62 protein-coding genes and 2 pseudogenes (2 of these 64 running past the window's edge) are annotated in these 53635 nt (G+C 58.6%); 35 read left to right on the forward strand and 29 right to left on the reverse strand.

The genetic code is table 11. The features are described 5' to 3' along the window. From FHT93_RS27140 to FHT93_RS27160, 5 genes are all read left to right on the forward strand, one after another. Nucleotides 1-705, forward strand: the end of a protein-coding gene (locus FHT93_RS27140; protein WP_183850358.1) for an alpha-L-rhamnosidase. 1629 nt of this gene lie to the left of the window's left edge; only the last 705 of its 2334 coding nucleotides appear in the window; its start codon lies off the left edge, out of view; it ends in the stop codon at nucleotides 703-705. 75 nt (nucleotides 706-780) lie between these two features. Next, nucleotides 781-2055, forward strand: a complete 1275-nt coding sequence (locus FHT93_RS27145; protein WP_113210351.1) for an extracellular solute-binding protein — start codon at nucleotides 781-783, stop codon at nucleotides 2053-2055. A 64-nt stretch (nucleotides 2056-2119) separates the two neighbouring features. Continuing rightward, on the forward strand, nucleotides 2120-2983 hold the full coding sequence (locus tag FHT93_RS27150; RefSeq protein ID WP_112545311.1) for a sugar ABC transporter permease: 864 nt from the start codon (nucleotides 2120-2122) through the stop codon (nucleotides 2981-2983). Then, nucleotides 2980-3804, forward strand: a complete 825-nt coding sequence (locus FHT93_RS27155; protein WP_113210352.1) for a carbohydrate ABC transporter permease — start codon at nucleotides 2980-2982, stop codon at nucleotides 3802-3804. The genes FHT93_RS27150 and FHT93_RS27155 overlap by 4 nt, the downstream gene beginning before the upstream one ends. A gap of 3 nt (nucleotides 3805-3807) precedes the next feature. Beyond that, nucleotides 3808-4788: an ATP-binding cassette domain-containing protein gene (locus tag FHT93_RS27160; protein WP_113210353.1), complete on the forward strand. Its 981-nt coding sequence runs from the start codon at nucleotides 3808-3810 to the stop codon at nucleotides 4786-4788. Nucleotides 4789-4790: 2 nt separating this feature from the next. On the opposite strand, the gene FHT93_RS27165 is transcribed toward FHT93_RS27160, so the two are convergent. Both FHT93_RS27165 and FHT93_RS27170 read right to left on the reverse strand, forming a co-directional pair. Continuing rightward, complete coding sequence (locus FHT93_RS27165; RefSeq protein ID WP_113146390.1) at nucleotides 4791-5075, reverse strand: acylphosphatase; 285 nt, start codon at nucleotides 5073-5075, stop codon at nucleotides 4791-4793. A gap of 92 nt (nucleotides 5076-5167) precedes the next feature. Next, nucleotides 5168-6076, reverse strand: coding sequence for a helix-turn-helix domain-containing protein (locus FHT93_RS27170; RefSeq protein WP_112545308.1), 909 nt, complete (start codon nucleotides 6074-6076; stop codon nucleotides 5168-5170). Between the two features lie 85 nt (nucleotides 6077-6161). Here FHT93_RS27170 and FHT93_RS27175 point away from each other — a divergent pair, with 85 nt between their 5' ends. The 7 genes from FHT93_RS27175 (at nucleotide 6162) to FHT93_RS27205 (ending at nucleotide 13176) form a co-directional block, all read left to right on the forward strand. Then, nucleotides 6162-7436 (forward strand): ABC transporter substrate-binding protein, encoded by a 1275-nt coding sequence (locus FHT93_RS27175; protein WP_112545307.1) that lies wholly within the window; start codon nucleotides 6162-6164, stop codon nucleotides 7434-7436. An 80-nt stretch (nucleotides 7437-7516) separates the two neighbouring features. Further along, on the forward strand, nucleotides 7517-8377 hold the full coding sequence (locus FHT93_RS27180; RefSeq protein WP_183850360.1) for a sugar ABC transporter permease: 861 nt from the start codon (nucleotides 7517-7519) through the stop codon (nucleotides 8375-8377). Further along, nucleotides 8374-9210, forward strand: coding sequence for a carbohydrate ABC transporter permease (locus FHT93_RS27185; protein WP_183850362.1), 837 nt, complete (start codon nucleotides 8374-8376; stop codon nucleotides 9208-9210). The genes FHT93_RS27180 and FHT93_RS27185 overlap by 4 nt, the downstream gene beginning before the upstream one ends. A gap of 11 nt (nucleotides 9211-9221) precedes the next feature. Further along, on the forward strand, nucleotides 9222-10307 hold the full coding sequence (gene ugpC / locus FHT93_RS27190; protein ID WP_183850364.1) for a sn-glycerol-3-phosphate ABC transporter ATP-binding protein UgpC: 1086 nt from the start codon (nucleotides 9222-9224) through the stop codon (nucleotides 10305-10307). A 36-nt stretch (nucleotides 10308-10343) separates the two neighbouring features. Next, on the forward strand, nucleotides 10344-12347 hold the full coding sequence (locus FHT93_RS27195) for an aldo/keto reductase (RefSeq protein WP_183850365.1): 2004 nt from the start codon (nucleotides 10344-10346) through the stop codon (nucleotides 12345-12347). A gap of 170 nt (nucleotides 12348-12517) precedes the next feature. Further along, entirely contained in the window at nucleotides 12518-12736 is a 219-nt protein-coding gene (locus FHT93_RS27200; RefSeq protein WP_112970293.1) for a hypothetical protein, read from the forward strand. A 65-nt stretch (nucleotides 12737-12801) separates the two neighbouring features. Continuing rightward, complete coding sequence (locus FHT93_RS27205) at nucleotides 12802-13176, forward strand: hypothetical protein (protein WP_112545301.1); 375 nt, start codon at nucleotides 12802-12804, stop codon at nucleotides 13174-13176. A gap of 33 nt (nucleotides 13177-13209) precedes the next feature. On the opposite strand, the pseudogene FHT93_RS27210 reads toward FHT93_RS27205, so the two are convergent. The 3 genes and pseudogenes from FHT93_RS27210 to FHT93_RS27220 form a co-directional block, all read right to left on the reverse strand. Beyond that, nucleotides 13210-13419, reverse strand: a pseudogene (locus tag FHT93_RS27210) (DUF2934 domain-containing protein); the annotation flags it as partial. A gap of 33 nt (nucleotides 13420-13452) precedes the next feature. Then, nucleotides 13453-13635 (reverse strand): hypothetical protein, encoded by a 183-nt coding sequence (locus tag FHT93_RS27215; RefSeq protein ID WP_183850367.1) that lies wholly within the window; start codon nucleotides 13633-13635, stop codon nucleotides 13453-13455. A gap of 132 nt (nucleotides 13636-13767) precedes the next feature. Then, complete coding sequence (locus FHT93_RS27220) at nucleotides 13768-14538, reverse strand: siderophore-interacting protein (protein ID WP_183850369.1); 771 nt, start codon at nucleotides 14536-14538, stop codon at nucleotides 13768-13770. A gap of 316 nt (nucleotides 14539-14854) precedes the next feature. On the opposite strand from FHT93_RS27220, the gene FHT93_RS27225 reads away from it, so the two are divergent. Further along, on the forward strand, nucleotides 14855-15118 hold the full coding sequence (locus FHT93_RS27225; protein ID WP_112545298.1) for a DUF982 domain-containing protein: 264 nt from the start codon (nucleotides 14855-14857) through the stop codon (nucleotides 15116-15118). Nucleotides 15119-15219: 101 nt separating this feature from the next. Further along, complete coding sequence (locus tag FHT93_RS27230) at nucleotides 15220-16140, forward strand: lytic transglycosylase domain-containing protein (RefSeq protein WP_113114323.1); 921 nt, start codon at nucleotides 15220-15222, stop codon at nucleotides 16138-16140. A 738-nt stretch (nucleotides 16141-16878) separates the two neighbouring features. Here FHT93_RS27230 and FHT93_RS27235 read toward each other — a convergent pair. Then, entirely contained in the window at nucleotides 16879-17025 is a 147-nt protein-coding gene (locus FHT93_RS27235; protein WP_112545296.1) for a DUF1127 domain-containing protein, read from the reverse strand. 639 nt (nucleotides 17026-17664) lie between these two features. Between FHT93_RS27235 and FHT93_RS27240 the strand changes: the two genes are divergently transcribed. Further along, nucleotides 17665-18585: a TIGR03571 family LLM class oxidoreductase gene (locus FHT93_RS27240; protein ID WP_113210360.1), complete on the forward strand. Its 921-nt coding sequence runs from the start codon at nucleotides 17665-17667 to the stop codon at nucleotides 18583-18585. Nucleotides 18586-18601: 16 nt separating this feature from the next. On the opposite strand, the gene FHT93_RS27245 is transcribed toward FHT93_RS27240, so the two are convergent. After that, nucleotides 18602-19381: a DUF1194 domain-containing protein gene (locus FHT93_RS27245; RefSeq protein WP_113114325.1), complete on the reverse strand. Its 780-nt coding sequence runs from the start codon at nucleotides 19379-19381 to the stop codon at nucleotides 18602-18604. A gap of 225 nt (nucleotides 19382-19606) precedes the next feature. On the opposite strand from FHT93_RS27245, the gene FHT93_RS27250 reads away from it, so the two are divergent. Then, the gene (locus FHT93_RS27250; RefSeq protein ID WP_183850371.1) at nucleotides 19607-19849 is read left to right on the forward strand and encodes a DUF6074 family protein; all 243 of its coding nucleotides are present in this window, start codon (nucleotides 19607-19609) and stop codon (nucleotides 19847-19849) included. A 6-nt stretch (nucleotides 19850-19855) separates the two neighbouring features. Here FHT93_RS27250 and FHT93_RS27255 read toward each other — a convergent pair whose 3' ends face one another. The 3 genes from FHT93_RS27255 to FHT93_RS27265 form a co-directional block, all read right to left on the reverse strand. Beyond that, complete coding sequence (locus tag FHT93_RS27255) at nucleotides 19856-20158, reverse strand: hypothetical protein (RefSeq protein ID WP_112545293.1); 303 nt, start codon at nucleotides 20156-20158, stop codon at nucleotides 19856-19858. Nucleotides 20159-20298: 140 nt separating this feature from the next. Further along, on the reverse strand, nucleotides 20299-20520 hold the full coding sequence (locus FHT93_RS27260) for a hypothetical protein (protein WP_112545292.1): 222 nt from the start codon (nucleotides 20518-20520) through the stop codon (nucleotides 20299-20301). A 46-nt stretch (nucleotides 20521-20566) separates the two neighbouring features. After that, nucleotides 20567-21286, reverse strand: a complete 720-nt coding sequence (locus FHT93_RS27265) for a Crp/Fnr family transcriptional regulator (RefSeq protein ID WP_112545291.1) — start codon at nucleotides 21284-21286, stop codon at nucleotides 20567-20569. Nucleotides 21287-21405: 119 nt separating this feature from the next. Here FHT93_RS27265 and FHT93_RS35720 point away from each other — a divergent pair, with 119 nt between their 5' ends. Continuing rightward, nucleotides 21406-21639, forward strand: a complete 234-nt coding sequence (locus FHT93_RS35720) for a hypothetical protein (RefSeq protein ID WP_112970285.1) — start codon at nucleotides 21406-21408, stop codon at nucleotides 21637-21639. A 309-nt stretch (nucleotides 21640-21948) separates the two neighbouring features. Here FHT93_RS35720 and FHT93_RS27270 read toward each other — a convergent pair whose 3' ends face one another. Together FHT93_RS27270 and FHT93_RS27275 are read right to left on the reverse strand one after the other, a co-directional pair. Continuing rightward, a complete protein-coding gene (locus tag FHT93_RS27270) occupies nucleotides 21949-23241 on the reverse strand; it encodes a PQQ-dependent sugar dehydrogenase (protein ID WP_246781752.1) in 1293 nt (430 codons plus the stop codon). 50 nt (nucleotides 23242-23291) lie between these two features. Next, entirely contained in the window at nucleotides 23292-23735 is a 444-nt protein-coding gene (locus FHT93_RS27275) for a DUF2231 domain-containing protein (RefSeq protein WP_183850373.1), read from the reverse strand. 144 nt (nucleotides 23736-23879) lie between these two features. Here FHT93_RS27275 and FHT93_RS27280 point away from each other — a divergent pair, with 144 nt between their 5' ends. The 3 genes from FHT93_RS27280 (at nucleotide 23880) to FHT93_RS27290 (ending at nucleotide 26950) form a co-directional block, all read left to right on the forward strand. Further along, on the forward strand, nucleotides 23880-25040 hold the full coding sequence (locus FHT93_RS27280; protein WP_183850375.1) for an HlyD family secretion protein: 1161 nt from the start codon (nucleotides 23880-23882) through the stop codon (nucleotides 25038-25040). Between the two features lies 1 nt (nucleotide 25041). Beyond that, nucleotides 25042-26652 (forward strand): DHA2 family efflux MFS transporter permease subunit, encoded by a 1611-nt coding sequence (locus tag FHT93_RS27285; RefSeq protein ID WP_183850377.1) that lies wholly within the window; start codon nucleotides 25042-25044, stop codon nucleotides 26650-26652. Nucleotides 26653-26758: 106 nt separating this feature from the next. Beyond that, nucleotides 26759-26950, forward strand: a complete 192-nt coding sequence (locus FHT93_RS27290) for a hypothetical protein (RefSeq protein ID WP_162710117.1) — start codon at nucleotides 26759-26761, stop codon at nucleotides 26948-26950. A gap of 120 nt (nucleotides 26951-27070) precedes the next feature. Here the strand turns inward: FHT93_RS27290 and FHT93_RS27295 are convergent, their stop codons facing one another. The 6 genes from FHT93_RS27295 to FHT93_RS27320 form a co-directional block, all read right to left on the reverse strand. Continuing rightward, nucleotides 27071-28141 (reverse strand): ABC transporter ATP-binding protein, encoded by a 1071-nt coding sequence (locus FHT93_RS27295; protein WP_113014342.1) that lies wholly within the window; start codon nucleotides 28139-28141, stop codon nucleotides 27071-27073. Continuing rightward, nucleotides 28138-28965, reverse strand: a complete 828-nt coding sequence (locus FHT93_RS27300) for a carbohydrate ABC transporter permease (protein ID WP_183850379.1) — start codon at nucleotides 28963-28965, stop codon at nucleotides 28138-28140. Before FHT93_RS27300 ends, FHT93_RS27295 begins: the two co-directional genes overlap by 4 nt. Continuing rightward, nucleotides 28962-29864, reverse strand: a complete 903-nt coding sequence (locus FHT93_RS27305; protein ID WP_113208692.1) for a sugar ABC transporter permease — start codon at nucleotides 29862-29864, stop codon at nucleotides 28962-28964. The genes FHT93_RS27300 and FHT93_RS27305 overlap by 4 nt, the downstream gene beginning before the upstream one ends. A 99-nt stretch (nucleotides 29865-29963) precedes the next feature. Then, complete coding sequence (locus FHT93_RS27310; RefSeq protein ID WP_112970280.1) at nucleotides 29964-31196, reverse strand: sugar ABC transporter substrate-binding protein; 1233 nt, start codon at nucleotides 31194-31196, stop codon at nucleotides 29964-29966. Nucleotides 31197-31261: 65 nt separating this feature from the next. After that, complete coding sequence (locus FHT93_RS27315; RefSeq protein WP_112545283.1) at nucleotides 31262-32164, reverse strand: sugar phosphate isomerase/epimerase; 903 nt, start codon at nucleotides 32162-32164, stop codon at nucleotides 31262-31264. An 11-nt stretch (nucleotides 32165-32175) separates the two neighbouring features. Continuing rightward, nucleotides 32176-33210: a Gfo/Idh/MocA family oxidoreductase gene (locus FHT93_RS27320; RefSeq protein WP_113114331.1), complete on the reverse strand. Its 1035-nt coding sequence runs from the start codon at nucleotides 33208-33210 to the stop codon at nucleotides 32176-32178. Between the two features lie 287 nt (nucleotides 33211-33497). Between FHT93_RS27320 and FHT93_RS27325 the strand changes: the two genes are divergently transcribed. Next, entirely contained in the window at nucleotides 33498-34544 is a 1047-nt protein-coding gene (locus tag FHT93_RS27325; protein WP_112970278.1) for a substrate-binding domain-containing protein, read from the forward strand. Between the two features lie 96 nt (nucleotides 34545-34640). Here FHT93_RS27325 and FHT93_RS27330 read toward each other — a convergent pair whose 3' ends face one another. Both FHT93_RS27330 and FHT93_RS27335 read right to left on the reverse strand, forming a co-directional pair. After that, complete coding sequence (locus FHT93_RS27330) at nucleotides 34641-35234, reverse strand: transglutaminase-like cysteine peptidase (RefSeq protein ID WP_183850381.1); 594 nt, start codon at nucleotides 35232-35234, stop codon at nucleotides 34641-34643. A 132-nt stretch (nucleotides 35235-35366) separates the two neighbouring features. Beyond that, nucleotides 35367-35705 (reverse strand): acyltransferase family protein, encoded by a 339-nt coding sequence (locus FHT93_RS27335; protein ID WP_162710116.1) that lies wholly within the window; start codon nucleotides 35703-35705, stop codon nucleotides 35367-35369. 303 nt (nucleotides 35706-36008) lie between these two features. Here FHT93_RS27335 and FHT93_RS27340 point away from each other — a divergent pair, with 303 nt between their 5' ends. The 6 genes from FHT93_RS27340 to FHT93_RS27365 all read left to right on the forward strand — a co-directional run bounded on the left by FHT93_RS27340 (nucleotide 36009) and on the right by FHT93_RS27365 (nucleotide 41749). Continuing rightward, nucleotides 36009-37268, forward strand: coding sequence for an ABC transporter substrate-binding protein (locus FHT93_RS27340; protein ID WP_113014347.1), 1260 nt, complete (start codon nucleotides 36009-36011; stop codon nucleotides 37266-37268). Between the two features lie 63 nt (nucleotides 37269-37331). Continuing rightward, entirely contained in the window at nucleotides 37332-38201 is an 870-nt protein-coding gene (locus FHT93_RS27345) for a sugar ABC transporter permease (protein ID WP_113014348.1), read from the forward strand. Further along, nucleotides 38191-39000 carry a carbohydrate ABC transporter permease gene (locus FHT93_RS27350; protein WP_113014349.1) on the forward strand — a complete coding sequence of 270 codons (810 nt, stop codon included), beginning with the start codon at nucleotides 38191-38193 and terminating at the stop codon, nucleotides 38998-39000. The genes FHT93_RS27345 and FHT93_RS27350 overlap by 11 nt, the downstream gene beginning before the upstream one ends. Before the next feature lie 23 nt (nucleotides 39001-39023). Then, on the forward strand, nucleotides 39024-39773 hold the full coding sequence (locus tag FHT93_RS27355; RefSeq protein WP_183850383.1) for a glycerophosphodiester phosphodiesterase family protein: 750 nt from the start codon (nucleotides 39024-39026) through the stop codon (nucleotides 39771-39773). Further along, entirely contained in the window at nucleotides 39770-40810 is a 1041-nt protein-coding gene (locus FHT93_RS27360) for an ATP-binding cassette domain-containing protein (RefSeq protein WP_183850385.1), read from the forward strand. The genes FHT93_RS27355 and FHT93_RS27360 overlap by 4 nt, the downstream gene beginning before the upstream one ends. Before the next feature lie 51 nt (nucleotides 40811-40861). Next, entirely contained in the window at nucleotides 40862-41749 is an 888-nt protein-coding gene (locus FHT93_RS27365) for a MurR/RpiR family transcriptional regulator (protein ID WP_183850387.1), read from the forward strand. Nucleotides 41750-41827: 78 nt separating this feature from the next. On the opposite strand, the gene minE is transcribed toward FHT93_RS27365, so the two are convergent. The 3 genes from minE to minC are packed head-to-tail and all read right to left on the reverse strand — an operon-like array spanning nucleotide 41828 to nucleotide 43670. Then, nucleotides 41828-42085 (reverse strand): cell division topological specificity factor MinE, encoded by a 258-nt coding sequence (gene minE / locus FHT93_RS27370; protein ID WP_112545273.1) that lies wholly within the window; start codon nucleotides 42083-42085, stop codon nucleotides 41828-41830. Then, nucleotides 42082-42897, reverse strand: coding sequence for a septum site-determining protein MinD (gene minD, locus FHT93_RS27375; RefSeq protein ID WP_113145348.1), 816 nt, complete (start codon nucleotides 42895-42897; stop codon nucleotides 42082-42084). The genes minE and minD overlap by 4 nt, the downstream gene beginning before the upstream one ends. A gap of 29 nt (nucleotides 42898-42926) precedes the next feature. Then, a complete protein-coding gene (minC, locus tag FHT93_RS27380) occupies nucleotides 42927-43670 on the reverse strand; it encodes a septum site-determining protein MinC (protein WP_113114366.1) in 744 nt (247 codons plus the stop codon). A 313-nt stretch (nucleotides 43671-43983) separates the two neighbouring features. Here minC and FHT93_RS27385 point away from each other — a divergent pair, with 313 nt between their 5' ends. Both FHT93_RS27385 and FHT93_RS27390 read left to right on the forward strand, forming a co-directional pair. Continuing rightward, entirely contained in the window at nucleotides 43984-44613 is a 630-nt protein-coding gene (locus FHT93_RS27385; protein WP_183850389.1) for an alpha/beta family hydrolase, read from the forward strand. A gap of 196 nt (nucleotides 44614-44809) precedes the next feature. After that, nucleotides 44810-46078 (forward strand): acyltransferase, encoded by a 1269-nt coding sequence (locus FHT93_RS27390; protein WP_183850390.1) that lies wholly within the window; start codon nucleotides 44810-44812, stop codon nucleotides 46076-46078. 9 nt (nucleotides 46079-46087) lie between these two features. Here FHT93_RS27390 and FHT93_RS27395 read toward each other — a convergent pair whose 3' ends face one another. Next, the gene (locus tag FHT93_RS27395; RefSeq protein WP_112545268.1) at nucleotides 46088-46282 is read right to left on the reverse strand and encodes a hypothetical protein; all 195 of its coding nucleotides are present in this window, start codon (nucleotides 46280-46282) and stop codon (nucleotides 46088-46090) included. A gap of 69 nt (nucleotides 46283-46351) precedes the next feature. Then, nucleotides 46352-46588, reverse strand: coding sequence for a 30S ribosomal protein S21 (gene rpsU, locus FHT93_RS27400; protein ID WP_112545267.1), 237 nt, complete (start codon nucleotides 46586-46588; stop codon nucleotides 46352-46354). Between the two features lie 490 nt (nucleotides 46589-47078). Between rpsU and xth the strand changes: the two genes are divergently transcribed. Beyond that, nucleotides 47079-47876, forward strand: a complete 798-nt coding sequence (xth, locus tag FHT93_RS27405) for an exodeoxyribonuclease III (protein WP_183850563.1) — start codon at nucleotides 47079-47081, stop codon at nucleotides 47874-47876. Here the strand turns inward: xth and FHT93_RS27410 are convergent. Next, entirely contained in the window at nucleotides 47830-48126 is a 297-nt protein-coding gene (locus FHT93_RS27410) for a hypothetical protein (RefSeq protein ID WP_112545265.1), read from the reverse strand. The two genes, xth and FHT93_RS27410, sit on opposite strands and share 47 nt — an antisense overlap. Before the next feature lie 194 nt (nucleotides 48127-48320). On the opposite strand from FHT93_RS27410, the gene FHT93_RS27415 reads away from it, so the two are divergent. Then, nucleotides 48321-48875 (forward strand): hypothetical protein, encoded by a 555-nt coding sequence (locus FHT93_RS27415; RefSeq protein WP_112545264.1) that lies wholly within the window; start codon nucleotides 48321-48323, stop codon nucleotides 48873-48875. Between the two features lie 58 nt (nucleotides 48876-48933). Here the strand turns inward: FHT93_RS27415 and FHT93_RS35725 are convergent. Beyond that, nucleotides 48934-49196: pseudogene (locus FHT93_RS35725) on the reverse strand (hypothetical protein). Nucleotides 49197-49485: 289 nt separating this feature from the next. Here FHT93_RS35725 and FHT93_RS27420 point away from each other — a divergent pair. Both FHT93_RS27420 and FHT93_RS27425 read left to right on the forward strand, forming a co-directional pair. Then, a complete protein-coding gene (locus FHT93_RS27420) occupies nucleotides 49486-49749 on the forward strand; it encodes a hypothetical protein (RefSeq protein ID WP_112545263.1) in 264 nt (87 codons plus the stop codon). A 13-nt stretch (nucleotides 49750-49762) separates the two neighbouring features. Continuing rightward, complete coding sequence (locus tag FHT93_RS27425; protein WP_183850392.1) at nucleotides 49763-50137, forward strand: GFA family protein; 375 nt, start codon at nucleotides 49763-49765, stop codon at nucleotides 50135-50137. Between the two features lie 88 nt (nucleotides 50138-50225). Here FHT93_RS27425 and FHT93_RS27430 read toward each other — a convergent pair whose 3' ends face one another. Together FHT93_RS27430 and FHT93_RS27435 are read right to left on the reverse strand one after the other, a co-directional pair. After that, nucleotides 50226-50615 carry a hypothetical protein gene (locus tag FHT93_RS27430; protein WP_183850394.1) on the reverse strand — a complete coding sequence of 130 codons (390 nt, stop codon included), beginning with the start codon at nucleotides 50613-50615 and terminating at the stop codon, nucleotides 50226-50228. Nucleotides 50616-50814: 199 nt separating this feature from the next. Continuing rightward, nucleotides 50815-52320 (reverse strand): oligosaccharide flippase family protein, encoded by a 1506-nt coding sequence (locus FHT93_RS27435; protein WP_183850396.1) that lies wholly within the window; start codon nucleotides 52318-52320, stop codon nucleotides 50815-50817. Nucleotides 52321-52563: 243 nt separating this feature from the next. Between FHT93_RS27435 and FHT93_RS27440 the strand changes: the two genes are divergently transcribed. Further along, on the forward strand, nucleotides 52564-53235 hold the full coding sequence (locus tag FHT93_RS27440) for a hypothetical protein (protein WP_183850398.1): 672 nt from the start codon (nucleotides 52564-52566) through the stop codon (nucleotides 53233-53235). Beyond that, nucleotides 53232-53635 carry the 5' portion of an HAD family phosphatase gene (locus tag FHT93_RS27445; protein WP_112545258.1) on the forward strand. The gene runs 226 nt beyond the window's last position, so 404 of the gene's 630 nt are visible here — the first part of the coding sequence; it begins with the start codon at nucleotides 53232-53234; its stop codon lies off the right edge, out of view. Before FHT93_RS27440 ends, FHT93_RS27445 begins: the two co-directional genes overlap by 4 nt.

Below are 53635 nucleotides of genomic sequence, written 5' to 3' on the forward strand. Positions count from 1 at the left end.
TTCAGGAACGAGTTCTTTTCGCCCTCCGGCCGCATTGCCCATAACGACCAGACATCCTGGTCTCTGGCGTTCCTCCATGGCCTTGTCCCACCCGAATATGAGGAAGCCGCTCGCGGCTATTTCCGCAGAGTGGCAGAAGAGACCGACGGCGTCATCGGTACCGGATTCATTGGTACCCCTGCCCTGCTGCCGGCGCTAACGCGGCTCGGCATGCTGGATCTTGCCGAAAAGATGTTCCTCAACCGGAAGGTCCCAGGCTGGCTTTATCAGGTCGAACGCGGCGCGACATCGATCTGGGAACGATGGGATGCGCTTGCCGAGGACGGCACGATCTATGATCCCGATATGAACAGCTATAACCACTATGCCTACGGCGCGGTGTGCCAATGGCTCTTCGAAGATGTTGCCGGCATCAAGCCGCTGGAAGACAAGCCCGGCTTCGAGGAAGTGGCCTTCGACCCCGCGATTCTGCCTGCTCTCTCGCCGGTTTCGGCCTGGCATGACACGCGCTTCGGTCGCATCGAAGCTGGATGGACCCTGGAGGAGGGAACCGTCACATGCCGCCTGGTGCTGCCGCAGGGCGTGACCGCGCGTCTGCAAGGGAGAGGCGATCGCAAGTCGCTGCAGGCAAATGGCGCCCCGATCGAGCAAGGTGAGGAGACCAGGCTCGATGCAGGAGAACATACGATTACGTTTTCCATCTGATGCGATTGCCCGCGGGTTTTCGATCCGCGGGCAATCAGCCCAACGCATTCCGGTCTTCAAGAGGAGGAAATGACTATGCGAATGACGAAGTGCAGCATCCTTGCAGCCAGCATCATGGCTCTTGCCGCTGGAGTGGCACATGCAGATGTGACCCTCAGCGTGCTGATCGATACCAATCCGGAATCCATTGCCTCGTTCGATGCCGTTTCCAAAGCCTATATGGAAAAGCATCCGGACGTCACATTCGACGTCGAACAGCGTGCCGGTGGCTCTGAGGGTGATAACATCATCAAGACCCGGCTTGCTACGGGCGAAATGGCTGATATTTTTCAGTATAATAGCGGTTCACTCTTCCAGGCATTGAAGCCGCAGGAGACGATCGCAGATCTTTCCGACCTTCCGTCTGAAGCCGGCATTCTCGACAGTTTCAAGAAGGTCGTCACCAGCCCCGACGGCCACGTTCGCGGCCTTCCTTTTGGTCCCGCCATGGGCGGCGGCATCTTCTATAATAGAAAGATCTACGCCGATCTCGGCCTCACCCCGCCGAAGACCTGGGCGGAGTTCATGAGCAACAACGAGAAGATCAAGACAGCCGGCAAGGTAGCCGTGGCCCAGACTTACGGCACGACCTGGACGTCGCAGCTCTTCGTGCTGGCGGATTTCTATAACGTTCAGGCCGAGGTTCCGAACTTCGCGGGCGACTACACCGCCAACAAGATCAAATATGCCACCACACCTGCCGCATTGCGCGGTTTCGAACATCTCGAGGAGGTTGCGAAAGGCGGGTTCCTCAATGCGGACTTCGGCGCGGCCACCTTTGACGACGGTATGCGGATGGTGGCCACGGGAGAAGCCGCGCACTATCCGAATCTCACCTTCGGCATCGGCACCATCCAGCAGAATTTCCCTGACAACCTGAAGGACCTGGGCTTCTTTGCCCAACCCGGGACGGACGCTGCCAAGAACGGCCTGACCGTCTGGATGCCCTCGGCGCTCTATGCTTCCGCCAAGTCCGAAAACCTGGAAGAGGCCAAGAAATTCCTTGATTTCGTCGGCTCCAAGGAAGCCTGCGATCTGATGGCGAAAGCCGTTCCCTCAGGTCCTTATCTCGTCAAGGGATGCGAACTTCCGAAGGATATTCCGCCGGTCGTTTCCGACATGCTGCCCTACTTCAATGCTGACGGGCACAATGGTCCGGCACTCGAATTCCTGTCGCCGGTGAAGGGACCGGCGCTTGAGCAGATTACCGTCGAGGTCGGGACCGGCATACGCTCTGCCAAGGACGCAGCCGCTCTCTACGATCAGGATGTCGAGAAGCAGGCCAAGCAGCTTGGCCTGCCGAACTGGTAACCTTCCAGCCGCTCCCCCGCTCACCGCGTCGAGCTCTGAGTGGGGGACGCTTCACGGTGTCCGCATGACAACACGCAAGTCGCCTTATCCCTATTGGTTCGTACTGCCGGCGGCGGTGATATTCACCGTCCTCTTCCTGGTGCCAACGATCGCATCGTTCTGGTTCAGTCTCACACGTTGGGATCTCTTCACCACGCAGTTTATCGGTCTCGAGAACTACCGGCAGTTCTTCCGCGAGCCCTTCCTGATCCAGGGCCTGGTCAACACCATCATCTACGCGGTTCTGACGTCGGGCACGAAAACCGTCCTCGGTCTCCTCCTCGCAGTGCTGTTGACCTCAGGCCTGTGGGGACAAGGTCTGCTGCGCACCGTGATCTTCTTTCCGGTTCTCGTCTCGACGATCGGCGTCGGCATCACCTTCTCGGTGCTCATGCATCCGACCCGCGGGCTGATCAATGTCGCGCTTGCAGCCATTGGCATCCACGGCCCCGGCTGGCTGACCGATCCGGCTCTTGCGCTCTACTCCATCGTCTTCGTCGATCTCTGGAAAGGCATCGGCCTTGCGACCGTGATCTATATTGCCGGGCTCGCCTCAATCAGCCCGGACTATTATGAAGCCGCCCGTATCGATGGCGCGACCCGTACGCAGATGTTTTTCCGTGTCACGGTCCCGCTGGTGCGGCCCGCCACAGTGACGGTCGTGACGCTCTCGCTGATCGGCGGGCTCAGAAGTTTCGACCTGATATGGGCAATGACCCGCGGCGGGCCGGGCTTTTCCTCTGATGTTCTCGCAAGCGTCATCTACAAACAATACCAGGCAGGCTTCTATGGCCTTTCGACGGCCGGTAACGTGATCCTCTTCCTGCTCATCGGCCTCATCGTCCTGCCACTGACGGCCTGGTTCAATCGCAAGGAGGTGGATCTATGAGCCGCCGCCAGCTTTATACCGGGATTGCGGCACTGGCCGCCTGCAGCGTGATCTTCGTGCTGCCTTTCCTCTTCATCTTCGTAACGGCGGCCAAGACGAAACAGGATGCGGCTGCGCTGAAATTCAGCTGGCCGGCCGAGTGGCAGCTCTGGCAGAATTTCATGGAGGTCGTGCAGACCCGCAACTACATGCTGCTGCTCGCCTATTTCAATTCGACCGTTATCACCGTGGCGGCCGTCAGCCTGCTGGTATTGTTCGGCGCGATGGTCGGCTACGTGCTGCAGCGCCGCCCCTCGCGTTGGAATACGGTCATTTATGGATGTGTGCTCGCCGGCCTGATGATCCCGCCGGCCATTGTTCCGACCATCTGGGTACTGCAGCTGCTCGGCCTCTTCAAGACACTGTCGGGCATGGTGCTCATCCAGGTCGCCTATGGCCTCGGCTTCACGGTTCTGCTGTTTCGCAGCTTCATCGCAACCATTCCGCGGGATCTCGATGAGGCAGCGATCATCGACGGGGCAAAGCCGTTCCAAATCTTCTTTCGCGTCATTCTGCCACTTTTGAAGCCCGTCACCGTGACTGTCATTGTCGTCCAGTCTATTGCCATCTTCAATGATTTCACCAACCCGCTCTACTATCTGCCGGGCCGCGAGAACGTGACTGTGCAGCTGACGCTTTATAACTTCCAGGGCCAGTTCCAGACCCAGTTCAACCTGCTGTTCATGAACATCCTCCTGGTAACCATTCCGCCCCTGATCGTCTTCATCTTCTTCAACCGCCAGATCGTTGCAGGCATGACTGCCGGCGCAGTCAAGGGATAGGCCATGACATCAGTTGTTCTCGAAAGTGTCCGCAAGAATTTTGGCAGCCTGGAAGTCATGAAGGGCATTGATCTCACTGTTGAGCCGGGTGAGTTCTGCGTCTTCGTCGGCCCGTCCGGCTGTGGGAAATCGACGCTGCTCCGCATCATCTCGGGATTGGAGACGACAACATCGGGGCAGGTCTTCATCGACGGCAAGGACGTGACCGATGCCGAGCCATCCGAGCGCGGTATCGCCATGGTCTTCCAGTCCTATGCCCTCTACCCGCATCTGACCGTGGCGGAAAATATCGGCTTCGGCCTGTCGCTTGCCAGGCGCCCAAAGGCGGAAATCACCGAAAGGGTGAAGCAGACCGCCGATATCCTGCAGCTTTCGCATCTGCTCGATCGCAAACCAAGGGCGCTTTCGGGTGGACAACGGCAACGCGTCGCAATCGGCAGGGCGATCATCCGCAACCCCAAGGTCTTCCTGTTCGACGAGCCGCTTTCGAACCTCGACGCGTCGCTGCGTTCGCAGATGCGCATCGAGTTGACCGAGCTTCATGCCAAGCTCGGTGCCACGATGATCTACGTCACCCATGACCAGGTCGAGGCGATGACGATGGCCGACAAGATCGTCGTTCTGAACGGCGGCCAGATCGAGCAGGTCGGGACGCCGATGACGCTCTATAACAATCCGGCGAGCCCCTTCGTTGCCGGCTTCATTGGCTCTCCGAAGATGAACCTGTTCGACGGAGAGATCGCTGCGCGGGAGAATTGCCGGACCTACGGTATCCGGCCGGAGCATATCGCGCTCTCATCGATCGAAGGAAAGTGGCAGGGCAAGGTACGCCACATCGAGCGGCTCGGTGCCGACACGGTAGTCTATCTCGATGTACCGGAATTGCAGACGCTTGTCGTACGAACGGATGGCGACCGGCCGATCAAGATCGGAGAAATGCAATTCGCCTCGCCACTCGCCGAGAAGGAACACAGGTTCTCCTGATCTTACCGGACGATACGAAAGTCGCTCGGCACCTCGTCGAGCGCGGCCTCCTCTGTTTTCACCTCCGATACGGAGGAACCGGCGGGACCGCTCCAGAAACGCTCAAGCATGGAACCGGTGGCGGCTGGAGAGCCGACAATCAGAGCGCTGACCGAGCCGTCGGCCTCATTCCGCACCCAGCCGGTCAAGCCGAGCTGCAGGGCCTGACCGCGGGCCCAGGCGCGATAACCGACGCCCTGCACCCCGCCGGTAATGCGTACACGAAAAGCATCCTGGCTGGTTGTCATTTTGAAGTCCTCTCTGACATCCGGGTAGTCATTCCAGGCTGTCGCTCGTTCCAATCGCGCAAACGGTTCCGAGAGGCAGATCGAACGGCATCTCAACCGGCGACGGAGATGTTTCCTATCACTGAGCGTATATCGCGCCGGAAGTCGGATGGGGACATGCCGGCAATATTCCGGAACGACTTGTTGAATGCACTGATCGACCCGAACCCACTATCCATCGCGATCTGAAGCACATTCGAGCCCTCGCCCATCAACTGTGCCTGGGCATGCGAAAGACGCAGCAGATTGAGATATTTGCTGATCGTCATGCCGGTCGTTTTCTTGAACAGGTTCATCGCATATTTCGGATGGAGCTCGACCGCGCGGGCAATCTCGACCGTATCGATATCCTGCAGGAAATTGCTCGCGATGAAGTCGCACATGCGAGCAACGCTGCGGGACAAATGTGCGTTGGGCTGCTCAAGTTCGTCGGCGCTATCGTCGGGCGTCATTGAGTAGGAATCCAAGGCAATCCGCTCGATGCGGAGAAGCAATTCGTCAACGGCATGCTGCGTTTTCCGCGGGTCGCCGGACCTGGCATAGTCATACCAACGCGGAAAATTTGCCTCGTCGGCCGCATCGGTCGCAGATGTCAGCAGGATCTCCCCCTTCATCAGACGGGTGCCTATGGTCGGAGGCAGGCGCATCTTGAAGAAATAAACGAGCGGCAAATGCGCGCCGGCATAGAGAGAATCATCTGAGGATTCGTCCATCTGATGCGGCTGCCCGCCCCAGAACAGGCACATCTGACCGGCCTTGAGGCTGACTTCATGGCCATTCATGCGGTAGTGAACGTCGCCACGCATGATATAATTGACCTCGACCTGCGCATGCCAGTGCGGCATCGCCATGACCGGCGGATGGGCGTAAAACATCTGAAGCGCCATCGGCATGCCTTCAATGGTGCTCGCACCAGGCTGGTAAACAGGTTTGCCGACGACCTTACTTTCCGCCAATTCGATATTCCCTTTTTATGAGACAGCCGTTTCCGCCGCGTTAGATTAGCCCTGTTCGCTCAGCGACAGCAATTGAAAAGGGAGGATTTTCATGCGCTCTAAACTCATAACGGCAACGACAGCGCTCGTGCTGCTTGCATCCGGATCTGCCTATGCGCAATCCGCTACGCTTACCATCTGGAGCTGGAACGTCGCAGCTTCCGCTCTCAAATCGACGATCGAGGGCTTCAACAAGCAGTTCCCCGACATCAAGGTCGATGTCCAGGATCTCGGCAACCAGCAGGTCTTCGACAAGACGCTCGCCGCCTGCGCCGCCGGCGGCGACGGCCTTCCCGATATCGTGACGATCGAGAACTTCGAGGCGGAAATCTTCTGGAGCCGTTTCCCGGATTGCTTCGCCAATCTGAAGGATCTCGGCTACAACGCCGACATGCAGTCGAAATTCCCCGATTTCAAGCGCACAGAGCTTGAGATCGGCGATGTCGCCTATGCCATGCCGTGGGATTCCGGTCCGGTCACCGTCTTCTATCGTCGCGATTACTACGAAAAGGCCGGTGTCGATCCGAAGTCGATTGCAACCTGGGACGATTTCATTGCCGCCGGCAAGAAGATCTCGGCAGCCAATCCCGGCGTCGTGATGGGCCAGGCCGATTTCAACGGCGACAGCGAATGGTTCCGCATGCTCGCCAACGAACAGGGCTGCGGCTATTTCTCGACCGACGGCCAATCGATCACCGTCAACCAGCCGGCTTGCGTCCAGACGCTGGAAAAAGTCAAGGCGATGAAGGATGCCGGCACGCTGACGGCAGCAAACTGGGACGAAAAGATCTCCTCCAACACCGCCGGCAAAGTCGCAAGCCAGGTCTTCGGCGGCTGGTATGAAGGCACGATCCGTTCCGGCTCTCCCGATCTGTCGGGCAAGTGGGGTGTCTACGCCATGCCCGGCATGAGCGCGGACAGCCCGCATGCTGCCAACCTCGGCGGCTCCTCGCTCGCCATCAATGCCAATTCGCAGAACAAGGAAGCAGCCTTCAAGTATCTGACCTACGCACTCACCACCAATGAGGGCCAGGTCACGATGCTGAAGTCGTTCGGCCTCGTGCCGTCGCTGCTGTCGGCCGTGCAGGATCCCTTCGTCAACGAGCCACAGCCCTATTGGGGCGGCCAGAAGATCTGGGCCGACATCCTCGCTACCCTGCCGAAGATCGTGCCGAGCCGCGGCACGGCCTTCCAGACTGACGCGGATGCAATCTACAAGACGACGCAGACGAAGTATTTCGCCGGCGGCTATCCCGATGCGAAGGCGGCTCTCGACGACGCCGCCAAACAGATCGCCTCGGCGACGGGTCTTCCGATCGCTCAATGAATGGCAAGCCGGGCGCCGAAGCGCCCGGCCTCGCCTGCCGCGGGAGGCGGCAGGCACATTCGTTTCGGTAAGGAGGTACCATGCCGATCAGAAACCGGAGCGCCTACGCGTTCCTTGCGCCCTATCTTCTGGTCTTTGCCGCGTTCTGGCTCTGGCCGATCATCAATTCATTTCTGATCTCGTTCCAGAATACGCGCATCAATCCGTGGAAATTCAGCCTGCAGGCCAATTGGGGGCGCCTCTTTAGCGACCCGGCCTTCTATAACGCCGTCTATAATACGCTTATCATCCTGGTCATCCAGGTGCCGGTCATGATTACGCTGGCAACCATCATGGCCGTGCTGCTCAATTCGCCGCTTCTGAAAGCGCGCGCCCTGTTCCGTTTCGCCTTTTTTGCGCCGGTTGTAGTTGGCGAGGTCGCCTATGCAGCGGTGTTCAGGCTGATGTTCAATCTCGATTTCGGCATCATCAACAAGCTGATCGGCGCAGCAGGTCTTGCCCCCGTTTCCTGGTTCGACAATGCCAATGCCGCCATGATCGTCATCATTATCGCCGTTACCTGGCGATGGGCGGGTTACAACGCCATCATCATTCTGGCTGGCCTGCAATCGATCCCAGAGGATGTCTATGAGGCGGCGACGCTCGATCGCGTCAGCAAGCTGCAGCAATTCTTCCACATCACCCTGCCCCTCCTGAAGCCGATCATCCTGTTCTGCGTGGTCTTGTCGGTCATCGGCACGATGCAACTCTTCGCCGAGCCCTTCCTGATCACCAATCGCGGTGGTCCAGGCGGCGGCACCGAGACACTGGGCCTGCTCCTCTATCGCCAGGGCTTCACCTCGCTGAATTTCGGCTACGCTTCGGCAATTGCCTATACGATGGCAGCACTCGCAGTGGCGATCTCGCTTCTCAATCTCTGGGTCGGGAGGGAACCGAAATGAGATCCAAATCGCAATCGCTTCTCGTGCGCAAGATTGCCCTGCACGCTTTCCTGCTGCCACTGGCGATCATCTGGCTCTTTCCGCTCTGGATGATGTTCGTCTTCTCGACTATGCCGGATTACGGCATTTTCAGCCCGCAGATCGTACTCTGGCCCTCGACCAATTTTGTCGCGAACTTCCAGAACCTGCAGGCGGACACGAACTTCATCGGCGCCATGATGATCTCAATCGTCGTCGCCACCGTCTATACCGTCCTGTCAGTGATGCTGACCTCCATGGCCGGCTGGGCGCTCGCCCGCTACCGCTTCGTCGGCCGTTCGCTTGTCATCGCCATCATCCTTGGCACGATCACGCTTCCCTATTTCGTCGTGGTCATTCCACAATTCATCATGGTGGCGCGCGAGTTCAAGCTCGCCAACACCTGGATCGCACTCATCGTGCCGCCGCTCTTTAATTCGCTCGGCGTGCTCTTCATGCGGCAATCCTTTTCCATGATGCCGAATGATCTTTTCGATGCGGCCCGCGTCGAGGGCGTCAAGGAGTGGCAGATCTTCCTGCGCATTGCATTGCCGCTGGCGCGCCCGACCATGGCGGCACTCGCGATCATCCTCTTCCTCGCCTCTTGGAACAATTATCTCTGGCCGCTGCTGATCAATTCGAAGCCGGGCATGATGACGGCTCCTGTGGCACTCGGTGTGCTGATCGGCCTCACCAAGGTTTCCTGGGGCGGCATCATGGCGGGTGCGGTGCTTCTGACGGCACCGATACTCGTCGTCTTCGTGGCTCTGCAGCGTCACTTCATCGCTGGCATTGCGGCCGGCGCAATCAAATAATCGAGGGGCCTATGGCAGAGCTTTCACTCAACAATATCGTCAAGCGCTACGGCGCGCTTGAAATCATTCACGGCGCCGACCTCGCCGTGAAGGACGGCGAGTTCGTCGTCTTCGTCGGCCCCTCCGGCTGTGGCAAGTCCACGCTCTTGCGCATGATCGCCGGCCTTGAGGATATTACCGGCGGTGAACTGAAGATCGGCGGCCGTGTTGTCAACGACGTCGAGCCGGCCGACCGTGGCATCGCCATGGTCTTCCAATCCTACGCGCTCTATCCGCATCTGACCGTCGAGGAGAACCTGAGCTTCGGCCTGCGTATGAATGGCAATCCGAAGGCAGATACCGAACGGCGTGTGCGCCATGTCGCAGAGATCCTGCAGATTACTGAACTGATGAAGCGCCGGCCGAAGCAGCTATCCGGCGGCCAGCGGCAGCGCGTGGCGATCGGCCGGGCCATCGTGCGCGAACCACAGGTCTTCCTGTTCGACGAGCCGTTATCGAACCTCGACGCGGAACTGCGGGTGCAGATGCGCGTCGAGATCTCCAGGCTGCACAAGCAGCTCGGCACGACGATGATCTATGTGACACACGACCAGACGGAGGCAATGACGCTCGCCGACAAGATTGTCGTTCTGCGCGCCGGCAATATCGAACAGATCGGCGCGCCGCTCGATCTCTATGACGATCCGGCTAACCAGTTCGTCGCCGGCTTCGTCGGCTCGCCGAAAATGAATTTCCTCAAGGCCGAGGTCGCCGAGATACAGGCAGGCAAGGCGACAGTCGTGCTTGCAGACGACAGAATGGTGCGCCTCGAGGTACCCTTGCACGACCCGTCCATCACATCGGGGACTTCAGTCACACTCGGCATTCGGCCGGAGCATTTCGGTGAGGCAGCTCGGGGCGAATCGGATCTGACGGTTGCCGTCGATGTCGCCGAGCACCTCGGCAACACCAGCTACATCTACGCAAATTTCGGCGGCGACCAGCTCATCATAGAACAGCCAGAATCCCGCAACCTCGGCAAGACCGAGCGGCTGACGGTGTCGCTGTCCGCCGCCCGCACCTTCCTGTTCGATACCGCCGGCAAGCGGCTTCGATAACGTGATCCCAAGACTGAAATACGAAAGAGGATAGTCATGACTTCAGATAATCCGATCCGCTGGGGCATTATCGGCCCCGGCACTATCGCCCGCACCTTTGCCGATGGCGTCGCGCATTCACGCACCGGCAAGCTGGTGGCCATCGCGACCCGCAACCCCGATAAGCCGGGCCTCGCCGACGGCTTTCCTGGCGCGCGTATCGTCAATGGTTACGAAGCACTGCTAGGGGACAACGAAGTCGACGCGATCTATATCGCCACGCCGCATACCGGCCACGCCGAATGGGCCATCAAGGCGATCCGCGCCGGCAAGCATGTGCTGGTCGAAAAGCCGATCGCTCTCTCAGCCTATGATGCCGAGGCGATCTACTATGAGGCGAAAAAGGCCGGCGTCTTTGCCGGTGAAGCCTTCATGTATCGCGTCCATCCGCAGACCGAAAAGCTGGTAGAACTTGTCAAGAGCGGCGTGATCGGCGAAATCCGCATCATCCGCTCGAGCTTCGGCTTCAGCATGGGGACATACAGGCCGGAACACCGCCTGTTTGCCAATGAAACGGCTGGCGGCGGCATTCTGGATGTCGGGGGCTATCCCGTTTCCATGGCCCGGCTGATCGCGGGTGCGGCGGCGGACAAACCCTTCCTCGATCCGGAAAAGGTTTCGGGTGTGGCCCATCTCGGCCAGTCCGGTGTCGATGAATGGGCGTCGGCCGTACTCAAATTCCCCAACGAAATCATAGCCGAGGTCTCATGCTCGATCATGGCGCAGCAGGACAATGTGCTGCGCATCATTGGCTCGCAGGGCCGTATCGAGGTGAAGGATTTCTGGTTCGCCTCCGGTCACAAGGGCGGGGTCGGCAAGATCGAGATCTTCAAGAATGGCGAGCAGGAAACAATCGAAGTCAAGGAAGACCGCTGGCTTTACTCCTTCGAAGCGGATGCTGCCGGTGACGCGATCCGCGCCGGCGAGAAGGAATTCCGCTCACCCGGCATGAGCTGGGCGGACTCGATCAACAATCTGAAGGTGCTCGACCAATGGCGCGCTTCGGTTGGCCTCGAATATGGTGTCGAGAAAGCCGCCAAGCGCACCGTGAACATTGCCGGCGACGCCGTCCGGCGCGGCAACTCCATTCCGCAGCGCCAGATCCCCGGCATTTCCAAGCCCGCTTCGGTCGTCACCCTCGGTTTCGAATTCTTCCCGAGTTTCGCAGCCGCCTCCCTGACGCTCGACACCTTTTATGAAGCCGGTGGCAATGTCTTCGATACGGCCTTCGTCTATGGCGGCGGCAAGACGGAGAGCATTTTTGGCGACTGGCATACAAGCCGGCAGGTACCACGCGAGGAGATCGTGCTAATCGGCAAGGGCGCCCATTCGCCGCTCTGCTATCCTGATGTCATCAGCAAGCAGCTCGACCAGTCTCTCAACCGCCTGAAGACCGATTATGTCGATATCTACTTCATGCATCGCGACAATACCGATGTACCTGTCGGTGAATTCGTCGATGCCATGGATGCCGAGGTCAAGCGCGGCCGCATCCGCGGCATCTTCGGCGGCTCGAACTGGACGCGCGAGCGTTTCGACGAAGCGATTGCCTATGCGAGAAAGAACGGCAAGGCAGCGCCCGCCGCCCTTTCCAACAACTTCTCGCTTGCCGAAATGCTCGATCCGATCTGGGCCGGCTGCGTTGCCGCTTCCGATGACGAGTGGAAAAATTGGCTGAACGAAAAGCAGATCCCGAACTTTGCCTGGTCGAGCCAGGGCCGCGGTTTCTTCACCGACCGGGCCGGCCGCGACAAGCGTGACGACGAGGAGATCGTGCGCTGCTGGTATTCGGATCGCAATTTCGAACGGCGTGACCGCGCGATCGCGCTTGCCAAGGAGCTTGGCCGGCATCCGATCCATATCGCACTTGCCTATGTCATCGCCAAACCCTTCCCGGTCATTCCGCTGATCGGGCCGCGCACGATCGCAGAACTGGAAGACAGCCTTTCGGCGTTGGACATCAAGCTGACGCCCGAACAGGTGAAATGGCTGGAAGCCTGATACCCTCTTACGGAGAACGCGTTACGATAAGCGGCAGGCCTCAGCGCCTGCCGCTTTTCTGTTGCGCGACGGCGCACGGGCCAACGACAACTAATCCGTCAGTGTTGCATTCTCGCCATTGCCCTCAACCATAGGTCATCTAGTGTGTGCCCGCACCAGGGAGCAAGGCAATGACGCGAACGGTTTGGCCGAAAGAAGTCCTGACGTCGGAGACGATGAATTTTCTCGACGGCATTCACCAGGAATGGTGTGCGGCCGCGCGTTGCGGCCGTAGCAGCAATCTCGGAATGGCAAAGGCGAAAGCGCTGGTCGACTGGTTCGAATTCGGTGTGCGCGACCGCGGTGAATTGCTCGGCCTGCTGTCGGAAGATTTTTCTGGCGCCGCCTGATGGCCCCACTTGTTTTTGCCGTATCGGCGCTACCTCCCTCAGAACGGTACCATGAGGAGACGCGCTTGCGTAAACATCTAGTATTATTCGGCATTATCCTGTTTCCAGCGGCAGCCTTCGCGCAATCTCCGGATCTGGAGGCGACATGTCAGTCAGTCGCAAAAGGCTTCTTCATGAGCGATCAGCTTTTGATCGGCACCGTTCAATCTTTCCCGGAACTCAAGCCACCGGGCGTCCGCATGACCTATTCGACGCGACCGGGGACCGCACCGGGAGAGATGACCGACGAGTTCGAGTGCGAATTCGACAAAGCCGACAAGCCGCATCATCTCGCGCGGTTCTGCGTGTCGAATACCTGTTATTCGCCGAGTGAAGATGATGCCGATCGAAAGCGCCGCTTCGAGGAAGCGCGAATTCTACTGGAGCGAACCGAGAAGTAATCTACCTATGCGCGACTAGCGGCGCGTATGAATGTCTCCGCTCTCACCGGCGCCTTGGAGCAAAGCAGCATCGTCGCGATCGTCCTCATCGATCAATTCCTGCATCGTCTCGTGTTCGTCATCGTCGCTGAATTCGTCGGATGCCTGCAGCCAATGCCGAAGTGCCGCTCCTTCCGGTCGGCCCTCCTGCTCCCAAATCTCGTAGGCGCGCTGCCGAATTGCTTCTTCTTTGTCCCTAGCCATTCTGTTACCTCCAACCGCTCCGGCGTCTTCTCGTCAGTGAGCAACGCCGGTGATCGGATCGACGATCGGCCGCTCGCTTTCATCCCTTGCGCCTGGCGGCTGGATCGTCAGCGGGGCAATGGACTCCCTGTCTGCACGATCCGGAGTTTCCGCAATCGGTCCGACATCCCTCGGACGGCGTTGTTCGGCTTTGGCGTTGGTGTCCTTCGTGCCCATGACGCATCTCCTTTTTCAGAAAACACCGGCATTCGTTCGAGGTTCCACCGCAGAGTTCAAATGAGGGTCTTGCCAGGCCGCTCCGACCGACTGGCAGGAGCGTTATGGCGAAGCCGAGGATTTTCTCGGCTATCAGAACTTTTCGGTCGTATCGGCCTTGCCCATGACCCAGTAACCTGAGGCCTTGATCCAGCTCAGCGGATAGCCGCGTTCTTCCACGAGATAAGCACGGATTGCCCGCACCACCGACGCCTCTGCTGCAATCCAGACGAATGTCTGGGGAAGGATGTCGATCCCGGCCAGAGCAGCAATCAGCGGTTCGGCATTCGTTGCATCGGAAAGAGGACGGTAAATCCAGCGGATCGTGAGTGCCGCTGATGTCTGGAAGGATTGCTGTTCTCCGGAATCTGCGACCGCGGCGATTGCCGTTACGGTTGTGTCGGCACCGCTCTCTTCGATCCTCCGGCCGATGGCGGGCAGCGCCGTCTCATCGCCGATCAGAAACCATCTCTTCACGCTGCCGGCAACCACGGCAGAGCCGCGCGGGCCACCGATCTCAAGAGGCGTGCCGGGCTGGGCCTCGATCGCCCATTGCGTGGCCGGACCCGCCTCGTGCAGGGCGAAGTCGATTGTCAGGCTGCGGGCGGCGTTATCATAGCTGCGCGGCGTGTAGTCCCGACGTTCCTCGGTGCCGTGGACGCCGGGCACGATGATCTTGATGTGATCATCAGGTGCAAGGCTGGTGAAATCGGCAAGATCATCGCCTTTCAGCACGATGCGCCGCATGCCGGGCGTGATATCGGCCACGCTCTCGACAATCAGCGAACGGCGGCGCAATTCATGGCGCACCCGCTCGATAGCAGGTGCTGGAAACGGGTGGTGTGTGGATTGGTTGCTATCCATTGTGTCCTTCCGGGGCTTCGGGAAACGATCCGCAGGACACAGTCGCGCAGATCGAAGCCGCAAAGTCGTTCGATCATACGCGTTGAGTGACGTTAACGCTTACGTGGCCGGATCATCTTCGGCCAATAACGATCCCTGTTTAGCGAAGGCAAAAACGGGACGCAATAAAAACTTGAGTTTCACGCTCCATTTTTGCATGATCCACACGTCAGATTCGACCCACAACCCTAAATCTCTCGGATGCACGATTTTCACACGCGATCGGTATGGTTCTTGCAACGTTACCAATATCCTTACGTTGGGGAGACCAAGTGTAATGGAATGGAACACATACGAACGCTTTCCCCCACTGGTGCTGATGCTGGGTGGCCGGGAAAAATACAGGGTCCTCAGAACTTTGAGAGACGCTGCTGAGGTTTTGATAGCGGACTGGCCGTCCGAGGACGGTGAGGAATATGTCGTGGCCGTCAAGGCCTGCGTCGATGCGATCACGGGACAGATCGATGTCGGTGAACTGCAGGACGCCATTCGCCGTGCGGCGGCTGAAGCCGGCATTGCGATCTTGACGGTCGTGCACTGAAACCCGTCGCCCGTGGCCAAGGCTGCGGGCTGACAAAGGAAGCTTGCCGTCTCGCCCGAAAACCGCGACGATGCTGTCAGGCAAGGTTTGGCGATGATGAGATGGGCATAGGCCTGACGGCAACGGCGCTGGTTTCTGCCGTGTGGGTTATCATGGCGTCCGCGGTCAGCGCGGCCGAGCCATCCGTTCCCGAACCGGCTTGCCTTTACCGGGGCAACGCCGAGGACGGGCAGACGCTCTGCATTCGAAAAGATCACTTTAATGCCGATCTCTGCGCCGTCATGGACCGTTTCGCAGCAACCCATAACATTCCGCCTGCCTTCTTTGCCCGGTTGATCTGGCGCGAAAGCCTGTTCCGCCCGGAAGCGGTTAGTCCGAAGGGTGCCGAGGGCATCGCGCAATTCATGCCCGGCACAGCCCGAATGCGAGCGCTGGAAAACAGCTTCGATGTCGTCCAGGCGCTCAAAGCGTCATCCGCCTACCTTGACGAACTCAGGCTTCGTTTCGGCAATCTCGGACTTGCCGCTGCCGCCTACAATGCCGGAGAATCCGGCCTCAGCCGGTTTCTTTCCTCCGGCCGCCTGCCGATCGAGACCCGCGACTATGTGTTCGCAATTACCGGACAGACCGTCGAGACCTGGCGGGACAGCCCTCCGGAGGCCGCTGCGCCTGAGCTGCGCGACGGGATGGCGTTCCGCGAGGCATGTGTGGCGCTTGCCGAGACGCGGCAGATGAACGAGCCGGTCCTGACGGGATCGGCCGACTGGGCGCCATGGGGCGTACAGCTTGCCGCCCATTACAACCCGTCCGTGGCTGACCGGCTCTTCACCATATCGCTGGCAAAGCTTCCGGAACCGCTGAACGCCGAACGCGCCCTGATCGTGCGCCAGAGGGGCGGAAACTTCGGCTATCGTCCACGCTATGCCGCGAGAATCGGTCGGGAGACACGAGCCGAAGCGACCAAGCTTTGCAGCACGATCCGCTCGGCCGGTGTTGCCTGCACAGTCTTCCGGAATCGCTGATCCGAAGCACATTACAGCTCGCCCCTATCCGACAGTTTAGTGCCGACCTACCGCCAGGCTTGCTAAGTTGGTGAGATTACGCATCAAGGGGATTGAAATGATCAGACCTGTCGAAACTGCCAACAAGCATAACAGGACAGATACATCCGCACAGGAGCAGGACGAATATCTCGAGGAATCGCTCGAGGAAACATTCCCGGCAAGCGATCCGATCGCACCCGGTCGCCCGTCGCGGCAACCGCCAAAGGATGTCCCTCCAACTGACAGGACGTGATCGACAACCACCAGTATCGGTCCAGGAGCCAGCCGCTTCCAAGCCAAAAAATGAGTGCATCCCCAGTTGCTGCAATGCAGCCTGCGACTGCACGGATCGTGCATGATGCCTGCAAAGCACTGAGCTTGTTGAGACTATTGGGGAGTGTGCTATCGCCCGAAAACAATAAGGCGTCTGCCGGGGGAGGAGATCCAGCAGACGCCCTTATCACGCGTGGCGACGGGAGGAGGATGCCGCCACGTAGACGCTGGCTCGGGAGGAGGTGAGCCGCGTCTCGGACAAAGCGACGAGGGAGGAGTTTCATCGCTTCGTTGAGTTTGAATATAGGCCGATCGCTGCCGGCCTTCTAGGCATATATTTGCAAAGCTGCCATGCGCTATGCGTTAGAAGAAGAGCTTATATGATACAAAAACGCGCCCGCCTTCATCCGGCGAGCGCGTTTGACATCAATCGAAAACTGGGTCTTAGCGGCCAGTAGCCGCGCGTGCGACGTCACGAATATCGCCACGAGCGATACCCAGGTCGTTCAGTTCACGGCTCGACATACGACCAAGCTCAGCAACCGTTTGACGATACTTGCGCCAGTTATTGAAGGTGCGTGCGATGCTCATTACAATCCCCTTTCCGTGGGTCCAGCGACAGCTGCCAGGTATCGGCGCTTCGTTCGCTTTGATGAGACATATATAATATGGGGCCGCGAAAATGAGTAGCGTTCAGACTACAGCTCACCCATGCATAAAACGCATAGATAGGCAGCCCATTGGCTGCTTATGAGGCAGTTTCCTATCCATGAGTATAGTTGAAGGAGGCCCGCCGAAACCCCACGTGATCTCACGATCCTTCAAAGCCGCTCAGGGGCAAATCGATGTCTAGCTCAGTCTGCGAAACCTACCCCGGAATATGCAGTAAATCCCGCCTCGCATACCCACGTCCTCTCCGCCTGCACCATCCCGCAAACGACAATATAAAAAATGCGATCCGGCCATCTGTTGTCACTCTAACGACCAGCCTTCCAGTATTCCCGGCCAACCCGATATCTGCCCTGGAAGTCGGATCGGCGATTTCAATGCTGGGGCTGCTTGTCTTCGCCGCTCATGAGGAGATCGTGGCCATCGGCCCCGCGGTCGCTTCCGCTCTCGAACAGTTTTTTGCAAACGCACCCGCCGCCCTCTGGTAGCCGCAACATCACGTCCTGTTGCAAAGCTCGTCAGCATTACCCAAGTGCAGGCAGGTAGCGCTGGATATGACCGATGCTCTTTGAAGATTCACGGCTGACAATTGGTGTCGTACTCCCCATGCAGGAGCGAGAACGGCACGACATCGACTTCGGCCTTCAGCTGGAGCTTGCCCGTCGCGCCGACGAACTTGGCTTCTCCGCAATCTGGGTCCGCGACGTCCCCTTGAACAGTCCCACCTATCCGGATCCCGTCGGTCATTCCGATCCGTGGGTATTGCTTGGTGCACTGGCGGCATCTACCCGCTCGATCGCGTTAGCGACCGGTGCGATCGTCCTGCCCTTGCGTCATCCGCTTCATATCGCCAAAGCGGCCCTGTCGATGGAAGTGCTGTCATCGGGCAGGTTCGTTCTCGGACTTGGCTCCGGCGACCGTCCGTCAGAATTTGCGGCATTCGACCGCAATGTCGACGACCGGCGCGAATTGTTTCGATCCAACTGGGCAGCACTCAGCGATGCGCTTGAGGGTCATGCTGGCTCACGGACCGGCGAGGACCAGTTCGAGATCCGCCCGCGCAGCGGGCGGCGCGTGCCGCTGGTGGCCGTCGGTTCGTCCTCGCAATCGCTCGAATGGATCGCCAGAAACGCCGGCGCCTGGATGACCTACCACCGCCCCCTTAGCGCGCAGAAGGATCGGATAGCGCTGTGGCATGGAGCGGTGCAGCGCACGACCACCGAATTCCGCGGTATGGGTCAGGCGATGGCCCTCGATCTTGTGGATGCCTCATCAGACCATGTTGACGAGATCGCACTCGGATATCGAACCGGACCAGAAGGATTGCTCGCCGCACTCCGAGCCCTGCGCAATCTCGGCGTTCACCACGTCGCTTTCAACCTGCTGGTCAATGGGCGCAAGGCTCTCACAGATCTCGAGACTATCGCACGGGAGGTTCTGCCGCGGCTGAACCAGGCCACAGAACTGCAGGCGTCGCGATGATCTGCGGAGTGAGCGGCTAGCGATCGAAGAAATTCTGCCAAAGCTTTTCGCCAACAAGGCAGTCCGTTGTCGGCTGGTTCATGGCAATTCTGCGGATCTGTACCGGCGGCTCGAGTCCGCTTATTTCCCAGACGAGCTTCCGGCGGACGGCAATGGCGAAATCCTCGATCTTGTGGACCGGCAGAACGAAGGAGCCGGGGCCGCCGATCACGCAATCACCGTAATATTTGTCGAGCCCTTCGGGCACGTCAGATGGCCGCAACATTATGGCCAGTCCATTGATGATGATGCCCGCCTTCAGAGCAGCATCGCGTGCAGGTGTGACGGGATCGCCGGAATTGTTGGGACCGTCGCCGGAAACGTCGATCACCTCACGATTTCCCTTATAGGGGCTCGCCGCAAGCATCGTTGCGCCTTGAACGATCGCTGCGGATATGGATGTGCGGCGCTGGGTGGCAATCGGCCGCGCCTCCAGTTTGTCGGCAAAATCCATCGCATCCTTTTCCGTCTCGATCACCTGCCAGTCGATAACGGAACCGGGCACGACATACCCGGCCCATTCAAAATAGCTGACGGCGATCCGCCCGGTCAGCCCTCCTTTCACAGCGTCGAGGAACTCCTTATGCCGCAGCGCCTCGACATAGCCCTCGCGCTGGATGCGGACCTCTTCATAGTCCATCGAGCGCGACGTATCGACGGCCAGCACCAACTCGACGTCGACTTCGTTTTGGCTTGATTGCGCGATCGTGGCGGCAGCGCCGGACAGGCTCGCGAGCATCGCAAGTGTCGTCAGCATCATCACTTCCCATCACTGCGTTATGTCGAGAACTCTAACATAGCCTGGCGTGGCCGCGACTGCCGCCAGATTGCATCCTGTCAATTTTCAGTGATGTCGGGTGCCATGCGATAATCGAGCAGTATCTGAGGAGTCATGTCTCCGCAATCGGCTTCACCACTTGTGAAGAACTCATAGCCATTCTGCGGGACACTTGGCGATTCGCCCAGCAATGACGGAGATAGCATGCCGCTTCTGCAGTTTCCCGCCGACCGACGCACAGCCGATATCAGACGCTGTGCAGAGGCCCTTCAGAACCTTCACGGCGAGGCCGCCAACCGCTTCTGGCGGACGGAGATGGCCGGGTTCGCAGCCAATCTGAGAGAACAGGGCTGCAGCGATGCTGAACTCTCGCGGCAGGCCGCCCTGTTCATGGATGCGATACAGATGGAGCTTCAGGTCGTCTACGATGCAGCGGCAGAGCGATAAAAAGCACTATTTGGGAATGCGGTTGTAGAACGATTGCGGGTCGTAGACGCACTCGTAGTCGAGGACGCACATTTCCCCGTTAGCTGCGCGCACTCTGGCCACGCTGTATTTGTCGCCCAACTGGCATCGCGCCGGCGGGGAACGGAAGCTCCGGCCTCCAAGGCCCATGCGAACGAACACGGCCTTTTTCTGCTGGATAATTTGTGCAAGCTCGCGGCAGGAATGGTCGCGCGCGTTGACCTCTACGGCGTCCAGCGCAAAGGCAGCCGTAGGGAGCAAGAGGGCAGCCGCTAAAATCAAACTTCTCATAAGACCTCCTGATGCGGGCGGGTTGGCTACAGCACCTGCGGGCTTCAATCACAAAAGCAGGCGCCTATGTCGCGCCATAAAGGTAGGATTTGGGCGGATGGCAAACCAGATCTATCCATCCACATCGAAGACGTGCCGGCTCAGATCTTGCCGCGCGTCGCAAAGACCAACGTCTTCAGTTGTTCCTCGTCGTGAACGCCCTGGCGGTAGAGTTCGATGATGATGGCAGCCGACCGGCTCACTTCCTCATCGTCATCAGCAAGCCCGAATTCGGCCTTCACAATATCCAGCACTTTCTGGCATGTGGCGAGATCATCCGACGTCAACGCTTCGTCGCGAGGTTTGATATGGCGGCTGATCATGATGCGTTCCCATGTTGGACCTGACACGTCGTCAATAAAGACATTTCTACCGCGCTTCGATCGAGAGTGACAAATAGCCGGCGTCAAAGCCGGCAATCTTCTGCAGCTTGTCCCAGTCGATGATGGTAATCACTCTGCCCTCCCAGGTGAAGGCCTTCTCCTTCCGCAGCGATTGCAGCGTCTTGTTCAGATGGACGAGGGAAACGCCCAGAACATCCGCCATGGCGTTCTGTGTCAATGGCAGCTGAAAGCTCGGCCCATTCGTCCTGTGTACCGTTCGCAACCGAACATAGAGCTCGCAGATAAGATGGGCGATATGCGCCTTCTTCGAGCGACGGCCCATCGCAACAATCCATTCGCGGTGCACCGCGCCGTCGACAAGCGTATCAAGCCATAGCAGCCTTGTCAGATGCGGATTGGTCTCGGTTATCGCCTTGAGTTCCTGGTGATCCACCGATGCAACACGGCAATTCGAAATCGCGAGAATGCCGTGGTCCATGACCTTCAGCGGAAAGGCATGAAGATCAACGAAATCGCCGGCTACTTGCAGCGCGGTGATCTGCCGGGTGCCGTCCTCCAGAACTTTGTACCTGGCGGCAAATCCGTCGAGCAGCAGCGTGGAATGATTGGGTCGGCTTCCTTCGGAGACGAGGTCTTCGCCCGCGGCCACGGATCTTTCGCGACCGAAAATAGAGCGCAAGAGCTCGATTTCGGCAGCAGAGAGGACATCGTGACTTTCAAGATTGAGAAGGAGCGGCTCGATCACGAACGGCTCCCGCTATCTAAGGCGGCGACTGAAAACAGATTATATTCCAACAGGGTAGAAAAAGGGAACAAATTCGAGAGCCGGCACTTCATGGTGAAATATTCTGATGGTGGGAGCAGATGGCCCGATATTTTTTTGACCTTCACAATGGTGACGGCCCGATCCGGGACAATGAGGGAACGGAACTTGCGTCGCGAGCTGAGGTAGTCAGGGAAATGGCACGAATCCTGGTGGATATCGCACGTGATGAACTGCCAGCCGGAGAGAGAACGATCATATCATTGACGGTCCGGTCCGAAGGGCGGCCAATTTCCGTTGCAAGCCTCGCCTTTTCAAACGAATGGCTGGATTGACCCCACCCGGAATCAAACCGGGTAGCCGGTGAATAACTGATCGAACGTGCCAAACTTGCGCCCCTGACATGACATGCAAGACGATGCATGCGGCAGGACCATAGCTGGCAGTCTATTTGCCAGCATTTAAATTTGACACAACCGACCACCGCTTCGAGATGTCAGTTGAACGACTTGCGATATCCCTGGACCGTCTTCGCAAGACAGTATTGCCTCCTGTCCCGCCGAAATGCGCGAGGGCATTTTCGGATATCGCCGGCCTTGTGAACGGCAAGGCCGCCCCCCGAGAGAGAAGGTATATTCGGCGACCTACTTTGCTGCAGTCACACGCCAGACGGTGTTGCCAACATCATCGGCAATCAGCAGCCCGCCGGATCTGTCGACGGCAAGACCGACGGGCCTGCCATGTGCCTGGTCCTCCCCTTGAAGAAAGCCGGTGACGATGTCCTGCGGATTGCCGCTCGGCTTACCATTCTGGAAAGGCACGAAAACGACCTTGTAGCCATTGAATGCGTGGCGGTTCCAGCTTCCATGCTCGCCGACGAAAGCACCGCCTCGATATTCGGCCGGCAGGTTGTCAGCCGTATAAAAGGTCATGCCGAGCGGTGCGACATGCGAGCTCAGTGAATAATCGGGGGCAATCGCCTTCGCCACGAGATCTGGCCTCTGCGGCATGACACGCGGATCGATATTCTGGCCGTAATAGCTGTATGGCCAACCATAGAAGCCGCCATCCCTGACCGATGTCATGTAATCGGGAACAAGATTGGGGCCAAGTTCATCCCTTTCGTTGACGACCGTCCAGAGCATATGGGTCTGTGGCTCCCAACTGAGGCCATTGGGATTGCGCAGCCCATCGGCAAATATCCTGAATCTGCCCGTCTGGCGGTCGACCTGCAGAATGGCGGCGCGGTTCTTCTCTGCCTCGATGCCATTTTCAGTGATATTGCTGTTCGAACCAACGCCGACATAGAGCGTGTTGCCGTCTTCGCTGGCGACGAGGCTCTTGGTCCAGTGATGGTCGATCGGCCCGCCGGGGAGCTCGGTCAGCACGACGCCGGGTTCGGTGATCTTCGTCTCGCCTTGCTGATAGGGATAACGCCTGATGGCATCGGTATCGGCGACATAGAGATCGTTGCCGACGAGGGCCACGCCAAAGGGCGAATTGAGATGGTCGAGGAAGATGTCCTTGACCTCGGCGATACCATCTCCATCGGCGTCGCGCAGCAGCGTAATGCGATTGCTGCCCTCGTTGCTGGAACCACCGCCCGAGGTCGCCATGGATTCGATCCAGCCCATGATAAGATCCTTGGGCCGCTTGATCGATGCAGCCGGAGGCGCAATGGACTCGACTGCCAGGACATCACCATTCGGCAGCACATAGACCGAGCGCGGATGCTTCAGATCCGTTGCCAGCGCCTTGATCTGCAGCCCGTCCGCGACCTTCGGCGTTTCGCCTTCCTTCCATCCGATGACCGAAGCGACATGCATCGGTGGGACGAGATATTGCGACTGCTCCGGCAGCTTTGGACCTGGGCCGATTTCGCTCGTCGGATTCGGTTCATTGTCACTGCAGGCCGTAAGAAGGCAGCTGCCGCACATAAGAAACAAGGCCAAAGCGCCGGAACAGGAAGGGGCAAGAGACCGGGTCATCATTCGAGCCCTCCGATGCGCTGGCGCAGAACAACCCAGCCGAGACAGGCATTGATGACGATCAGCGCGGTTGCAGCGACCGACAGCATCAGCCCTGTCGGCACGACGGATGTCCAGGCATCGCGACTGTGAATGAAGGCGTTGAACAGCGAAACCAGGAAAGCTGCGATGTTGCCGATGACATAAAGCCATCCCACACCGCGTAGCGGCAGCCGGCCGATGAAGATGTCAACCAGCGCAGCGAGGGCGGCCAGTCCACCGAGCAACAGTCCCGATGCCAGGAGCCAGGCGGAAAAATTGGTCCACATCATCTCTGCCGTTCGCCAATAGGTGATGTCCGTCAGCAGAGCCCCGATAAAGCAGCCGGCTGAAAAATGAAGCGGGATCGAGCGTAGAGGAGGCGCCACGATCGAGATGTAGGCGCGTGTGGTCGAATAGGTCATGTTCTTGATCCATAGAGGTCGCCCGGCGTTGGCTTAACCTTCGCCACCTGGAATTGTTCCTCAGCTACAGTTGCTCTAGGAAGTCTTGCGGCATTTTGACCGGAACCGAAGCCGATGATCCGGCGTTGGTTTCAGGTTTTCATAATGAAAGACATTGCCGTGCCCCAGAACCAGCGCGCCGCCGCCGGGCAAGATCAGTCCTCCGGTCCTGCAAAAAACGAAGCACCGGACCAGGAGGTCAAGAACGAAACGGAAGATGAGAAGCGTCCCTCCATCATCCGGCGCCATCCGATAGCGACCATACTTGTCGTTCTTGCCCTGATCGTTCTTGCTGCCGTCGGCTATTTCATCTGGCTCATCTATTTTCATCCCTACGAAACGACGGACGATGCCTTTGTCGATGCCCGCAGCTTCTCGGTCGCTGCCAAGGTATCGGGTTATGTCTCGGATGTTCCCGTCTCCGATAACAAGCATGTCGACGCCGGCGCGATCATCGCCAAGATCGACCCCCGCGACTATCAGATCGCACTGGATCAGGCCCACGGCCAGGTCGGTGTCGCAAAGGCAGCGATCTCCAACGCCGAAGCGCAGATTGCAGCGGCAGCCGCAGCGATCGACGAGGCCAAGGCACAGCAAACCTCCGCAGAAGCAGCCCTTCAATATGCAGAGGATGAAAACGACCGGCAGCAGCAGCTGGTCAAAAGCGGCGCCGGCTCGGAACAGGCCGCACAGCAAGCAGCATCAACATTGAGGCAAAACAGAGCAAGTACCGCTCAAGCGCAGGCAAGCGTCACCTCGGCCGTCAAGAACAAGGCAGCTGCCGAAGCGCAACGGGCCAGCGCCGTCGCCAATCTGCATCAGGCGGAAGCCCAGGTTGAAGCGGCCGAACAGAATCTGAGCTACACGACGATCACGGCCGCGCAGCCCGGCCGTGTCGTCAAGCTCAGTGGCTCGAAAGGGCAATATGTCCAGGCTGGGCAGGCAGTCTCCATGTTCGTGCCCGACGAGATCTGGGTGACGGCCAATTTCAAGGAAACCCAGCTGACGGACATGCGGCCGGGCCAGCCCGTCGATGTTACGATCGACGCCTATCCAGATCATGTGCTTCGCGGCCGTGTCGATTCCGTCCAGCCCGGTTCGGGCACTGCCTTTTCACTGCTTCCGGCTGAAAACGCCACCGGCAACTATGTCAAGGTCACACAGCGCGTGCCCGTCAAGATCGTCGTCGACAACTGGCCGAAGGACGTGGCCATCGGTCCCGGCATGTCCGTGGTGCCAACGGTAACCGTGCGTCCGAGGAACTGACATGACCGATGCCACGACAGCCGATGGCACGCCGGCATCTGGTGCCAGGATCGCCAATCCGTGGCTGATCGCGCTCGTCGTTTCGCTCGCGACCTTCATGGAAGTTCTGGATACGACGATTGCCAATGTGGCGCTGCGCTACATCTCCGGCGGCCTTGCCGTCAGCGCCGATGAAGCGTCATGGGTCGTCACCACCTATCTCGTTTCCAACGCCATCATTCTCGTCGCCAGCAGCTTCATTGCCAAGCGTTACGGGAGACGGCGCTTCTATCTTCTGTGCCTTGCGACCTTCACCATTGCCTCTCTCTGCTGCGGCCTCGCCTGGAACCTGCAATCCCTGCTGATCTTTCGCATGATCCAAGGCTTCGCAGGCGGCGGCATGGTGCCGATCTCCCAGTCGATCCTCGCCGATTCCTTCCCGCCATCGAAGCGCAGCCAGGCATTTGCACTCTTCGGCGTTGCCGTTGTCGTAGCTCCCGTCGTCGGCCCGACGCTCGGCGGCTACCTCTCGGACAATTTCTCCTGGCACTGGTGCTTCCTGATCAATGGACCCGTCGGCCTCTTTGCGTTCATCCTCGTCTATTTCCTCGTGGACGAACCGGACTCGCTGCGTCAGGAGCGCGCGCGGATGCGCCGGAAGGGCGTGCGCTTCGATATTGTCGGCTTCCTGCTGGTCGCGACCTTTCTCGGCGCGCTCGAATTGGTTCTCGACCGTGGCCAGACGGAAGACTGGTTCGACTCGAACTTCATCATCGGTGCGACGGCAATCTGCATCGCAGCTCTTCTTCTTGCGATCCCATGGCTGATGAAAGCGACCAGTCCCGTCGTCGACCTGCGCTTGCTGGCAAGCCGGCAATTCGGTTCCTGCTTCATCGTCATGCTGGCAACGGGCGCGATCCTGATCGCCACAACCCAGTTCATTCCGCAGGTCCTGCAGCAGAATTTCGGCTATACAGCGACCTGGGCCGGGCTTGCGCTCTCGCCCGGCGGCCTGGTCACGATGTTCATGATGTTCGTGGCCGGCCGGATCTCCAACAAGGTCCAGCCGAAATATCTGATCGCGATCGGCACGGCGATCATTGCAGCTGCAATGTATGACATGACGCGCCTCAATGCCGATTTGAACTTCGGTTTTTTCGTCTGGTCGCGCATCTATCTCGGCTTCGGCCTTCCGCTGATCTTCATTCCCATGACCGCAGCTTCCTATGACGGCCTCAGGCCGGACCAGACCGACCAGGCATCGGCCCTCATCAATGCGGCGCGCAATACCGGCGGCTCTATTGGTGTTTCAATCGCATCCAACGTGCTTGCCCATCGTGAACAATGGCATCAAAGCCGGTTGGTCGAGCACATCATCCCCTCCGACCCCGCCTACAATCATGCGCTGCAGGGGGCGACCCAATATTTTGCCGACAGAGGAAACGGAGCGATCGATGCACAATCACAGGCCCTAGGCTGGATCGGCCAACAGGTGCAGATCCAGGCAAGTTATCTTGCCTATATCGACGTCTTTCACACGTTAATGTGGCTGTCGCTAGCAGTTTTGCCGCTCGCCTTCATTCTGCGCAAGATCGACCTCGGTGAGGGCTCAAGCCATCCCAGCGGGCACTGATCCGCCCGACATCAACAAGCTCGTGTATATCCCCTAATCTGGGGGTTCATTCGAATCACCGCATGTACTATGTATGCGACGTGATATTCACACGAGACAGGTACTGATGACCCCAGAAATGTCCGGCTTTGAATGCACCCGCGGCAATGCCGTTTCCGGCAAGCTGAAGCTTTCAAGCAAACTGCCCTATTTCATCGTTGCAGGACTTGCTGTGGCTGTATGGGCAAACTCCAGCGAACGACCGCATGATACGGAAGTTGCAGCGAAGAAAGCCGCGACGGCTTCGCTCGCTCAATAAGCATCGCGATGGCTCGGCCGACGCACATGGCCGCCGAGAGCATTCAGATTTGCCGCTGATAAATCATGGCCAAGCAGGATCCCGCAGTGGATAGCTGCGGGACCTGACCCAAATGCGACATCAAATTCTGATGCCGCTGGTCTCATCAAAGAGATGCACCTGTACCGGATCGACAGTGACGCCGATCGTCTGGCCCGGCTGAACCGATCCTCTGCCCGTTTCGACGATCGTCATTTCGGGTGTCGTAGCCGCGGTGATGAAGGTCGATGAGCCCGTGGATTCAACGACCGCGACCGGCACGTCAAAGCTCCCCTGCCCCTGATTGGTGATGCCGATATGCTCAGGCCGGATGCCGGCGGTGACCTTGCGGCCCGGCTGGATCTGATGATCGATGGCAATCTGCTGCCTGACCGAGCCGAGATCGAGCGTCAGGCTTTTTCCATCCTCGCCGGCCACGGCCGGAATGAAGTTCATCGCAGGTGAACCAATGAAACCTGCGACGAATTTGTTGGCAGGCCGGTCATAGAGATCAAGCGGACGGCCCTGTTGTTCGATGATGCCGTCGCGCATGACGACGACGTGATCGGCCATGGTCATCGCTTCGATCTGGTCATGCGTTACATAGACCGAGGTCGCGTGCAGACGATCGTGCAGCGCGCGGATTTCCTTGCGCATATGGACGCGCAGCGCCGCATCGAGGTTTGACAGGGGCTCATCGAAAAGGAAAGCCTTCGGGTGGCGGATGATGGCACGGCTCATGGCAACGCGCTGGCGCTGACCGCCGGAAAGCTCACGCGGATAGCGCTTCAGCAGATGCGAAAGGCCTGTGGTGGCAGCGACCTCCTCGGCCGCCTTCTTCGCCTCCGCCTTTGCAACGCCACGCATGCGCAGGCTGTAGGTGAGGTTTTCCTCAACGGTCATATGCGGATAAAGCGCATAGGACTGGAATACCATGGCAACATCGCGTTTACGCGGCGGCACTCCGTTCATCATCTCGCCGGCAATCTTCAGGCTGCCATCGGAAATGGTCTCCAGTCCGGCGAGCGAACGCAGCAGGGTCGACTTGCCGCAGCCGGAAGGGCCAACGAGTGCAACGAAGGTGCCCTTGGCGATGGAAAGGTCGATATTCTTCAAGGCATGGAAGGCGCCGTAATATTTGTTGACGCCGGCAAGCTCGATCTGTGGGGTCATTTGAGGGCTCCCGAAGTGAGGCCGGATACGATGCGGCGCTGCAAGAGAACGAAGATGGCAAGGATCGGCGTCACATACATCGTGGCGTAGGCCATGATGTTGTTCCATTCATTGGTATTCGGCCCCATGAAGGAATTGAGCCCGACGCTTGCCGGCTGAAGCTCGGCGGCCTGGATCATCGACTTGGAATAGACGAACTCGCCGAAGGCCTGCATGAAGATGAGGATAGCGCTGACCAAAATGCCGTTGCGGGCAAGCGGCAGCACGATATTGAAGAAGGCGCCGACACGCGAATTGCCGTCGACGAGCGCCGCCTCTTCGAGCTCCATCGGGACCGCCATGAACGTGGCGCGCACCAGTACCACGAAGAACGGCATGCTTTTTGCGGCAATGGCGATGATGACGGCAAGCCGCGGATAATTCAGCATGCCGATCTGCGAGAAACCGACAAAGATCGGCGTGATCATCAGCGAAGCCGGCAGAACCTGCAGCATGAGAATAAGAAAGAGGCCGATATCCACCCAGATGTTGCGGTAGCGCGCCAGCACATAGGCGCAGCCGACGCCGAGCACCGTGATGATAACGACAGCGCCAATCGCGATCACCAGCGAGTTCCAGAGATAGAGCCCCATGTTCCGGCTTTCCCAGACATAGGTATAGGTGCCCCATTGCGGCGAGGCCGGCCAAAAGCTCGGGGGTGTGGCGAACATCTCCGAACCGCTCTTCAGCGCGGTGATGTACATCCAATAGAGTGGGAAAAGATAGATCGCCGCCATGGTGATGGCGATCACGAGCATCAATCGATTGCGTGCAGTCTCGCTCATCCGCGCACCTCATGGCGGGTCGAGCGCACGTAGACGACAGAGGCGAACATCACGAAGACGATCATGATGACGGAAATGGTCGCGCCCTTGGCGAAATCGTATTGGCGGAAAGACAAATCCCAGGCCCAGTATTGCGTGACGTTGGAGGAATTGTTTGGTCCGCCTGAAGTGATGGCGGCAAAGAGGTCGAACTGCTGCAGCGTGAAGATCAGGCCGAGCGAAATGATGGCGCCAATCGTCGAGCGCATCATCGGCAGCGTGATCGTCCAGAAGCGCTGCCAGGCCGTGGCGCCATCAAGTTCGGCGGCTTCATAAAGATCACCCGGGATACCGGAGAGACCGACGGACAGCAGAATCATGTTGAAGGATGTGCCGAGCCAGATATTGGCGATGATGACGGCGTAGAGCGAATAGTGCGGGTCCGAGCGCCAGAAGATGTTGCCGGAGATTATGCCACTGTCCTTCAGAATGAAGTTCAGCACACCGAAATCGCCCGACAGGATCCAGTTCCAGATCGCACCGACGACGAGGCCAGGCATGACCCAGGAGACAAGAAAGAGGCCGCGCAGCCAGGAGGCGCCTGGGAAATTGACCCAGAAGAACAGTGCCAGACCGAAGCCTATCAAGAACTGGCCGGCGATCGAACCGACGACGAAGATCGCCGTATTGTAGAGGATCGGCAGCGTTTCAGGCTGTGCAAAGAGGTCCACGTAGTTCTTGAAACCCACCCAGGGGCGCGAGAAGGTACCGAGGCTGAACATGTCAACCTCCTGAAAGCTCATCACCACATTGTAAATGAGCGGCAGGCCTGCCATCAGGAACAGAAAGCCGAGCGGAAAGGCGACGAGCACGATATCGAAACCGCGGCCATCCCTGACGCTGGAAAGGATCCTTCTCATGGGTCCTCCATTGCTCCGAACGGGGCTGCCCGACGCTTTCGCGGGAGACAGCCCCTGCCGGGAGGAAAAGATGGATGGCCGGTGGCCATCCGGTGATAGTTAGCCGAGCACTGCCTTGATCTTGTCGGCAGCCTGATCAAGCGCGTCCTTCGGGCTCATCTGGCCGGTGAGTGCGGCCTGAATGGCGTCCTGGATCGCCTTGGAAATCTTCGGCCACTGCGGATGCGGGCCGCGGGGCTTGGCGTATTTCAGCTGTTCGAGGAAGACCTTGAGGGCAGCATCCTTCAACGGCTGGCCGGTCTCGGGGATCGAGATGTCGGAACGGGCCGGAAGCTGGCCGAAGTTCTTGAACATCTTGTCGTCCTGCGACGCGAAATATTCGAGCGCCTTGAAGGCTTCAGCCGGATGTTTGCTCGTCGAGAAAACCGCCCAGTTGAAGTCGCCCATGGCCGAGGAACGCTCAGCACCTTCTTTCGGGACCGGCAGCAGAGTGACACCCCAGTCGAACTTGGCCTCCTTCGTCATACGGTCCAGCTCCCACGGACCGGAAATCGCCATGGCGGCGTTGCCGGAATTGAAAGTGCCGGTCGAATCCCACTGGCCACGGGTCAGCGTATCCGGAGAAGCAAGCTTCTCGTCCATGATCGTCTTCCAGACTTCAAGCGCCTTGACCGCACCGTCGGAATTGATGTGTTCATAACTGCCGCCGCCCATCTGCGCCCAGGGCAGGAACTGGAAGGTGCCTTCCTCATTGGCCTTGGCCGAGAAGGCGAGACCATAGACGTTCTTAGCCGGATCCGTCAGCTTGCGGGCATCTTCGACAAGTTCGTCCCAGGTCTGCGGCGGCTTGTTCGGATCAAGGCCTTTCGCCTTGAACATGTCCTTGTTGTAGTAAAGCGCGATCGTGTTCGTTGCCTTCGGCACACCGAAATATTTGCCGTCCCACTCGACCGACTTCAGCGGTCCGGGGAAGTAGTTTTCGGGCTTGATGACCTTGGAATTCTTGATCATATCGGTCAGATCAAGGAAGGCGCCGCGCGATGAAAATAGCGCGTGCTCGGGATTGTCGACGGCGATGATGTCGGGAGCCTGGCCGGTAGCATAGGCGCGCATCGCTTCCGTAACGACGTCGTCGAACTGGATCAGGCGATATTCGATGGTAATGCCATTGTGCTGGTCATTGAATTCCTTGACCAGGTTCGGCGCCGGCTGGATGTCCTTGTCGAGCGACCACAGCGTTAGCTTGACGTCTTCCGCCTTGGCGGAAAGTCCGAAGAGCGAAACGCCAGCAAGCGCCAGCGCACCCAGAACTGCAAATTTGCGGATAGCCATAGTTCTCCTCCTTTGTGGTTATCCCTTGAAATGGCCGGCATGTCCTCCGTGCCGGCCATGTTTCCTCACACCGGATCGATGACGAAATCGCCGCCCCGGGCATGTTTCAGATGATTGAGCGCATAGACCTGACCGGTCATTTCGAGCGCATCACGATAGACCGGGTCATGCCAGCCTTCGATATCGATGGAACCGGACCAGCCGGCGAGCCTCAGCTCGGAAATGATGTCTGTCCAGTTGCTGTCGCCGAAGCCCGGCGTGCGCATGAAGACGAACTTCTCCTTGCCGAAAATACCGTGTTCCTTGATCACATCCCAGCGGATGGTCGCATCCTTGCCGTGGACGTGGAAGATCTTGCTCGCCCACTTGCGGATCTGCGGCAGCGGCTCGATCAGATAGACCATCTGATGGCACGGCTCCCATTCGAGGCCGATATTGTCGTCGGGCGTCTCGTTGAAGATCAGTTCCCAGGCATCGGGGTTATGGGCAATGTTCCAGTCGCCGGTCGCCCAGTTGCCGTCCATGGCGCAATTTTCGAAAGCGATCTTGATGCCCTTGTCGGCAGCGCGCTTGGCGAGCTCGCTCCAGATCTGCTTGTAGCGCGGCAGACTTTCGGTCAGCGGCTTGTTGCGGATGCGGCCGGTAAAACCGGCAACGCAGGTGGCGCCGAAGTGATGGGCGTTATCGATGCAATCCTTCCAGCCCTGCAGCGTCTGCAGGTCGATATCGGTCTCCTCGAGCGGATTGCCGAACATGCCGAGCGTCGAAATGGTGATGTCGCGATCACCGATTGCGTCGACGCTACGCTTGCCGAGTTCGGCGAGATCCTGGCCATTGGTGGTCTGCCAGAAGAAAGGCTCGAAGCTTTCGAAACCCATATCGGCGATCTGGGCAATGCGCTTGTCGGCGCCGCCCTTGGAGGCGCTGACCATGGTACCGATGCGAATGGCTTTGGCGGGGTTGCTCACGTCATCTATCCTTATGCTGAAATTTCGACGCGACGTCCGGTCTTGGCGCTTTCGATCGCACCGAAGACCATGGCGAGGCTTCTGATATTGTCGGAACTGGCCGTCTCCGGCCGCTTGCCGGTGCGGATCGCCTCGACGAAGCTGGCGATCACGCTGGCATGGCCATGCGTTTCTTCCTCGCGCTCGGGTGCGGGAACCTCCACAGGCGAAAAGCCGTGAAGCAGGCCCGTCTCATTGCCGGAGGTAGCCGCCTTGAACCCGTCCTCGCCATCCCAGGTCAGCATGCCCCTGGAACCGACGATCCGCCACTGGCTTTCCCAGCTCGTGCGCTCACCCTCGGCACACCAGGAGCCGCGATAGGTGAAGACGACATCGTCGGAGAATTCGAAAGTGGCATTGGCCGAGGCACCATGGCGATACCAGGACCCTCTGGGATTACGCTCAACGCAATAGACGGCGAGCGGCTTTTTGCCGGCCACATAGCGTGCAGCATCGAATGTGTGGATCGCCATGTCCAGCAGCAGGACATTGTCCATCTCTTCGCGGAAGCCACCGAAATGCGGGGCGATGAAGAAGTCACAATGAATGCCGGTCAACTCGCCGATCGCCCCGCTCTCGACGAAGCGACGCAGGCGGCGCACACCGGATATGAAACGGCGGTTCTGAATGATCGCATGGATCTTGCCGGTCTCGGCGGCAAGGTCGATGAGTGCTGCACCTTCAGCAAGCGAGGTCGCCATCGGCTTTTCACTCAGCACATGGCAACCGGCCTTCATGGCCGTCGAGACGACGTTGAAACGAGCGGTCGGGATAACGACATCGAAAACGATGTCTGCTTTGGTTTCGGCGATGACGGCGGCGAGATCGGTGCCTATGCGAGCCGCGCTCAAGCCGAATTCCTCGGCGAGCTTCTCAGCGGCAGCCGGATTGACGTCGACAAGGCCGACGACTTGGATTGCCTCGGCAAGGTCGGGCGTTTCCTTGATAGCACGCAGCCAGCCTTTGGACATAGCTCCGCACCCGCACAGAATGGCATTCAATTTCACGATTTCCTCCAGCGGTGCGCTTCAGATTTCCTCCCGAAACGCCTTCCGTAAACGTTTACGATACTAAGCGGAAACGTTTACTGCTGTCAATGCCGGCACGGTTTGTCTGATTGCTGCGGAAAATCACAATGCGAACGGGCGCTTAGGCAAAAGCTTCGGCAATGCAGCAACAAATTTTTTTTCGGACCGCGCAAAAATACAGTCCGCCGTCACGGCAAATGCTTTCCGTAAACGTTTTCCCATGGCAATAAGATCAGAGGATCCGCCTACCGGAAGAAAGTTTGCAGATGAAGGGTATCCGCCAGCTCGCCGAACATCTCGATATATCGATCGGGACGGTTTCGCGTGCGCTGAACGGCAAGGCCGATGTCAACGAGGAGACCCGCAAGCGCGTGCTGGCCGCCGCCGAAGAATTCGGTTACGTGGCCAATCAATCCGGCCGCAGCCTTCGTCAGGGAACGACCAACGTCATCGGCCTGATGATTGAATCCAGCAAGGAGACGGTCGAAAACAGCGACAACTTCTTCCTCGGCGTCACCGGCGGGCTCCAAAGCGTGTTGTCGCGGCATAAACTCGATCTCGTCATGCTCCCCTGCCCCAGCGACGAGGATCCCTACGAGTATCTTAAGCGTATGGTGGCGCGCCGTGTCGTCGATGCCATGATTATCTCCGCAACTCAACGCATCGACAAACGTATCGATTTGCTCGTCAAGGCGAAGATCCCCTTCGTCGCACTTGGTCGCAGCTCTTCCGGCGGCGGCAACTTCACCTGGATCGACCTTGATTTCGAAGGTGTTGCGACCTGCGCCGTCGACCGGCTCGTCGGCAAGGGGCATCGCCGCATTGCGATTGCCGCACCGTCAGGGGAGATCAATCTCGGCTATATCTTTGTCGATGCCTACCGGAAGGCCCTGGAGAAGCATGGTATCGGCTATGATCCGAAGCTGGTGATCCGCGTGAAGTCCAGTGAACAGGGCGGGTATCAAGCCGGCGACGAACTGTTGCGGATCGAGGACAAGCCCACAGCGATCATTTTGATCTACGAACTGATGGCGATCGGCCTCTACCGCCGCCTTGTCGAAGCCGGCATCGTCCCCGGCCGCGATCTCGCTGTTATCGGCTTCCGCGAGGAACCCCGCGCCAGATTCCTGCAGCCGACACTCACCTGCTTCCGCATGTCGCTGCCTGACCTCGGTGCGGCACTTGCCGAAACCTTGCTTGCGGGAATGCCTGCCTATTCGGAAACCTACAGCAACGGAGTGCGTAACCGCATCTGGCCGCTGGAACTTGTGCCCGCGGAAAGTGACGCCTTTTTGATGGAGCCCAGAACGTGACGCAATGGGCGTCACGCCATCCATGTTCGTGATACGAAACCAACGGCTCGGCTAAGAACCGTCTGTCTGGCTGGTTTTACGGTGCAGCAGATCCAATCAGAGTTCGTACCATACGCGGGGGTTATCGCCTGACTGGATCATCAGCCAGCGAAGATCCGTATCCTTCCAGCCCTTGATCGCATTCGTGCGGTTGTCGAGCACCAGATCGCCCTGATCGGTCTTGACAACCAGAACCGCGTGTCCTTCACCGTAAGGCGTCTTCGTCACCGCAATCCGCAGTGCCTTCGGCGACCAGCCCATCGCAATAAGATGATCACGCTTCGTCAGCGCGAAATCCTCGCAGTCACCCGATTTCACGTTCACCTGCCAGACATCGCCCTGATCCTGGCTGTCGTTCACCGGGCGGATCGAACGGTTGACCGAGGCATTGACCGATCGAAGCTGCTTGTTCGCGAATTCATTCAGCGAAATTTCCGAAGCTCCACCGCGTGCCTCGCATTCACTGGGGTTTTGCGCGCAGAACATCACATGGGCGAAAGGTGCCGTAGTCCGGCGCTTTTCGGAAATATAGCTGAATGCCGGCGCGGCCTTCAATCCGCGGGCAATACCGGCAGGACCGGCGGCCTGCGCGGTCTGAACCGCAAACAGAGATGCAAGCGTCACCGCAGTAACCAGCGCGTGCTTAAACATTTTCTTACCCCGTTTCGACGACCGCATTGCGGTCGAATGTCCATGCCGGTTGAAATCCGGCTTCCATTGATCGAAGCTCTATCCAGCTTCAGCCAACGGCGGGAACATACGGAGGCAGGGCTCTCGATCCGTTTAAATGGCCGCCATGATGAAGAACGGAATAAGAAGCCGCTTTGCGCGCTTTGACGTATAGGTCGACAGCGACCCCTTCAGTTTGTGAGCGCCGACATAGACGAAGACATAACCACTCAGGAACATGAAGAGCGGCATGTGGAAAGCGTAGATCGCCTTACGCAGACCAATAGCCCATACAGGGAAAGCTGCATCATAGGTATGTCCCCAAACGACAAGGATGATAGCCAATCCTTTGAGGCGTTCGATATCACCCAGCCATTTACGCTGAGGCCTTGCCATGGGCTGGGGAGCTGAATCCATTTGCGACGTGTTCGCCGCGTCTTCTTGCTGGGACATATGATCTCTATTTAACATTTGAGATAAAGGCGGGCGTCATCGGGAATATCACGCTGTCAGCTACCTGCAAAGCATAAAGCACCGCAGCGTTCGACCAGCCGGACCCGTGGACAGAAGCCCGACCACCCTTCACCGGCGCATTCGATCACGGCCGAACTGAAGCTCTCTGTCACCAGGCATCGGACTTAGAGACCCCCGCCCTTCTCTGTCACGAAAACTTCGCACAGCCTTCAACAAACTGTCTCGTCTGCGCGCTATCCGTCGCCAAAACGAAGTGCAATTTTTTTTGCAGAGGCGAAAATTATGTCAAACAAATTGCAGAATACGGCCGCCGTCAGCCTTGTCGCTCTGATGTCCATGATCGGTTCGGCGCATGCCGATACGACCGTGAAGTTCTGGCACAGCTTCAGCAAATCGTCCGGCGAAGCGCTCAACAAGATCATCACCAATTTTGAAGCCGCCAATCCCGGTATTCATATCGAGGGCGAGTTTGTGGGCGATTACAATGATATCGTCGCCAAGCTGCAGGCCGCCATTCCGGCCAAACGCGCGCCTGATGCCGTCATCATGGAAGTCACCCGCTACGGCCTCTTTGCCGACCGCGGCGCCCTGACCGACCTGACACCCTATTTCAACGCCGACCCGCTGAAGGACGACCTCTACGACTACGCACGTGAGGTCGGCGTCTATAACGGCAAGAACTACATCGTGCCGTTCAACTCCTCCACGCCGGTCCTCTATTACAACAAGGACATCCTGGCACGCGCCGGCTTCACGACAGAGCCGCCGCTGAAGACTTTCGCAGATATTCTTGCCGTTTCGAAGACAATCACCGAGAAGCTCGGCTCGGAAGGCATCACCGGCATTGCAGCCCCTGGCCAGTTTGCGCGCTGGGGTCTCGTCATGTCCAATGACAGCGAGCTCATCGATTCCAAGACCAACGATGTCCTGCTCGACTCGCCCAATACGATCGAAGCCTATCAGTGGATGGCCTCGCTCGTACATGACCAGAAGGTCGCCTCCCCGGATAGCGTCACCGATGAAGATGTCGGCCGCGACGCTTTCTTCGCCGGCAAGGTTGGCATCTCCCTGAATTCGACCGGCGATTACGGCGGTGCCAAGAAGGCGCTCGGTGACAAGCTGGAAGTGCGTCCGATGCCCTGCAACAAGGTCTGCTCGGTTCCGATCGGCGGCGCCGGTATCGGTATCCTCTCAACCTCTTCGAAGGATGTTCAGGACGCCGCTTACAAGTTCATCAGCTACGCTGCTTCGCCGGAAGCCAATTCCATCTGGTTTGCCGCAACCGGCTACCTGCCGATCAACAAGAAGAGCGCCGCCCAGCCGGCTGCCATCGAAGCGCTTGCCAAGAAGCAGGGCATCGACGTCGCCATCAAGCAGCTTGATTTCGCTCATGGCCGTGCCCGTCCGCCCGTCGTCACCTGGATGCGTTCGACCGAATACAAGATGTGGGAAGCCATGGCGCTCGGCCAGCGCGATGTCACGGAAACGATGAAGGATTTTGCCGCGCAGACGCGCGAAGAAGCCAAGCGTTCCAGCAACTGAGCCTCTCACTTCAGCAATACGGCGGGTTCTTGAACGGCCCGTCGTCTCAACTGTTCCGGTCCCATGCTGCGCAAACTCACACCCTATCTTCTCGTCGCACCGTTGATGATCTTCATCACGGTCTTCACCTACATTCCCGTCATCACCAGCGTGAACCTCAGTTTCCGGCACTGGGACTTCCTGTCGCCGACTATGCCTTTCGTCGGTTTTGAGAATTACCGCCTGCTTTTGAACTCCCGCGACTTCTGGAATTCCTTGCAGGTAACCGCGATCTTTGCGCTGTTTTCGGTGCCGATCCGGCTGGCGCTCGCGCTTGCCGTTGCAAGCTATCTCGTGCGCGAAACCCTGCCCTCACGGCTCCTGCGCGGAGCGCTGTTTCTGCCTTCCGTAACCTCCACAGTCTCGATCGCCGTTGTTTTCTCCTGGGTCTTCGCCACCGATTACGGCATGGTCAATGCGGCGCTGACCTCGCTCGGCCTCGGCAAGGTGCAATGGCTCCAGGATCCGCAACTCGCGCTCTGGGTGCTGATAGTAGTCAACACATGGAAGCAGCTCGGCTACGATATCGTGATCTATATCGCCGGCCTGCAGGCGGTGCCGCAGGAACTTTATGATGCTGCCGCCGTGGATGGCGGCCGCCGCTTTCATGTCTTCCGGCGCGTGACCGTGCCCCTGGTCATGCCGACCACCTATTTCCTGCTGGTGATTTCGGTGATCGAGGCCTTTCAGGTCTTCACCATCGTCAACATCATGACCCGCGGCGGCCCGGCGGGTGCGACCGATATGCTGGTCAATCTGCTCTACCGCGTCGGTTTTACCCTTTTCGATATCGGCAGGGGATCGGCGCTCGCCGTCCTGCTCTTCATCTTCCTGATCGTGCTCGCACTGATCAAATCCTTCGTCATCGGCCGGAGGGTTCACTATGAGGCTTAAGAACCGTCTTGTGACCGGGCTCGCGCTTGTTGCCGGCCTGATCTTCCTGTCGCCCGTACTCTATTCGATCTGGATGTCCTTCGAGACAGCGCAGTCCTATTACACGGGCCAATACGAGTTCACGCTGGACAACTATGTCCGGGCCGTCGCCGAATACAATTTCGCGCGCTACCTGCTGAACAGCATCATCGTGTCGGGCCTGGTAACGCTGCTCGGCATTACGGTCGCAACCATGGCAGCCTTTGCCTTCGCGCGCTACCAGTTCCGCGGCGGCAACCTGCTCTTTGGCGCGACCGTCGCTACGCTGATGATCCCGAGCCATATCAGCCTGATCCCGAACTACCTGACACTCGCCAAGGCCGGCCTGCTCGATACTTATGCCGGTCTCATCCTGCCCGCGATCTCGAATGGCTTTGCCGCCTTCTTCCTGCGTCAATATATCAAGGGCATCCCGAAAGCGCTGGACGAGGCCGCCTATATGGACGGCGCAACACCGCTGCAGGTGCTGTGGCGCGTGATCGTGCCGATCGCGAAGCCCGCCATCTTTTCCATGGGGCTCTACATATTCATTAGTGAGTGGAACAACTACATCTGGCCGCTCGTCGCCGTTGGCAAGGAAGACCTCTACACGCTGCAGATCGGTCTTGCTCGCCTTTATCGCATCAATCCCGGTGAAGGTCTGGTCGATTGGCCACTCGTCATGGCGGCCTGCACCCTCAGCATGCTGCCCGTACTGCTCGGTTTCCTGCTGGTCGAGCGACATCTCGTGCGCGGCATTACGCTCGGCGCGGTCAAATAATCATGAACAAGGACAAGCATAGAATGACACGCATCGCTTCGCATCGCGGCGGCACTCTGGAATTCGGCGACAGCACGCCGCACGGTTTTGCCGCGACGGCAAGAATGGCGCTGGAAGAAGTCGAGTTCGACGTCCATCCGACAGCCGATGGCGCAATCATGGTTCATCACGACGCTACTCTTGACGGAACGACGGACCGCAGCGGCGTGATCGCGGCGATGAGCGAGGCGGAGGTTCGCGCCGCCGTCATCAATTACGGTGCCGGCGGACATCCGATCTCGCTTGCCGAACTCTGCGCCCTCTATGCCGACAGCACGGTTGACTTCCGCTGCGAGATCAAGCCGGGGGTCGACGGTCGCCCCTATGAGAATTTCGTACCGCATGTCGTAGAGACCCTCGCCCGCCACGGTATGCTCGAGAGGACGATCTTCTCCTCCTTTCTGGTGGAATCGCAGGATGCGCTTTCAGCGGCAACCAGCCGGCCGAAACTCTGGCTCGTCAGCCCGCCGGTGCTGCGTCAGCTCGGGGCCGCAGCTGTTATCGAAGTCGCGAAGTCTCATAATATCCCGGAAATCGGCGTCCACGTAGACACCGCCGATACGGCACTGATGGCTGAAATTGAAGCCGCAGGGCTCGATTTTGGTTGCTGGGCGGCCCATTCGGCCAGGCAGATCGAAAAGGTGCTGGCACTTGGCGTGAAAGTCTTCACGACAGACCGCCCAAGCCTTGCCATCGCCATACGTAATCGCTTCGAGGCGGAGACTGCGCAATGAGCGGGATCGTCGTACGCGATATCAGAAAATCCTACGTCGGCGGCCCGCAAGTCCTGCATGGCGTCTCCATGGATATCAAGTCCGGCGAATTCATCGTTATCGTCGGCCCTTCCGGTTGCGGCAAGTCTACCCTGCTGCGCCTCATCGCAGGGCTTGAGCGATGCGATGAGGGCGAAATCGAAATCGGCGGCCGTCGTGCTAACGATCTCGCGCCGCAAGATCGCGACATCGCCATGATCTTCCAGAACTACGCGCTCTATCCCCATATGACAGTGCGCGAGAATATTGCCTTCGGCCTGGAACTGCGCGGCATGCCGAAAGCCGAGCGCAATGCGCGGGCTCAAGATGTGGCAAAGACGTTGCAGCTCGAAGCCTATCTCGATCGCAAGCCGGGTGCCCTTTCCGGCGGTCAGCGTCAACGTGTGGCGATGGGCCGGGCCATGGCGCGCAACAGTTCCATCTTCCTGATGGACGAGCCGCTCTCGAACCTCGACAACGCGCTGCGGGTCGCCATGCGCACCGAAATCAAGGAGTTGCATCGCCAGGTCGGTGCGACAATCGTTTATGTCACGCATGACCAGACCGAGGCGCTTTCACTGGCCGACAGGATCGCGGTGATGAAGGATGGTAATCTCCTGCAGTTCGACACGCCGGAGGCAATCTATGACCAGCCGCAGAACCGCTTTGTCGCAGGCTTCCTGGGTGTGCCCGCGATGAATTTCATGCCTGTCGAGCATCTTCCGGGCTGGCGGGGCCGACCGGGCCTGACCGCCGGACTAAGGCCCGAATCCATGACAATCCGCGCCGAGGAACCTGCGGAGCCTGCCCTGCCCGTCCGGCTCATGCTGTCGGAAATGACAGGGTCTGATATCATCCTGCATTGTGAGAGCCCGGCCGGACGTATCACACTTACCAGTCCGCGCAAGGATGTACCGCGCCATTCCGACAACTTCTGGGTCATGTGCGACCTTGACCAGGCCGTGTTTTTCGATAACCAGAGCGGGAGCCGCGTCGATCTTTCAGCCGGAGATCGTTGAATTTAGGCGCCGCTGATCGTTCCGGTTTGGAAAAGCGCAAGAAGTGATGCAATGGAAAGACAAAACGAGATTCCGCAACTTCTCGGCGATCTTATCAGCCGCAACTCGACGAAGCTGACCGAGGCCGATACGCGCCTTCTCGACGTGATGATGCAGGATCCTATCCGCGCGGCGATGGAAAACGGCAAAACGGTCTCCTTCCGCGCCGGAGTACATCCGGCCTCGGCGGTGCGGCTGGCACGCCGCCTTGGCTTTAAAGGCTATCCGGAATTCCGGACCTTTCTGCAGGCGAATCTCATCGAAGGCGGCGGCGATTTTGAAAGCCCGGCCGCCCGCATGGCCGCCCGTCTCGTCCGGGCGGAGGACGGCGGCGTGCTTTCCTCCGTTCTCGACAGCGAGATCACTGCGCTCCAGCAGGTGCGCAACGCTGTTGCCGACGCCGATATCAGAGGTTTTTCCGAAGTGCTGCGCGATTGCCGGCGTGTCTTCGTGTTCGGGCGTGGGCATTCTGCCGCCCTCGCCTCGCTCATCGCGCTGAGGCTCAATCGCTCGGGCTATCCGTCAGTCGATCTCGCCAGTCAGATGCATCTGATCGCCGAAGTGCTGGCTACGTTGGAAACCGGCGATGTCGTCTGGCTGCTTGCCTTCCGCAAGGCCTCGCCCCTCATCCACCAGATCCGAAAGATCGCAGCCGAAAGAGGTGCCAGGGTGCTGGCGCTGACCGATCTGCTCAGTATCCGCATCGATCCGGCACCCGACAGGCAGATTTCGGTTTCCCGCGGCGACGCCGGCGAATCCCAATCTCTCGTCGTTCCCATGACAATCGCCAACGCGATCATTCTCGACTTGGCCGCGATCGATGACGGCCACTCGCTGCGGGCGCTTGGGGCCTTCAAGGCCTTCCGCGCCGACTGTGGTCTCTCACCGGTGATCCTGTAAGGCCAGAAATCCGCCACCGTGAGGAACATGAGATTTTCCGGGAGACATCTCAGCCTCCCGGATAAATCAGCTCGAACCTCAAGCCGCCCGGGCGGCCTTGGCGGGGATCTCGACGTCGATTTCGAGGATTGAGACGTTCTCGCCGCGATCGATCCTGATCTGCAGGCGATCGCCTTCGATTTCGACATGCTTGGCGATCACAGCAAGGATCTCTTCTCGAAGGATCGAAACGAGATCCGATCCAGGAGAGATTCGTTCATGTGCCAAAAGCAGTTGCAGGCGTTCGCGCGCAACCGGCGCGGTTTTCCTCTTCTGAAAGAAATCGAATACGCTCATGCTGCCCTCCGTCCGAAGATCTTGCCAAACAGACCACGCTTCTCGCCGGGGATCGAAACCGGAAGAACTTCGCCATTAAGGCGACGGACCGCTTCGAAATAGGCCCTGGCCGGCGCACTGCTCTGATCTGCAAGCGTCACCGGAGCGCCAAGGTTGGACGCACGCAACACATCCATGCTTTCCGGGATGATACCGAGCAGCGGGATCGACAGGATCTCGAGCACGTCATCCACCTTCAGCATGTCGCCACGTTCGGCACGGGTGACATCGTAGCGGGTGAGAAGCAGATGCTTTTCGATGCGCTCGCCGCGCTCCGCCTTTTCCGTCTTGGCATCCAGAAGACCGATGATGCGATCGGAATCGCGTACCGAGGAAACTTCCGGATTGGTGACGATCACGGCGATATCCGCGTGCCGCATCGCAAGCGTTGCACCACGTTCGATACCGGCCGGGCTGTCGCAGATGACCCAGTCGAAATGCTTCTTAAGCTCGGTGATGACGCGCTCGACGCCTTCTTCGGTGAGGCAGTCCTTGTCGCGGGTCTGGGACGCCGGCAGCAGGAACAGCGTTTCGAGGCGCTTGTCACGGATCAGCGCCTGGGTCAGCTTGGCGTCGCCCTGAATGACATTGATCATGTCATAGACGACCCTGCGCTCGGCGCCCATGACGAGATCGAGGTTGCGAAGGCCAACGTCGAAATCGACGACCACGACCTTCTCGTTTCTTTGCGCCAGCGCGGCCCCCAACGCTGCAGTCGAGGTTGTCTTGCCAACGCCACCCTTACCCGAGGTTACAACAATGACCTTTCCCATATCCCTCTCCTGTTTGAACCATTCACCCGTTAAATCAGTCGCGACGCCATGATCGCATCATTCTCAAGCCATAATTGCGCAGCCTGGCCACGCAGATCCGCCGGCAGATCGTCGGCGGTCTTGTAGATCCCGTCGATTGCCAGAAGCTCGGCCTCCAGCTTGCGGCAGAAGATTCGCGCCGCTGAATTGCCGATCGACCCGGCGAGTGCACGTCCGCGAAGCGCGCCATAAACGTGGATCGAACCACCAGCGATAACTTCAGCGCCTGAAGCGATGGATCCGATGACCGTTACATCCCCTTCGGGAAAAACAATCGACTGACCGGAGCGCACTGGCTCATGCAGTACAAGCGAAGACGGAGCTGCACGAACAACCGGCGCAACGACTTCTCGCACTTCGGCCGGCTGCGCCTTGTTCGGTTTCCGCGCCTCGGTCTCCGCGCCAGCGGTAGGCATCTCCACATCAGCGGCCGGCCGCCCACCAACCATGCCCGGCGGCATGCTGGCGTCGAGCTGCGATGGTCGCGCGCCTTCAATACCCATCACTCTGACGCCGCGCTCGCCGAGAGCCGCAACCATTCCCTTGAGGGCGGCACGATCCAGCGCGAGTTCACTGACATCCAGAACAACCGGCCTGCCGAGGAAGAAACCAGCTGATCGCGCAGCGAGGTCGTCGAGACGTACGAGCCAATCCTCGAACGGCAAATCAGGTGTCAGCACGACCGCAAGAAACGATCTGCCTTTGATGCGAATGGAGCGCGCTTCGGTTAACACGTTAGTAAACTTGGTTAATTTCGGTTTAAAAGCTTTAGCTGCTTCATGGTTAACAAATCGTTAACGCAGGGCTGATGGAGCCAAAAAATGGCTCCCTGAAACGGTAGCGAACAATCCACTGAACGTCGCACCTCATGCGGGTTATATTTCAGCCTTTTGCCTGAAAAATCAGGGCCTTGTTTGATTTGAGGGGCAATAGAGGCCGGAAAGCCTTCGGTCGATTGAGAGCCATGCTCTTGCTAAGATCGCATGTTCGCTCGCAGAGTATCGCCGCCTGTATGACGGACTCACATCAAGGGGACGCGGAGAAGAAATGACCAGCTTTTTGATTACGGGACCGGAAACGGCAAGTTTCACCATCCTCCTTGCCCATGGTGCAGGCGGAGCGATGGATTCTGCGTCGATGACCGGTCTAGCGAAAGCGCTCGCAGACGGCGGCTTCAAGGTGGCGCGATTCGAGTTTGCCTATATGGCCCAGCGTCGCCAGACCGGAGCGGTAAAGCCGCCTCCTCGTGCAGACCATCTGCTCGGCGAATATCGTGCGGCGATCGATGAACTCAATGCCGGCAACCTGATCATCGGGGGCAAGTCGATGGGCGGTCGTGTCGCTAGCATGATCGCAGACGAGAGTTTGGCGGCGAAGAAAATCCGGGGGCTGCTTTGCCTCGGATATCCGTTTCATCCGCCGGGAAAGCCGGACCAACTTCGCACCGCGCATCTGGAAAGCCTGCAAACGCCCACGCTGATCTGCCAGGGAACACGTGACCCCTTTGGATCAAGAGAAGAGGTCGCAACCTATTCGCTCTCCCATCAGATCGATCTGCTCTGGCTGGAAGATGGCGACCACGACCTCAAGCCACGGAAGAAGATCTCAGGCTATTCCGCTGGCGACCACATGCAAAAACTATCCGCATATGCAGCGGCCTGGGCAAAACGGTTATAGTAGTCGGGAAATACGCGCATAACGCGATTTTTCTGTCGAAAGCGGCCACTTCTTTGCATTTTAAGACTATTCACTAAACATTTTTAAAGGGTTTGCTTGCTCGAATGGCGCCCTCGCGCATCCGCGCGGAAATCAGGTCCTGAACGAAGCGGCTCGAAACTGAACATGCGCTTTGTCATCCGGCGGGAAATAAGGCATGGGCGCGACTGACGGCAGGAAGATCGACGGCAATCTTTCCATCTACCTCGACTTGCTGCGGTTCGGCGCAGCCGTTGTCGTATTTCTCTCGCACGCGCATGTCTTCCTTCTCCCCTCCATCAAGATCGGACCTCTTGGTTGGGGGCGGGAAGCGGTGGCCGTTTTCTTTGTCCTCTCAGGATTTGTTATCAGCTACGTCAGGCAGGTGAGCGAAAGGGAGTGGCGCGTATACCTTGTCGCCCGTCTCGCCCGAATTATGCCTGTTGCCCTGCTGGCGATTGCGGTGATCTTCGTGGCCGACAATATCGGGACACATGCGAACGCCTTCTACTACGATTTCATCAACACCGGATTTTTCACGCCAGTTTCGGTCGAAGCCGCGCTCGCCTACGTGACCTTCACCAATCAACTATGGTTTGCGCATGCCGTTTTCGGCAGCGGCGAACCTTACTGGTCGCTGGGCTTTGAAGTTCAATACTACCTGTTCTTCGGCCTCTTGGCCTTTTCGTCGAGCCGCGCGAAAATACCGTTGCTGTGCCTCTGGGCCGCTTTCGCCGGCCCGAAAATCCTGATGTATATGCCGTTGTGGCTCATGGGCTGGTTGACGATGAAGTGCGTCATCGAGCGCCCACCCTTTCGGCGTCCCATCGCGATCGCAATGATTGCCGCATCGGTCGTGCTGTTCTTCAGCCTGAAGTTTTTCGCCGATCGCGCCGCAACCAACATGTACGAGACCTGGTCACTACCTCAAGAAGCGATCAACTTCGTCTACTTCAATCTCATCGGCGTTGCCGTGGTCTTGCATCTTATCGGTGCGGCATCGCTGCTTCGCCAGGCTCGGCCACTGTTCGAAAAGACAGGTCCGGCGATCAGATGGCTGGCTGGCGGCAGCTTTACGCTCTATCTTGTCCACCAGCCGCTCATTCTCATGTTTGCATCCTTCCTGCATCCGGTGGAGGAGCATGTTCCGACGGCGGCAGCCCTGCTGGTTGCCTGCTTCGTCCTTTGTTTCCTGCTGGCAGAGGTCGCCGAACGCCGAAAGAAGTTCTTCGCCCGGCTCATCGTGAGCCTGCTGCCAGCGCTCTCGCGGACAGGCCAGAGAATGCCCGTCGATATTGCTGCCGACCCGGTTATCTCTAACCACACAACGCCGACGACTTCGCAGCTCATTCGCGTTCTCGAGGAAATGCAAAACGCGCTCGATGGAGAAGAAAAAGTGGTCGACAATCATGACGCACCACCTCGAGACCGCGTATCGCGCGCTTGAGTGCCCTCCTCAGTGAACGCTTGGGAGCCTTACCGCGGAGGCGAAATCTTCTGCCACCAGTTCGCTGATCGCAATCAGTGTTTCCTCGATCGTAAAACCAGAGGCCACAGTCGCCTCGATCAGATCCTGCAGATCAGGTCCGATAGCCTCGCGGCAATCGTCAAGCCGATCATCGGAAACCGTCAAACTACGCAACTCTTCCATGATGTCCCTTTCCAGAACAGAGGGGCCAGAATAGAGCGCCACCGGCTTATTGCGGCGGCGCCGCTGTTATCAGCGCGCAGACGCGCGGCGTCTTGCTGCCGGTAAAAGCCCTTCACGCTGCATCTTCTTGCGGGCAGCCTTGCGCTGCCGGGCTATAGCCTGGGCTTTTTCGCGGACGCGGCGCTCGGAGGGCTTTTCATAGGCCCGACGCTCCTTCATTTCTCGAAACAGTCCTTCGCGCTGCATCTTCTTTTTCAGCGCGCGGAGAGCCTGTTCAACATTGTTGTCTCTAACGATGACCTGCATGTTTTCTCCTTGCGAATGATGGTACCGAACCCGCTCGCCTGGTGATCTCACGGCATTCGTCCTGCACGGGTGGGCGCAAATCCAAGCAGGCTTGGATCAAACGATCAGAGGATCTGGCTTTGCCGCTGCGTGGTTGCGGCTGCGATAGGTACTGGACCAGCCAATGGTCGATGTTTGCGAAAGTCTTGTCTGGACCGCGCTTCCTCAAGAGGAGATCCTGCGGTCCGATGGGTCCTTACCCAGCCGATACGGGTGATAGGAGGTAAGTAAGAGCGGGGTGACGTTATTGCAAGCCGGCCTGTTTCCACCTCGGCGTCCGGGCAAAGGAACTTTCTGAAGCCATGCACATTCCCCTCGCCGAGTGCGGACCGTGTCAACCGGACGCGACGGGGATGGTGAACATGGCGATTTTTCCGGTTTCCCGCCATGGCTAACGAAATGGCAGACGAGCACCCAACCTGTCCGGCCCGCCTCGCCGTCTGGAGGTCGATTGAAAATAGCCACCTACAATATCAACGGAATTGTCGGCCGCCTCCCAATACTCGTGCGATGGCTGCAAGAAGATGCGCCGGACATCGCCTGCCTTCAGGAGCTGAAGACTCCCGATGATAAATTCCCCCAACGGGAGATCGAACGCTTAGGCTATCGCGCCGTCTGGCACGGCCAAAAGAGCTGGAATGGCGTGGCAATCCTTGCGAGAGACGTTCTGCCGGTGCTTACGCGCCGAGGCTTGCCGGGAGACCCGGACGACAGCCACAGCCGCTACATCGAGGCTGCCGTAAGCGGTCTGTTGATCTGCTGCCTCTATCTTCCAAACGGCAACCCTGTGCCCGGCCCCAAGTTCGACTACAAGCTGCGCTGGTTTCAACGCCTGCATCATTATGCCGGAGAGCTCCTGGACATCGAAGTCCCGACCCTCCTCATCGGCGACTTCAACGTCATACCGACAGACATGGATGTCTATTCGCCGGAACGTTGGCACGATGATGCCCTGTTCAGACCGGAGGTCAGGAAGGCCTATGCCAGGCTGATTCAACAGGGCTGGACGGATGCGCTTCGCCACCTTCATCCGGACGAGCGAATCTACACCTTCTGGAAATACTGGAGAAACTCATTCGAACGGGATGCCGGACTGCGGATCGACCATGTTCTTCTCAGTCCAGACATCGCCCCACATCTTCGCTCTGTGAGCGTCCGGCGCAATCCGCGACGGTGGAACCACACGAGCGATCATGCACCCGTCATGATTGAGCTCGACCTGCCTTACGTGGCGGGCGAGAGCCGTTGAGTTCACAAGTATAGAGCGCCGGCGAAACCTCCTCATCCGCACGCTCCGGAAAAAGTTGCCGGCGTATGCGATCCAGTGCCTCTGCTTCCTTGCGCGTTCTTGCAAGCAGATCGGGGGTGACATCGCCGTAGCGTTTGCCATCCGCCGAAGCAACACCAACCGTCCCGCCGCTCGACAGGAAGTCGCAGAAAGATCGCACGGATCGAAGACGCGTGGTGATCTCGATATAATAGCTATCGTAGCCGGCCATGCTCATCTCCTTCGCTCTCAAAGGTTAACGCGCACTGCGTCAATATGATGGCGCTCATTGCGTGGCTCGGCGGTACCTTCCTGAAAGCACGGCCGCGATCGAAGCCGTGGGTCATCATCCACGCATGGGCGTTATTCTCTTTTGGTGGAACATTCATCCGTCCACCGCCTTTGTTCTCTCAAGGAGAAATTGCCATGGCCAACGCTCGCACCACTTTCCACGAAGTCGTCTCGGAGATCGCCGCGCTCACGATTTCAAATGCAGCCGATCATATCGGTCAGTGGACGGTTGAATATCTGACCCGACGCGAAATCTTCTATCAGTTTTCGGGAAATTGCAGTCTCGCAGGTGAGGACGTTACCGGGCATCGGTTCGACGGCACACGCGACACGCTGACAGCCTTACCACCAAATCTGCTCGTTCCCGCCATCTCCGATTTCGACAACAACACAATCATGGCCTTCTATATCGGGCCGAGCATATCGGTGACGACGATCGCTCGGGAAGCGGTCGATTGCTCCGTGCGGGCTCCGGAAGTACTGCTGGTAGACATCACCGTCGATGACGAAGATTTGCTTTCAGGTACAAGATCACTGACACGGCTGGCTTTCGTTGGCCTCGATGCCGATGAAGGATGGTCGCCGCTTGTTCCATGCGCCGATATCCTGACTATAAGTGACATGATCCACCCGTTCTGGTGCCACGGTAGACAGGTTGCCAGGGGCGGTCTGCTGCAGATCAGGATCTGACGAGACGATCCTGCGCCAGATGCGACCTCATGTTCGTGAGCGGTCGCCGGGTCGTCACTCAGTCGAATAACTCGCCACGCCCAATCTGTCCTTGCTTCGCATCGATATCGCTGATCGACGGATCCTCGGCGGGGTCTGGATCCCTTGTGTTGCTTCCTTGAGCGAGCGGGCCGCCTCGACGAGTGCCACTGTTATTTCATCCGTGCTCCAGCCCGCCGCGTTGGCATCAGCGACAAGCGCCTCCAAGGCCATACGGGCAGCGTCTGTCGCCTCCTGATACCGATGCGTAGGATCATTCGTTGTCGGAACTGGAAAACTCATATGCGTTCCTTTCGAGCGTTCGAACAGATGTGGTGTTTGAAGTGAACGCAGAGGATTGCAATTGGATGCGTCGATCATCTCGACTTGCGACGCAAGCCAGCTTGTATCAAGCAAGACTCCTCGATGAATGCCCGTCTCTTGGCAGCGGAATGAAGCCTTGAATGAACCACGCCCGCGCAGAGCGCAGGAAACGACGACACCGGAACCAACCGCGAGCATATCGGTTGATACAATGAATTCCAAGCCACGAGAGAAGCGTAGCCCGCGGAAAAGCCGAAGGGAGGTTTCAATGTATGTGAGCGACGCAAAGGTAACGCATCGACACAAGGTCTGGCATGTCGATTTCTTCGGCGACGCCGGTGAGCAGTTGACAGTACGCCTTCCCGAAGCGGCGGCGGCGAGCGAAGAAGCCGCACTCGATCGCGCCAGGGAAATGATGGTGCAGTTGACGCCCTTCGGCACTCGCGGCGGCAAGCCAAGCCTCAATCGCTACGACAGTCTGAGCAACGGCAATTTCGACGACGATCAACCGCTCGTCGGAGTGAAGCATTAAGGGAGGGAGTTGGATGACCATACGACAGGGGAGCTGCGGTTGCGGCAAGATACGCTACCAGGTCGAGGGTGAGCCGAAACGGATCGGGCTTTGCCATTGCACCGACTGCCGGCAGGAAAGCGGCGCAGCCTTTACCTACTACGCCATCTGGCGGAAGGACGCGTTCATGACCACGGGGGAAACCGCAGTGCATCACGGCCGCCATTTCTGCCCGGCCTGCGGTTCGCGGGTCTTTGCCTACGACGAAGACGAGGCCGAGATCAAACTCGGAACGCTTGAGGACGCGCCAACCGGCCTCAAGCCCACCTACGAGCTTTGGATCAAGCGGCGCGAACCCTGGCTACAGCCGGTGGAGGGAGCAGAACAGTTCATGGAAGATCGTATCTGATCGACGTGGAGAGTTCGGCAATCGCCCACACGCGATCGATCCCGGTTATCGCCGAACTCCCGTCAATTATTCGCTTCGGCTTTCACCCTTAGCGAGAACGCAAAAAGGCGAGAGGCATCACTGTCATGCCAGAAGAAGGCAGTGATCTGGACCGTGCCGCCACTAGGAGCGTCACGGCAACGATGCCGGCGAGTTTCAGCCAGGGATAGTTCGCAAGCCGCTGATTGGCTCTCCCATCCGCCGATTGGGCGCGTGTCGAAATGGCGGTCTTTGCCTGCTCGCGGAGGAGAGCGACGCGTCGGCGCAACGACGTCAGGTCCGCCTGCAATCTTGCGAGCTCGGCAGTCTCCAGCTCCTCCGCCGATTGATTGACCCGCGGCAACACAGCTCCCTCGGCTTCGGCCGCCTTTTCGATATCGGCAAGATGTTCATCAAGCTCGGCTTTCGTTTTGAATCCGCGCGTGCGTATATCCGTCATGGGCAGCACCTCCATCCGGCGGGTCGATTGTCGCAAGATGAGAACGCACTCAGCGGTCATAAGTTCGAAGCTCGCCGATACATCCCGCCTTGTGCCCGGAACCTCGCGCGACAGACAATCGAGTGGGCATCTCGTCCCCACCGCACGGTTTAGGCGATCGACCAAAGCTCGGTTTTAGAGGGCATCAGCATCCGGGCCGCTAGCGCGCACCTGTCACATGGTTCAGCTCCGCCATCAGGGCGCGACCGCTGGACCACGCGATGACGACATAGGCAAGCAAGCCCACCACAACTCCCATCAACAAGTCCACCAACGGCAAATGCAGGCTGCCGCCTGTCATATGCAGGGCCAGACCGACGGCGCCGACCATGACGCAGGCGCCCAGCCCGGCGGGAAGAACCCTGCGCAACAGGGAGGGCCAACGGAAACCCGTGCCGCGCTGCAGGAAGTAGAGAGAGATTGAGGTGGTCAATGCCGCAGCCACGACCTGCGCGATCGCGATATTGACGAGGTCCGGGCGGACCCAGCCGGCAATCGCAAGGCAGGCGAGGCTTGTTGCTGTGAACACCATATTCAGCCGTGGCAACAGGGAGACCCGGCCGATAATGCTGAGTACGGGTTCGTTGAGCATCTGGATGACGGCAATACCGCGCGCAGCTGCCAGAAGAATAAGCACTGGGGCGGCCGCGAGCCACTGGACCCCAAGCAGCACGCTGACGAGCTGCTCGGATACGACGGCAAGCCCCATGAATACGGGAAGAGCGGCAAATGCGGTAGCCGCCATGATCAATGACGTGAGCCGGCTAAGGCCTTCCGCCCCGCCGCCCGCCGCGCTCTGCTGGCGGGAGAAATAACTCCATGCCAGCATTCGCACGGGTTCGGAAATGAGCTCTGTGACCGCGCCGACGATGCGGCTTGCCATTCTATAGAGGCCGACCTCCGTCGCGCCGATAAAGAACACGATCAGGAATTCCGCACCGTAACTTTGCGCGAACTGCATCAGGCGTGACGCCAGGAGCCGTGTAGAATAGGCAAGCGCCTCGCGGGCGGTTGTGAGCTGGAATTCGAAGCGCGGAAGCCAGCGCGCAAAGCCCGTGGACATCAGGAGAGCGACAAGGACGACGCAACAGCGTCCTGCCGCGAGCGCGACAATGCCCCAGCCGAGCAACAGTCCGCCGGTCGTCACCAGAAGGCCTGTAAACTCCGAGGCCGCCTGATAACAGGCAAGTTCACGCAGGCGTCGTCCCCTGACTAGTACGCCGCTCTGGCAGATAATGAACGTTCCGGGCACGATGGTCGCCATCAGCAGCAAGAGAGTGACAAAGATCGATCCGGTGGGTGCCAGCCAGACGAGCGAAACGGCAAGCCCGATCAGGCCAAGGATGGTGAAGGCGAAACCGCTTGCAAGCGCGCAAAAAAGGACCGTACCGGGCAGCTCTCGATCGTGCGGCGCAGCAATCAGGTATTCGCTCCATCCGGCTTCGGCAATCTTCGATTGCAGCAACACGGTCGAGGAGACCATGGCAAAGACGCCAACGTCGGCCGGTGAGAGGACGCGGGCCGCGACGAGCAACGTACCGATACCGCAGAGCTGACTGACCAGACGAGCGCCCGAAACCCATAGCGCATCCCGCGATGTAGAGACACTACGCGGCTCTTGGTCCTGATCTGTGCCGAGTAGTGATGCCGTACTAGATGTGCCCATGGTCACATGTTCTATTGAGTTTATCTGGCATTTATATTTGCATTATTACGCGTACCGCACGTGTTACCAAAGTAACAACTTTGGCGTATATTCTATGTTGACGATCTATACTCACTTCTGCATAGTCAAGATGGAATTACAATCCTGCATATGAAGATTGGTCGGCACATGCATGGATTTCATCCGGCCCTTTGTGACGACACAAAATCGTTTATTGGCCAATTTGGCCGGAGGGACATAATAATGATCATACTTGCACATCGTGGCTGGTGGCTTGCCCCCCATGAGCGGAACACTTTAGGGGCATTCGACAAGGCTTTTGCCGCCGGGCATGGCGTCGAACTGGATGTTCGCGACCTGGATGGCGAACTGGTTATTTCACACGATCCCGCCACAACCGGCGCATTGTCCTTTGCGCGCGTTCTTGAGTGCTATGCAGCAAATGGCGCCCCGGGCCGGCTCGCCATCAATATCAAGGCGGACGGCCTCTGCCCTGCCCTGGTGCTGATGCTGGAACAGTATGGGGTCACGAAACCCTCCTTCGTTTTCGATGCCTCGGTTCCCGATCTCAGGCCCTATCTCGACAGCGGCATCCCGGTTTTCACCCGCTACAGCGAAGTCGAGCTCTACCCATCCTTCTACGAACGTTGCGAGGGTGTCTGGGTAGATTCCTTCACCGAAAAGCCGGCATCCATCGAACGCGCGATTGATGATCTCCGACGCGGTAAATATGTCGCGATGGTCTCGCCGGAACTGCACAAGCGCCCGCATGAGGCAGTCTGGGCCGCCTGGTCAGTCGAATTGCGACAGGCTGCGAAGAGTGGGCTTCCACTCGAGCGGCTGATGATCTGTACCGATCTGCCCGATGCAGCCGAGCAGAGTTTTGCCTGGATGGTTGAGGAGGAAGTCACATGATCCGTGCTGTTTTGTTCGACATGGATGGCGTGCTGATCGATGCCAAGGAATGGCATTATGAGGCGCTGAACCGGGCGCTCGATCTTTTTGGCATGCCGATCGATCGCCAGGCGCATCTGACCACGTTCGATGGCCTGCCGACCCGCCGCAAGCTGGAGATCCTCTCCCGTACCAACGGTTTGCCGAAGGGACTGAACGAGCTGATCCATGAGCTGAAGCAGGACTATACGATGGAGCTGATCTACACCCGCTGCAAGCCGGTGTTTGCCCATCAATATGCGCTCAGCCGTCTCAAGCACGACGGCTACAAGATCGCCGTCTGCTCGAACTCGATCCGTGTCACCATCGAGTCCATGATGCGGCGCGCCGGACTGGCGGACTATATCGACCTCATCGTATC

The sequence above is a fragment of the Rhizobium sp. BK379 genome (assembly GCF_014193955.1).
Lineage (GTDB): Bacteria > Pseudomonadota > Alphaproteobacteria > Rhizobiales > Rhizobiaceae > Rhizobium.

Excerpts from the sequence above, each read along its gene's own strand:
- FHT93_RS27145 (WP_113210351.1), top strand. The coding sequence starts at position 781 with ATGCGAATGACGAAGTGCAGCATCCTTGCAGCCAGCATCATGGCTCTT.
- FHT93_RS27150 (WP_112545311.1), top strand. The coding sequence starts at position 2,120 with ATGACAACACGCAAGTCGCCTTATCCCTATTGGTTCGTACTGCCGGCG.
- FHT93_RS27155 (WP_113210352.1), top strand. The coding sequence starts at position 2,980 with ATGAGCCGCCGCCAGCTTTATACCGGGATTGCGGCACTGGCCGCCTGC.
- FHT93_RS27160 (WP_113210353.1), top strand. The coding sequence starts at position 3,808 with ATGACATCAGTTGTTCTCGAAAGTGTCCGCAAGAATTTTGGCAGCCTG.
- FHT93_RS27165 (WP_113146390.1), bottom strand. The coding sequence starts at position 5,075 with ATGACAACCAGCCAGGATGCTTTTCGTGTACGCATTACCGGCGGGGTG.
- FHT93_RS27175 (WP_112545307.1), top strand. The coding sequence starts at position 6,162 with ATGCGCTCTAAACTCATAACGGCAACGACAGCGCTCGTGCTGCTTGCA.
- FHT93_RS27180 (WP_183850360.1), top strand. The coding sequence starts at position 7,517 with ATGCCGATCAGAAACCGGAGCGCCTACGCGTTCCTTGCGCCCTATCTT.
- FHT93_RS27185 (WP_183850362.1), top strand. The coding sequence starts at position 8,374 with ATGAGATCCAAATCGCAATCGCTTCTCGTGCGCAAGATTGCCCTGCAC.
- ugpC (WP_183850364.1), top strand. The coding sequence starts at position 9,222 with ATGGCAGAGCTTTCACTCAACAATATCGTCAAGCGCTACGGCGCGCTT.
- FHT93_RS27195 (WP_183850365.1), top strand. The coding sequence starts at position 10,344 with ATGACTTCAGATAATCCGATCCGCTGGGGCATTATCGGCCCCGGCACT.
- FHT93_RS27200 (WP_112970293.1), top strand. The coding sequence starts at position 12,518 with ATGACGCGAACGGTTTGGCCGAAAGAAGTCCTGACGTCGGAGACGATG.
- FHT93_RS27215 (WP_183850367.1), bottom strand. The coding sequence starts at position 13,635 with ATGGGCACGAAGGACACCAACGCCAAAGCCGAACAACGCCGTCCGAGG.
- FHT93_RS27220 (WP_183850369.1), bottom strand. The coding sequence starts at position 14,538 with ATGGATAGCAACCAATCCACACACCACCCGTTTCCAGCACCTGCTATC.
- FHT93_RS27225 (WP_112545298.1), top strand. The coding sequence starts at position 14,855 with ATGGAATGGAACACATACGAACGCTTTCCCCCACTGGTGCTGATGCTG.
- FHT93_RS27230 (WP_113114323.1), top strand. The coding sequence starts at position 15,220 with ATGGGCATAGGCCTGACGGCAACGGCGCTGGTTTCTGCCGTGTGGGTT.
- FHT93_RS27235 (WP_112545296.1), bottom strand. The coding sequence starts at position 17,025 with ATGAGCATCGCACGCACCTTCAATAACTGGCGCAAGTATCGTCAAACG.
- FHT93_RS27240 (WP_113210360.1), top strand. The coding sequence starts at position 17,665 with ATGCTCTTTGAAGATTCACGGCTGACAATTGGTGTCGTACTCCCCATG.
- FHT93_RS27245 (WP_113114325.1), bottom strand. The coding sequence starts at position 19,381 with ATGCTGACGACACTTGCGATGCTCGCGAGCCTGTCCGGCGCTGCCGCC.
- FHT93_RS27250 (WP_183850371.1), top strand. The coding sequence starts at position 19,607 with ATGCCGCTTCTGCAGTTTCCCGCCGACCGACGCACAGCCGATATCAGA.
- FHT93_RS27255 (WP_112545293.1), bottom strand. The coding sequence starts at position 20,158 with ATGAGAAGTTTGATTTTAGCGGCTGCCCTCTTGCTCCCTACGGCTGCC.
- FHT93_RS27260 (WP_112545292.1), bottom strand. The coding sequence starts at position 20,520 with ATGATCAGCCGCCATATCAAACCTCGCGACGAAGCGTTGACGTCGGAT.
- FHT93_RS35720 (WP_112970285.1), top strand. The coding sequence starts at position 21,406 with ATGGCCCGATATTTTTTTGACCTTCACAATGGTGACGGCCCGATCCGG.
- FHT93_RS27270 (WP_246781752.1), bottom strand. The coding sequence starts at position 23,241 with ATGTGCGGCAGCTGCCTTCTTACGGCCTGCAGTGACAATGAACCGAAT.
- FHT93_RS27275 (WP_183850373.1), bottom strand. The coding sequence starts at position 23,735 with ATGACCTATTCGACCACACGCGCCTACATCTCGATCGTGGCGCCTCCT.
- FHT93_RS27280 (WP_183850375.1), top strand. The coding sequence starts at position 23,880 with ATGAAAGACATTGCCGTGCCCCAGAACCAGCGCGCCGCCGCCGGGCAA.
- FHT93_RS27285 (WP_183850377.1), top strand. The coding sequence starts at position 25,042 with ATGACCGATGCCACGACAGCCGATGGCACGCCGGCATCTGGTGCCAGG.
- FHT93_RS27290 (WP_162710117.1), top strand. The coding sequence starts at position 26,759 with ATGACCCCAGAAATGTCCGGCTTTGAATGCACCCGCGGCAATGCCGTT.
- FHT93_RS27295 (WP_113014342.1), bottom strand. The coding sequence starts at position 28,141 with ATGACCCCACAGATCGAGCTTGCCGGCGTCAACAAATATTACGGCGCC.
- FHT93_RS27300 (WP_183850379.1), bottom strand. The coding sequence starts at position 28,965 with ATGAGCGAGACTGCACGCAATCGATTGATGCTCGTGATCGCCATCACC.
- FHT93_RS27305 (WP_113208692.1), bottom strand. The coding sequence starts at position 29,864 with ATGAGAAGGATCCTTTCCAGCGTCAGGGATGGCCGCGGTTTCGATATC.
- FHT93_RS27310 (WP_112970280.1), bottom strand. The coding sequence starts at position 31,196 with ATGGCTATCCGCAAATTTGCAGTTCTGGGTGCGCTGGCGCTTGCTGGC.
- FHT93_RS27325 (WP_112970278.1), top strand. The coding sequence starts at position 33,498 with ATGAAGGGTATCCGCCAGCTCGCCGAACATCTCGATATATCGATCGGG.
- FHT93_RS27330 (WP_183850381.1), bottom strand. The coding sequence starts at position 35,234 with ATGTTTAAGCACGCGCTGGTTACTGCGGTGACGCTTGCATCTCTGTTT.
- FHT93_RS27335 (WP_162710116.1), bottom strand. The coding sequence starts at position 35,705 with ATGTCCCAGCAAGAAGACGCGGCGAACACGTCGCAAATGGATTCAGCT.
- FHT93_RS27340 (WP_113014347.1), top strand. The coding sequence starts at position 36,009 with ATGTCAAACAAATTGCAGAATACGGCCGCCGTCAGCCTTGTCGCTCTG.
- FHT93_RS27345 (WP_113014348.1), top strand. The coding sequence starts at position 37,332 with ATGCTGCGCAAACTCACACCCTATCTTCTCGTCGCACCGTTGATGATC.
- FHT93_RS27350 (WP_113014349.1), top strand. The coding sequence starts at position 38,191 with ATGAGGCTTAAGAACCGTCTTGTGACCGGGCTCGCGCTTGTTGCCGGC.
- FHT93_RS27355 (WP_183850383.1), top strand. The coding sequence starts at position 39,024 with ATGACACGCATCGCTTCGCATCGCGGCGGCACTCTGGAATTCGGCGAC.
- FHT93_RS27360 (WP_183850385.1), top strand. The coding sequence starts at position 39,770 with ATGAGCGGGATCGTCGTACGCGATATCAGAAAATCCTACGTCGGCGGC.
- FHT93_RS27365 (WP_183850387.1), top strand. The coding sequence starts at position 40,862 with ATGGAAAGACAAAACGAGATTCCGCAACTTCTCGGCGATCTTATCAGC.
- minE (WP_112545273.1), bottom strand. The coding sequence starts at position 42,085 with ATGAGCGTATTCGATTTCTTTCAGAAGAGGAAAACCGCGCCGGTTGCG.
- minD (WP_113145348.1), bottom strand. The coding sequence starts at position 42,897 with ATGGGAAAGGTCATTGTTGTAACCTCGGGTAAGGGTGGCGTTGGCAAG.
- FHT93_RS27385 (WP_183850389.1), top strand. The coding sequence starts at position 43,984 with ATGACCAGCTTTTTGATTACGGGACCGGAAACGGCAAGTTTCACCATC.
- FHT93_RS27390 (WP_183850390.1), top strand. The coding sequence starts at position 44,810 with ATGGGCGCGACTGACGGCAGGAAGATCGACGGCAATCTTTCCATCTAC.
- FHT93_RS27395 (WP_112545268.1), bottom strand. The coding sequence starts at position 46,282 with ATGGAAGAGTTGCGTAGTTTGACGGTTTCCGATGATCGGCTTGACGAT.
- rpsU (WP_112545267.1), bottom strand. The coding sequence starts at position 46,588 with ATGCAGGTCATCGTTAGAGACAACAATGTTGAACAGGCTCTCCGCGCG.
- FHT93_RS27410 (WP_112545265.1), bottom strand. The coding sequence starts at position 48,126 with ATGGCCGGCTACGATAGCTATTATATCGAGATCACCACGCGTCTTCGA.
- FHT93_RS27415 (WP_112545264.1), top strand. The coding sequence starts at position 48,321 with ATGGCCAACGCTCGCACCACTTTCCACGAAGTCGTCTCGGAGATCGCC.
- FHT93_RS27420 (WP_112545263.1), top strand. The coding sequence starts at position 49,486 with ATGTATGTGAGCGACGCAAAGGTAACGCATCGACACAAGGTCTGGCAT.
- FHT93_RS27425 (WP_183850392.1), top strand. The coding sequence starts at position 49,763 with ATGACCATACGACAGGGGAGCTGCGGTTGCGGCAAGATACGCTACCAG.
- FHT93_RS27430 (WP_183850394.1), bottom strand. The coding sequence starts at position 50,615 with ATGACGGATATACGCACGCGCGGATTCAAAACGAAAGCCGAGCTTGAT.
- FHT93_RS27435 (WP_183850396.1), bottom strand. The coding sequence starts at position 52,320 with ATGGGCACATCTAGTACGGCATCACTACTCGGCACAGATCAGGACCAA.
- FHT93_RS27440 (WP_183850398.1), top strand. The coding sequence starts at position 52,564 with ATGATCATACTTGCACATCGTGGCTGGTGGCTTGCCCCCCATGAGCGG.